Here is a 54,663-nt window from a genome sequence, read left to right on the forward strand (position 1 = left end):
CTCATAAAATCAATAACGGCATCTTTATATGTTTTTACCCAATTGATATCAAAAAATAAACGTCCCGTTCTGCGGACAAAGAAGTCAGCAGGCGTTGCAGTCAATTCTTCTTCAATGCTGTATTCTGCCTCGGCAAGGATATGAACCGGGATATTTCGCTTCGCAGCCTCGTCTTTCAGTGCCTCGACCCGATTAAAGACTCGCTCTACGTTGGAGCCGTATCTGATAGCCAGCTGTTTCGCATCCTTTTCTGATAAGCCGGCCGCAATGCCTTCTTTCGTTTTCGCCGTCACGAAGGATGCAAGGTTTTTAGAACCGCCGACGTGCCCGCCTGAAATCGGCATGTTTTTCGTTTTGCATGGGCCGAAATCCTTTTCGCCTTCCTCTTTTAATCGATCACGAACAAGATCGACAATGTGCTCCGCCATTTTTCTGTACCCGGTCAGCTTACCGCCGGCAATAGTGATCAAGCCTGAATCTGACGTCCAAATTTCATCTTTGCGTGAAATCTCGGAAGGGTCCTTTCCTTCTTCATGAATGAGCGGACGCAGGCCAGCCCAGCTTGATTCGATATCATCCGCTTTAATATTCAGTTCCGGGAACATGTAATTGATTGAATTGATGACGTAATCGCGATCCTCAGTTGTCATGCGCGGATGCTCCAGGGCCTCTTTGTAAACGGTATCGGTTGTGCCCACATATGTTTTGCCTTCGCGAGGAATAGCAAACACCATCCGGCCGTCCGGTGTATCGAAATATACCGCTTGTTTCAAAGGAAAGACAGATTGGTCAAATACAAGGTGAATACCTTTTGTATGCTGAAGGTGCTTTCCGTTTTTAGAATGGTCTTTTTCTCTGAGCTGGTCTACCCAAGGGCCTGTCGCATTGACGATTTTTTTCGCGTATACTTTATATTCTTTTTTCGTCAAAACATCTTCAATTAATACACCGACTGCTTTGCCTTTTTCATAAAGGAGTTCTTTTACTTTGGAATAATTCACAGGCTCTGCCCCGAATTTGACCGCTTCCTTCATGACTTCGATTGTCAGTCTCGCATCGTCAGTGCGGTATTCAACATAGTAGCCGCCGCCTTTTAAACCGTCTTTTTTCACCAAAGGCTCTTTTTGCAGCGTTTCTTTTGCTGAAAGCATGCTTCTGCGTTCTGATTTTTTTACGCCGGCTAAGAAGTCATAAACTCTTAAACCGATAGAGGTTGTGAATGAACCGAATGTGCCGCCTTTATGAAACGGAAGCAGCATCCATTCCGGTGTGGTAACGTGCGGGCCGTTTTCATAGACAATCGCCCGCTCTTTCCCTACCTCAGCGACCATTTTCACTTCAAATTGTTTTAAATAGCGCAATCCGCCATGAACCAATTTTGTTGATCTGCTTGATGTTCCAGCCGCGAAATCCTGCATTTCGCTGAGTGCGACCTTCATGCCCCTTGATGCCGCGTCAAGAGCTGTACCTGCTCCTGTAATTCCTCCTCCGATAATAAATAGATCATATGTTTTTTTCGTCATGTCTGTCAGCATGCGATCCCGCTCAAGACTTGAAAATTGATTTTTCATTATTACGTTTCCTCCTTGTTGTCACGGTAAATAGAAAAAGAGACCACAACAGCCAAAGTGCATGATCACACTTTGGTGCTGTGGTCTCTCCTCATCTCAGGACCGTTCTTATTAACTTGTAACCATTATAACATACTCTTATTTTATTTAAAAGCCATAGCTGCTTTAACGGCTTTTTGCCAGCCTGTATACAGCTCATTTCGTTTTTCTTCTTCCAATTTAGGTTCAAAACGCTTATCCAGATTCCACTGGTTAATAATTTCAGAACGATCCTTCCAGAATCCCACAGCGATACCTGCCAAATATGCCGCGCCAAGCGCAGTTGTTTCATTGATTTCCGGTCGTTCCACAGGCACATCCAAAATATCCCCTTGAAACTGCATCAAAAAGTTATTTTTAACAGCGCCGCCATCCACACGAAGCGTTTTCAATGAAATGTTAGAATCCGCTTCCATTGCATCAAGCACATCTTTCGTCTGATAAGCCAATGACTCCAGCGTGGCACGGATAAAATGTTCTTTTGTTGTGCCTCTAGTCAGGCCGAAAACTGAACCGCGCACATCGCTGTCCCAGTAAGGCGTTCCCAAGCCGACAAAGGCCGGAACGACATATACGCCGTCAGTTGAATCAACTTTCTCCGCGTATGATTCACTAAGCGAAGAGTCCTGGAACATTCTCATTCCGTCTCTTAGCCATTGGATGGCTGAGCCTGCGACAAAAATACTTCCTTCTAAAGCATATTCAACTTTACCGTCAATGCCCCAGGCGATTGTAGTCAGCAGCCCGTGTTCCGACTTAATTGCTTTTTCCCCTGTATTCATCAGCATGAAACATCCTGTGCCGTATGTGTTTTTCCCCATGCCTGCTTCAAAGCACGCCTGGCCGAACAGCGCGGACTGCTGGTCGCCTGCCGCTCCAGCAATCGGAATATTTTTTCCGAAGAAGTGATAATCAACTGTCTCCGCATACACATGAGAGGACGGTTTCACTTCAGGGAGCATTGATTTCGGAATGCCTAAAATTTCAAGCAGCTCATCGTCCCATTTCAAATCGTAAATATTAAACATCAGCGTTCTTGAAGCGTTGGAATAATCCGTTACGTGCGCTTTTCCGCCTGACATTTTCCAAATGAGCCATGTGTCAATCGTTCCAAACAGCAGCTCGCCTTTTTCCGCTTTTTCTCTTGCGCCTTCTACATTGTCTAAAATCCATTTCACCTTCGTGCCAGAAAAATATGGATCTATCAAAAGGCCTGTTTTCTCTCTGAATGTATCATTATATCCTTTTTCACGAAGCTCCTCGCAGATTCCAGACGTCTGTCGTGACTGCCAAACGATCGCATTATACACAGGCTTTCCTGTATCCTTATCCCAAACAACCGCTGTTTCCCTTTGGTTGGTAATGCCGATTCCGGCAATTTGAGAAGCGCTGATTCCCGATTCAGAAATGACTGATGCGATAACAGCAAGGACAGATCCCCAAATTTCATTTGCATTATGCTCAACCCACCCTGGATGCGGGAAGTATTGTGTAAATTCCTTTTGAGCGGAGTGAACGATTTTGCCTTCTTTATTAAACAGAATCGCTCTTGAACTTGTTGTCCCTTGATCTAAGGATAAAATGTAAGTTTCCATAAGATGTCTCCCCTTTGCTTAAATATATTTTGAATTTGATAGTGTTTTAGCTGCATGTTTTTTCGTATAGCCATAGAGTCCTAACAATACCACAACCAATACAACGCTTACAATCCAGAAACTGCTTGTAATCTGCCCCTGAAACGCGGCGCTGTAAAATACACCGCCGAATGATCCGCCCAAAATCGGGCCGGCAACAGGAACCCATGCGTACTTCCAGTTTGATGAGCCTTTCCCCGGAATCGGCAGAAGTGCGTGGGCAATCCGCGGGCCTAAGTCGCGGGCGGGATTAATTGCATATCCCGTGGTTCCTCCAAGAGAAATACCGATAGCAACGATGAGAAAACCGACGATTAAAGGGTTAAGTCCCTCTGTAAACTCATTTGCCCCAATCGCCAAAATTCCAAGCACAAGGACAAATGTCCCAATAACCTCACTTAAAACGTTTGCAAACGTATGCGGAATGCTGGGTCCGGTTGAAAAAACACCCAGCTTAGCAGCGGGATCATCGGTAGACTTCCAATGCGGCAGGTAATGAAGGTAAACAATCACCGCACCGATCATTGCACCGATCATTTGCGCCGCAATGTAAACCGGAACCTCTTTCCACGGAAAATCACCAACAAAAGCAAATGCTATCGTTAACGCGGGATTGAGATGGGCGCCGCTGATGCCGCCGACCGCATAAGCGGCCATTGCCACACCTAATCCCCATCCAAATACAACAACAATCCAGCCAGATTGATATGAAAGCGATTTCTTCAAATTGACTCCTGCACAAACACCTGCGCCAAAAATAACAAGCAGCATCGTACCGATTAGTTCTCCCCAAAATGCTGTCATAGATAATTCCTCCTAAGGTTGCGATTAAGAAGTATGATAGAGAATAAAAAAACCACAACAAACCGCTTTACGGGTGCATAACCTTTACCGTAAAGAGCTGCTGTGGGTCTCCGGATTCTCCATCACATTGTATTAACCTAGTGCAATTGTATCAGTGGATGAAAGCGGTGTCAATCACTTTCTGTCAAAAAGTTTTCATATTTTTTCCATAATTTGGTGTTGGATGTGGTGACAGCAACGGCACCAGCTTTCAGTGCCTGTTCTACATCTTGTTCTGTGCGGATAAAACCTCCCGCAAAGATAGGGATACCTGTTTTCTCTTTAATTTCCTGAATAAGTGACGGCACGATGCCCGGCAGCACTTCAATGAAGTCAGGCTTATGCTTGCCGACAAACTCCATGCTTTTTTCCATTGCGCTTGTATCAAGCAGAAATAAACGCTGGATCGCATAGATTTTCTTTTGCTTCGCTTTTGCAATCACGTTTGATCTTGTTGAGATAATCCCCGCTGGCTTGATATCCTGGCAGATAAATTCCGCTCCGTATTCATCATGTTTGATCCCTTGAATTAAATCGACATGCACCATCATCTTCTTCCCGTGCTTTTGCGCCTCTCTGATCACGCCCTTTAATTGTCCGAGATGAATATCAAGTATCACGCCGTACGAAAACGAGCTGTTTAAAAACTCATCAAATTGCTTCATATTGCGAATAGCCGGTAAAATAGGCTGGTTGTGAAAACTCATAGTGTGCTCCTTTAACAAATCACTTTTGTATCAAATTGTCAGTATGCTTTCCTTCACCGTTTTTACGATAAATGCAAGGTCCTCTTCTGTCAGACAAAATGGCGGGGCGAGCTGAATGACATTGTTATATCCGGCGACTGTATCACCGTTTTTGCCGATGATCAGCCCTTTCTCTTTGCATGCCGCAACCACTTGGTTCACTTGGTCAGCGCCAGCCGGCTCTTTAGTCAGCTTATCTTTGACAAGTTCGATTCCGACCAGCAGCCCTTTTCCCCTTACATCCCCTACTGCAGGGTGTTCTCTCAACGACTGAAGCTCACCTAAAAGCTTTGCCCCGAGATCGCGGGATCGCTGAATCAGCTGTTCATCCTCCATAATTTGCAGGTTTTTCAAAGCTAATGCGCAGGCTGCCGGGCTGCCGCCGAATGTGTTGACGTGGCGGAAACGGTCATAAGGAGCTTCTCCTTGGTATGCTTCAAAAATCTCCCGTTTAACCGCGGTCGCTGACAATGGCAGATACGCGCTTGTAATCCCTTTCGCCATTGTAATGATATCGGGCTTTACGCCGTAGTGCATAAATCCGAACGGCTCGCCAGTCCGCCCAAATCCGCAGATGACTTCGTCACAAATCAGAAGGGCGCCGTGGCGGCGGCAGATTTCCTCCACTTTCTTCATATATCCGTCCGGCGGCATTAAAATGCCTCCGCCAGTAATAATGGGCTCCATAATGACACCGGCAATCGTTTCGCTTAATTCCCATGTCATGATGCGGTCAATTTCATTTGCGCTCTCTAGCGTATCGGCGTCTTCAGGATTTCGGTAGACATCAGGCGGGGCGGCGTGCAGGAATCCTTGGCTTAACGGTTCATATTTATATTTCCGCTGTGCCTGGCCGGTGGCAGAGAGCGCTCCCAACGTATTGCCGTGATAGGATCTATATCTAGAGATGAATTTATAACGGCTGTGGTCGCCGTTTTCCAGATGGTATTGGCGAGCGATCTTAAAAGCGGTTTCATTTGCTTCCGATCCGCTGTTGGAAAAGAAAATCACATAATCGCCGCCAAGCCACTCATTCAGCTTTTCCGCCAAGTGAATCGCAGGTGCGTGACTTTGCGTTAACGGGTAATACGGCAGTTCCTTTAATTGTTCATAGGCAGCCTCCGCAAGCTCTTTTCTGCCGTAACCAATATTAACGCACCACAAACCGGACATCGCATCAAGATAGCGGCGTCCGTCTATATCAGTCACCCAGGCTCCTTCCGCCTTTTGGGCAATCAGACTGTCCGCTTGATGCGCTCCCTTCATAGCATGCCACACGAATTGCTCATCCTTTTGCTTTAATCCCTGATTTTGCTGAATGTTTTCCATCCCCATCATCTCCATTTCATTAGCGTTCAATAAATAAATTGAAACAGACCTTCTCTTATGTGATGTCTAGGTGATGATTTCCCTGACTTCAATATAAAGCCAGACGACAAAGGAGTCAATAAACCGCCGGGTAATTAAAACATCCTCTTTCATCAAGAAGAAAGAGGATGCAGCATCCAAAGCAGGACCGGCAAAGTGACTATGCTCAGCATTGTGCTGATAAAAGTGGCACTGGAAACGACTTCGGGCCTTGTATTAAACTGAACGGCCATTAAGGTCGTATTGGCAGCGGTCGGCATGGCCGCTACGAGGATCATAATTTGCTTCGTCATGTCATCCACAGGCAAAATCAATGTGAAGGCCAGCGCAATTAACGGTGATACCATCAGCTTCAGCAGCAGAGAATAAGAAATTTTTCTGTATTCAATATTCCTGAAAGAGATCAGCGCAAGCTGCATGCCAAGAATAATCATGATCGTCGGAATCGTCGCATTTCCGACCAGTTCAATGCCTGTCATTAACTCTTTAGGGATTGAAATATGCATAAGCTGAAGTATTGCGCCTAAAAGTGCTCCGTACGCCACAGGCATACGGATAACCCGAGTCATCACCGTTTTAAATCCGCCTTCCTCCGAACCGCCCTTTGCAGCGTAATACATGCCGATAGTACTCATAATTAACTGCTGCAGCACCATTAACACAACAGCCGTATCCAGCCCCGCCGTCCCAAACACAAGCAGTACGACAGGCGTGCCGTAATTGCCGTTATTCATAAAGGCTGATGAGAGAATCATGGCACAGCGATCTTGGTTCGGATACCTATGAAAAAAGGATAAAAAGGAGACCCACAGCACAAGAACCAGGCATAGACCCAGCACAAAAATAGACAGATACACATAGTCCATCGTCAGCTCGTTTGAATAAAACGTATCAAAAGCCAAAAAAGGAGACATTAAATATAAGGACATTTTGGACAATGTCTGAATATCAAAACCGAGTGTTTTTTGTCCGATATAACCAATTGCGAAGATTCCGAAAACGGGAACTAAAACAAGCAGAAACTCCATAAGGCACCTTCTTTTCCGATGTACACACATTTATATCTATTTTAAAGAAAGCACGGCAGAGTTTCAATTCCGCTTTTTTAAAAAAAGCCCGCCAATTCAGGCGGGCTTTCGCATTATTTTTTATAGTGAATGTGATAAATATCGCGGCGTCTGTCTTTGAGCTGACGCACCGTTCCGTTTTGGCGCTGTCTTCTGAGAATTTCTAAGTCAACATCGCCAATGACGACCATTTCAATATTCGGGTTGGTTTCCCCAACGATGCCGTCTCTTGCGAATTCAAAATCAGAAGGGGCAAAGATGCCGGACTGAGCATATTGGATATCCATATTTTCAGTTTGCGGCAGGTTTCCAACCGTTCCGGAAATGACGGTATAAATTTGATTTTCGACCGCTCTTGCCTGTGAACAGTATCTGACACGCAAGTAGCCTTGGCGGTCTTCCGTACAAAATGGCGTAAAAATAATTTTTGCGCCTTTATCGGCCGCAATGCGGGCAAGCTCAGGAAACTCAATGTCATAGCAAATTTGGATCGCAATTTTCCCGCAGTCCGTATCAAATACACGTACCTGGTCGCCCGCGCTGATTCCCCACCATTTGCGTTCATTCGGCGTAATATGCAGTTTATATTGCTTCTCAATCGTTCCATCACGTCTGAACAGGTAGGCGATATTATAAATTTTCCCTTCCTCTTCTACAAAATGAGATCCGCCGATAATGTTGACATTATACTTAACAGCCAAGTCTGTAAACAGACTGATGTAATCCTCAGTATACTCGGTAATTCTCTGTACCGCCAAGCTTGGTGAACGTTCCTCAAGGAAGGACATCAGCTGGGTTGTGAAAATTTCCGGGAACACTGCAAAATCAGACCTCGCGTCAGATGCGACATCGACATAGTACTCTACTTGATTCGCAAATTCCTCAAAGGAATAGATTTTTTTCATTTCGTATTGAATGACACAAATTCTCACAGGGAAGGCCGATTTATAATAACGCTTTGTCTGCTGCGGCAGATAATCGACATTATTCCATTCCATAAGCGTCGCATATTTGATTGAAGCTGTATCATCCGGGAGATAATCCGGGTTAATCCGCATCAGGGTAAAACCGTTCATCAGCTGAAAAGAAAGGACAGGATCGTAAATTTGATGGCGTGTTACCTGTTCAACATACTCTCTCGCAGTCATTTCATCAGCATATTTATGATAGTTCGGTATCCGTCCGCCTATGATGATGCTTTTCAGATTTAAACGTCTTGCCAAATCCTTTCTTGCCTCATACAAACGATGGCCGATTTTCATCCGTCTGTAATCAGGATGCACCATGACCTCGATCCCGTACATGTTTAAGCCATCCGGATTGTGATTGGTGATGTATCCGTCATCTGTAATGTCCTGCCACGTATGGCGGTCATCATATTCATCAAAGTTAATCAGGAGGCTTGAGCACGAACCGATAATTTCACCTTCGAATTCTGCACAAAACTGCCCTTCTGGAAAATGCTCCAGATGGCTGATTAAATGCTCTCGCTTCCACGGCTCCATGCCTGGAAAGCAGTCCTTTTGAAGGTCGATAATGTTGTCGATATCTTTCTCTTCGATATTACGGATGACCATTTTCTTTTCAAAACGGGTCAAATCTAATTTCTCAGACAATCTACTCGCTCCTTTCTAGTTTTGTGCGTTCAGATGATCAAGCAATAGGGCGAGCTCCATCTCCGCCATTGATTCGAGCCTGTGATCATATTCTTCAAACATCAAGGTGCCTGTTACTTGATTCGGAACGATCACACACTTCATGCCCGCTCGCTTGGCAGCAATCGAACCATTGACGGAATCCTCGAATGCGAGGCATTCCGACGGTGATACTCCAAGATTCTTTGCCGCTAACAAATACAGCTCGGGATTGGGCTTGACCTCTTCTACATCATCAGCTGTCTGAATCACTTCGAATTTCTCAAACAGGCCAAGTTGCTTCAAATGGCCGGATACCCATTTATAATCTGAGCTGGAAGCCAGTCCTACTTTTAAGCCTAAATCCTTTGCCGCATTCAGATACGCTTCAACACCCGGTCGCGCTTTTTCTGTTTCCATGCGTTTTGCAAACCGGTCTCTTCTCAGTTTTGTCAGCTCTTCATGGTTCAGCTTTTTGCCTATCTGCTCTTCTAAGTATTCAAATGGCCGAAATCCCGCCGCTGTTCCGATAACCTTGCCCCAAACGGATAACGGCAAAACCGAGCCATGTTCCTCAAAAATTTCCTGAAGGACTTCATATTCATGCGTTTCTGTATCAAGAATAAGCCCATCAAAATCAAAAATTAACGCTTTTATCACTGCGTACAACTCCTTTGGCCCGAATTGAGACATATGTATACACTATACCCCGAAACGTCTCTGCTTTCAAAAAGTAAGGGTTTATGTGAAGAAAGAGCCTGCACACTGCAAGCTCTTTCTTATTAATGCAAGTTTTGATGAGAAATGTTTGTCAGCGCTTCTCCAGCAGACTCGTTCGACATCTGATTGACAGCCAGGTCTCCAAGCGCAACGATCCCGACTAGATTGTTTTGATCTACAATAGGAAGGCGGCGGATTTGGTGCTGGGCCATCAGTTGCGACGCGTCTTCCAGACTCATATTAGGATTTCCTGATACGAGGTCTGTTGACATCACTTCTGAAACGGGTGTCTGGCCATCTCGGCCTTGAGCTGTGGTTCTCAATGCAATGTCACGGTCAGTCAGCATTCCTTTTAAAACACCTTGCTCTACCACGGGAACCGCCCCGACGTTATGCTGTTTCATCAGAGAAGCCGCTTCCTGAATCGTTTGATTCGGAGAAACGGTTGCTACCTGCGTTGTCATTGAATGTTTAACTGAACTCATTGGTCAGCACCCCTTTCAATCATTAGTATGTTCAGACACCGGATGATTAAAAAGGGAGTTGCAGGAAAGGTTTTGTGGTATGATTTCTCTGATGCAAAAAGAGCTTTTCTCGAAACGGAAAAGCTCTTGCTGCGAGATTATATCAGCCTTCTGTGACCCGAAAAGGCATTGTTTGTTTTCGGTTGAAAATCAGATAAAGCAAACGGAAAATATACTCCGCAATCATTAAGCATCTTGCTGTTTTTATCAAAAATGGCTTGATCACTCAAGTCATCATGCGGTGAAGGCTTTGTCAGAATAATATGTATCATTTGCAGACAAGCCATAATTTGAAAAGCTTCTTTTAATGTTCCTTGGTAATATTGGTTATTTAAAGACAGAACGCCTTTCTTTTTAAAGCGCTGAATGTCCAGTTCGGAGAAATAAAGAGGAAATACATGATGGAAAAGCTCCATTGACAGTTCCTTGATAAAGCTTTCCTGTTCTTCAGTTGCTGCGTTCACGATTCTCACGTCTATCACCTTTCTTGCCATCGAATATCCAAAGTCTTTCTCAAGAATATCACAGAAAAAAACGCGAATGTTAAGGTAAGTGTTTCCTATGAGAAGCAGCAGCCTTTCGCGCAAAAAAGGAGCCATTTGATCATGAAAGAAAAAGGCAAAGGGCTAGAGCTGATAATCAGTGAAAAACAGGACGGACAATGGCTGTTTTCTGTGCTGAAAACAGAGCTCAAAGCTTCTAAACCCGTTATCCAAGAATGGATGACTTATCACAATATAAAGGTCAATCACGAGCCTGTCAAAAACAACATACTCGTAAAAAAGGGTGACCGCCTGTTTATTGATCTTCAGGAAAACGAAGAGTCCTCCGTCATACCTGAGTATGGAGAACTTGATATTTTATTTGAAGACCGCCACATGTTAATCGTCAATAAACCAGCTGGTATTTCCACTCATCCCAACGAAGAAGGCCAAACCGGCACACTCGCCAATTTGATCGCATATCACTTTCAGGTGAATGGCGAAACAATCAAAGTGCGCCATGTCCACCGCCTTGATCAGGATACATCAGGCGCTGTCGTATTCGCCAAGCATCGTCTGGCGCATGCCATCTTAGACCAGCAGCTAGAGCAAAAAACGCTGAAGCGTACGTATCTCGCAATTGTTGAAGGAAAACTGAAACCGAAAAAAGGCAAGATCGATTCGCCGATTGGAAGAGACAGATCACACCCGACAAGACGGCGGATTTCGCCAGGCGGACAAGCCGCCGTCACCCATTACCGTACCCTTGCTATCAATGCAAGAGAACAGCTCTCGCTTGCTGAATTAGAGCTGGAAACAGGCAGAACACATCAAATCCGTGTGCATATGGCAAGCATCGGCCATCCGCTTACTGGGGATACACTTTACGGAGGCGAGAGCCAATTTCTTAACAGGCAGGCACTGCATGCCAAAAAGGTACAGGCTGTTCATCCGATTACCGAAGAGCTGATCGCTGCCGAAGCACCTCTTCCCGCTGATATAGAAAGCCTTTGCCATACGTATTTATCATGAAAAAAAGCCGCAGGGATTGTCCTGCGGCTTTTTTTATGAAATACGTTTTCCGTAAATAATATAACGTTTCGGGGCATTCCCGACGTATGAAAAAGGATAGCAGGTGGTCAGAATGAGCTCTTCCTTTTCGTGCTGCAGCGTAATAATGGAGGTATCATCCTTATCCACGATTTTTGTTTTTTCAATTTCATATGTGAAATCTCCATATGAAAGGATGATGTTGAGCCGGTCACCTTTTTCAAGCTCTCCTGTCCGGCGAAACACGGTGTCCCGATGTCCTGACAGTACAATTTGCCCGTTTTCATCTGGATAATAGCTGTCCTTGTAATGCCCCACACCCTTTTCTAAATCATCTGCATCAGTCCCTTCCACGATCGGAAGCTCCGCATTGATTTTCGGTATTTCCAGTATGCCGCTTGCTTGGCCGGTCTTCGGCTTAAACGATGATTTTTTCTTGGCTTGATTATCGTTTTCCTTCGTGCCTGCAATGGCCTGCGGCTGTTCAGCTGCCTTTTTTGCTTCTTTTAATGTCTGCTCTGTTTTCATGCTGGTATCAATCAGTTTGAAGCCCCCGTAGCCTGTGATCACAAGACCGATCACAATGATCACAAGAGGAATATATTTTTTCACGTCGTAGCGGCACTCCTTTTCCTTCTGATATATAAATACGTTCCGGACAGTGAGACCGCTGCGCCGATCACAATAAAGTTGTAGTATCCTGCTGACGTATCCGGAAGCTTATGATCAGAACCGCTTTCCTCACTTTCTTTATGCAAAGGCAGTGTGTTTATACGGCCGGCGGCAGTGACAGGCTGTTTGGTCTCTGTTAATTCTTCAAAGGTCGAAATGACTGCAGGCGGCAGCTGATTGACCGGAGCTGTGCCCGGGGTCTCTCTTAGATCAGGCTGTTCTTCCCCAGGTGCCGGATTTGCCTTGCCCGGATCGTCTGGTCCCGGACTGTCTGCCGGGTCTTCAGTGACTGGGTCTTCAGCCTGACTGTCTTCAGCCAGTTTAATTCTGCCTTCTTTTGTATATGAAATCGGCTTATCAAAGCTTTTTACATACTCTACAGTCGCTTCTAAATCCTCAGGCCCTGTAACCGGATGTTTCCCAAACAATCCGATTGGCTGGTATTTGGCTCCTGTCGCCGTCGCCATAAAATGATTAACGGTTAATGTGTATGTGGCATCCGGCTGGATTTCGGTTCCGTCTGCCATCTTTATATCAACCGCTTTGCCTGTTTCTTTATCCCACGTATACGTAAACCCGCTTATGCTGTAGTCAGGGCCGAAAACCGGTGAGATTTGCGCATTGATGATCTCCCGCAAATCTTTTCCTTTAATCTCAAGCTTCGTCAGCACATTTCCAAACGGCTGAATGTTATAAAGGTCTCCCCATGTAATTGGGCCTTTCTTCAGTCCTTCCCGTATCCCGCCGCCATTCATTAGCGCAAAATCCGTTTTCATCGCCGCTCTCATGCCATCAGCAATCAAATTCCCAAGTGGTGTGTCGCCATCATTAGAATAACCGCCTTCCATATCAACAGCCGCCTCACCGACTACTTCGCTGATAATCGGTTCAGCAAGGGCCTGATACTTCCTTAAAATAGCTGAGGCGCTGGCATCAGGTTTTTTCTTGCTTTGATCGACGTATTCGATATCAGCCGATTTTTTGACGATGTCTTTTGTCTGTTTATTGATTTCCAGATCAACGACACCTATCGCTTTTCCGTATTCAAACGCCTGAACGATCAGCTTGCCGTTCACTTCACCATTGACGACCTTATGGTTATGCGCTGCAAAAATGATGTCTATCTCAGAATCTGATTTGTTTGCAAGGTCAGCGGATTCGCCTGTAATTGTGGTGCCGTTTTGTTCGGCAGACATATGTGCGAGCACTGCAATGGCCCTGATGCCTTTTTTCTTCAGCTCTTCGGCAGCGTCATTTACCGCTTGTACTTCATCGGTAAACTCAATATCCTTTATTCCGTCAGGCATGACCATTCCGGCCGCCGACTGTGTGACAACCCCAATAAAAGCAAAAGGTATGCCCTCTACGTTTATAACGTCATAAGCCGGCAAAAAGGGTTCTCCGGTAGACTTCATTTTACAATTGGCGCACACAAGGGGAAAGTTTTGTCCGTCATAGCCGCTAGTGCCTTTCGGGTGATCTCCCCCTTTTAACATTCTCATGAGTTCATCCGTACCTTCATCGAACTCGTGATTGCCCACAGTTCCGACATCAAATCCGATATCCTCCATCAGTTCCACAGTTGGTTCATCTTGAAGAAGAGATGATACGGGCGAACTGCCCCCGATCATATCCCCGGCGTGCACAGTGAGCGTGTTTTTCTTTTCCGCCTTTTTTTCTTTCAAATAGGCAGCAGCATAGTCCATGCGTCCGAATGTGCCATCTGGAGTGCCGTCTCCATCAAGATCAAGCTCGTATTGCTGATCGATTTTCCCATGTAAATCGTTCATGCTTAAAATCCTAAGCGGTATATTTTCTTGGAGAGAGGTTTGCTTTTTCTTGTAACCGGCACTCTCTGCTTCAGCTGCTGAAGCAAAGAAGATCCTGTTTTCCACAGCCACCTGCCTCCAGTCTGCTGGCGTAACATAGGTCTTGTTTGATGAGTCTCCCACATACCTTGTCAGCCCTTTCCCCTGCTCTCTGGCTCTAAATTCAAACGGCATTTCCATAAGAGGATCCGCTTCACTCCAAATGCCTTTTTGCTCTTTTTTTGCATTGGCGGCTGCGGCCTGAAATTCCTGATAATCCTCTTCATTTTCAACAGGCCAAATAAAATATGTTGGAGCATAGCCATTTTTCACGAGTTCTAAATTTACATTTGCCCCTGTCTCAGTCACAACCTGTCCAAGAAGTCTGCCATAGCTGTCCTTGGCTTCGCTGCCGACTTTTACCGTTATTTGATCTCCTGGAGACAAAACAGTTTTTAAATAGTCAGAGGCTTTCTTGCCAAATCTTAACTGATTTTCATCCGCTTCATTTTTTGGTGTGTGGTACGTTTCTGGCGTGTCTACATTTACAAAACGGATTTTTGCCGTGCCAAGTATCGGTTTTTTGACATGAATGGTATCACCGTCTACAACGCGATCAACCACAGTTTCATATTCGCCTTCTGAAGACGGCGGAGCAGGCTGCTCTTGAAGCAGCTTCATGTCTGCTGATTTTCGCGGAAGAAGCTGAAAGGATTGATATCTGCTCAACACGCCAGTGATTTCATACCATTTATCCTCAGTCAGTTCATCAATGATACCTGTCTCACTCATAACACGCAGTGTCATTGCGTGGTGATCATTATCGATCATCGTAACATTGTAACCGCCGCCTGCTTGAGAATTTGGAATAGAAGAAATATAAGCTTTGACTGTTACAAGACGCCCTTCATACTGATCACCCAAGCTGCCATTGACCAGTTCATTGATCATTGAAAATTCAGGGACAGGGAGAGGCTGATTTGATTGGGTAATACGGATGCCTGATGTATCCGGAACTATTTCAGTAAGCCCTTGGTAAGTCGTTATTTTCCCTGTCACCGTAATGTCCATTCCTTCTTTTAACTCAGGGAAATTCTCTGGTGCTGCCGAATAAATGTTGATGCCGCCTGTGTCATCCTGCATAAAGGTCGACAGCTTTCCGCCTCCGATTGCGCTCTGATCGGCAGTAACAACGCCTTTAATCGTGACATGTTCATTCATTCGGCCGCGCGCTTCCTGTATTGTAATAGGCTGTGCTGCCGGCGGAGATTCAGCGTCATCCTTTAAGACCATTGACTGAATCTTCTTAAGACCTGTCGTATTAAAATAATGTTCAAGCTCGCCTTGAACAGCTATCTTTTTCCCAAGAAGCAGCGGGTTCGTTTGCAGTCCGAATTGGCTTCTAAATGCGGAGGGGATTTGCACGGGAAGAATGTAATCGGGTGATGTCTCGTTTTTTCTGTCCGCTATAGCAACGTTATAATCATTTGAAAAAGGGCTTGTCAGATTGTAATGCTGGGGTGAAACAGCTTGGCCGATTGTATATCCTTCGACAAGAGCTTGGCCCTCTTTTTGCTGTATCGCTTTTTCAACCGATATTGGTTCTGGCTCAGCAGCTCTTACAGCTTCATAAGCGGACATGACATTCAAGAAAATGAAAAGTATGATCAAAACAACATGCAAAAAACGCCTCATCAGTTTTCCTCCCTTACATCTTGCATCATTCGTTTATTTGCTAATCACTTCGACAATCAGCATATAAATCCTGTCAGGCGCTGCATAAAACACGGCAGACAAGCACAAAATACAGCTGATCTGAAAAAAAAGGAGGAATTCGGTTTGGATCAGCAATTTCAGCAGCAATCACAGAATAAAGGGATACCAGGCAAACCGCATCAAAATCACGGCGGACATGAAATGTTTGATATGCACGAGGTGCTTTCCGGAACGCTTACTGTGCTTGATCAGTTTATGATGCTGAGACAATTCTGTAAGGATCAGGAATTATTAAACATCCTTGACCGTCAATATCAATTCATTACATCTCAATATAACTTAACGGCAGAGTGCTTCAAAACAGGAAGCGAGCCTTCACAAAAAACGGCAACTTATATGATGAAAGAAGACAACCAGACTGTTTACGGTATGCAGCCGGCACAGCCTAAGAAACCTGTTCAGTCTATGAATGACATTGATGACAGCATCATCAGCCGCCAAATGCTTTGCGCTGTTAAGGCACAGGCATCTATGCTCACGATGGCTTCTCTAGAAATGACAAATCCCGCCGTAAGACGTGTACTGTCTGCGCAAATTCAGCAGTATGTCGAAATGGCTTTTGAGATTTTCCTTTACCAAAACAAACATGGTTATTACCAAGTTCCGCAGCTTGACGCGCAGGATATGGAACAACTGAGAAATTCATTTGCCCCTGCACAAGGACAAATGCCTCCGACTCAAGGCGGTATGGGCCAGCAGGGACTTCATTAAATAAAAAAGGCATTGGATAGAAACTATCCAATGCCGCATTTTCTTCAAACGTTCTGGTAAAATCTTCTTCAAATTGATCAAGACTATCCTGAGTCGCCGCTTTAAACCCTTTTTTAAAATCCCCTTTTTTCGCTGTTTCCTTTATAATCTCCAAAATAATGTCTTTCCCGTATGTTTCCGTCAGCTCATTGATCATATAAAAGCTTTGCAAATAAACATCGGTTTCATATTCCGATCGAGCTTCCTGCCAGTTCTGATCTGTCTGCAAACGGTCAAACGGCACGACAGTAAACGTAATCGGATCTATGAGCAATTCATAGTTCGCGATCCACTCGCTTAATCCTTCATGGAACCATAAGGGGAACTCATCAGGATCTGCTTCGAGTTCCCGTAATTTCTGATGAAACGCATGGTGTGTGTACTCATGAATCAATAATCTCTGATACAGATAAACCGCTACATCATCACCTTCTAAAAGCTGCTTTTTCTCTTCAGGCAATAATCCGATCAGCTGCTCCCGCTCAGAATAAAAGCCGACAACATCCAATAAACCGGAATAAGCCTCCATCTGTTTTTCATTAGGAAAAAAAATAATATCAATAGGCTTATGATTCGAATAGTCAAGCATGACCTGATTAATACTCACCGCATATTCAAGCGTTTCTTTCGTTAATGGCAGTAAGGATTTTTCCTTAGAAGTGTAATAAACATCGGCCTGTTTAAATGACTCTTTCTTCATGTGCTTCGTCACTTGTTCTTTCGTTATCCCAGATGTCTGCCCTGGCAAAGACAGAATATACATCGTGCTTGATACGATGGCCGAGCTTACGGCCAGCATCACAAGGACTCCGCACAGGAATAGAGCGGATGCCGCACGCTTTCCTATGCCACCCTGCAAACGTCTCCCTCCCTGAGCCGGTCCGTCTTGTACCTTTTATTTTTACTCTATGCAGCCTTAGTTCACAGCGTGTCATTTCTGCAAAGAAAAAAGCCGCACAAGTTATGCGGCTTTTTATATGTTATTCAGCTTGCGGAAAGACACGTTGTACTGTTTGACTGAATTCATCAAAGAATCCTGCAATCGGATCGCCATTTTGAATCCGTTCGCCATACCCCTGCATCCGATCAACAAAGTCTGGATTAGCAGAAACATAAACATTGTCCATGTTCTTATCAGTGTCTCTTACTTTATCGGAAATTTTCTTTTTCAGATCTTTTCCAACTTCTTTTTTCCCATTTGTTAATACAACTGCAACATAAGCTTGATTTCCGGCAACAATCACATTCGCGTGTTTAACTTCTTTCATATCGGTAATTTTATCGGCTGCATCATCAGCAACTTCCAACTTACGGTTATCATTACCGTTATTGTTATTACCATTATTCGTCATATTATTGTCAACGTTGTCACGGCTATCATTTGCATTGTTGATATTTCTTGTGCCGTTATCATTTGCCGGATTGCGGTAGTTAACATTTTCTGGCTCTGCATTATCACGTCTGCCCTCACCCTGATTGGCCATACTGCAGCCAGTCATAAGCAAAGGGATAAGAAGCATGGACGCAAGGACTTGTTTTTTTCCAAGCATGTGAATTCCTCCTTTATCACTTTACTTATAGGTTTTTCTAATTGGCTCTAAATATGCATGAAAAAATAACGGAAATGCTTTCCCGGGAAATAAAACGGTTAATTTGTCTAATCAGAGGGGAAAATATCAATACACTTATAAAGGAGGGATCACGTTGTTCAATCAGCGAAAAGGAATCAGTCCGACAGCCTTAGTTATCGGTTCAACTGTGCTTGTTGCTGCTTTATCACCGCAGATCCGGCAAAAAATCAGCGGGTTTATTACAGGCCAAATGAGCAACCGGAATTCTCAAAATAAGTCGTTTGATGTTTCTAATGTTGGAGATATGATGAAACAGGCGTTTGGCGGGAATAATCAAGATCAATCTCAAAATCGTCAGCAAAATGGCCGGCAGCATCAGCATGCAGGCCAGCAGCAAAGCCACCCTCAACAGCATCAGCATCAGTCTCAGCATAATCGCCAAACGGACACAACAACAGCCAGAAATAGACAGCAGCAATATGCAGAGCCAATCCATTTCGAACAAAGCGCAATGAATGTAATGGATGACAACACTGTAATGGAAATGCTGGAAGACTTAGAACCCGGCCGTTAAAAAAAACGTGTAATCCCCCGTGGATTACACGTTTTAATATGCCTAGGCTTCTTCCGCTTCGATCACATTGGATCGATCTTGGAATACACCAGAATCTATTTCCTTCGTAACTTTGCTGGTAATCAGCCCTGATGTCATACTTCCGCTGACATTCAGCGCAGTACGTCCCATGTCAATCAACGGTTCGATAGAGATTAATAAACCGGCGAGCGCGACAGGCATATTTAACGCTGATAAAACGAGCAGCGCTGCGAATGTAGCTCCTCCGCCAACCCCGGCGACACCAAACGAACTGATGGCAACAACCGCGATCACTGAGATGATAAACGCCGGATCAAACGGATTTTGACCGATTGTCGGGGCAATCATCATCGCCAGCATAGCCGGATAAATGCCTGCACAGCCATTTTGGCCGATAGATAGCCCGAACGAGCCGGCGAAATTCGCAATTCCTTCCGGGACACCCAAGCTTCTTTGTGTTTTAATATTCAGCGGCAAAGCGCCTGCGCTTGATCGTGACGTAAATGCAAACACGAGTACAGGCAGCGCTTTTTTCAAATAAACAACCGGATTTAATCCGCTGATCGTCAGCAGAAGCAAGTGAATGATAAACATTGCAATTAACGCGGCATATGAAGCAATGACAAACATACCCAGTTTCAAAATGCTGTCAATATCACTTGTCGCAATCGTTTTTGTCATAATGGCCAGCACACCGTAAGGCGTCAGTCTCAAGATGAGAGTAACAACACGCATGACAATGGCGTAAACAGCATCAATCAATTTTTTGAACGTTTCAGCCTGTTCCGGCTGTTTCCGTCTCACACCCAGAAATGCAATGCCCAGAAAAGCGGCAAAAATAACGACTCCGATCGTTGATGTCGGTCTAGCCCCTGTAAAATCCAAAAACGGATTACCAGGAAGCAGCTCAATCATTTGCTGCGGCAGTGTTTTTGCTGTCATCTCCTCTGATTTCTGTTCAAGCTCCTGTCCCCGAGAAAGCTCTGTATTTCCTTGGTCAACCTGAATCGCCTGAAGATCAAAGGAAAGGGCGGACGCAATACCAACCGCCGCGGCTACCGCTGTAGTCGCAACCAAAATCCCGATAATCAAACCGCTGATTTTCCCGAGATTTTTTGTCAGCTTCATCTTTGTAAAAGCGCCTAGAATGGAAATAAAAACAAGCGGCATGACAATCATCTGAAGCAATTTGACATATCCGCCTCCGGCAATATTAAACCAGTCGGCTGTTTGAACCACAATGTTGGAAGTCGGACCGTATATCAGCTGAAGCGCAAATCCAAAAACGATCCCCAGCCCCAGGGCAGTAAACACACGTTTTGAAAAAGAAACATGTTTCTTCTGCATGGCAAATAGCCCAATAATAAGTAAAAGTAAAATAAATACGTGCAAAATGACTAGCAAAGTCTCCAATTGAGGCAAACTCTCCCTTCAAAATTTTTCTTATATACTATATTACACAAATTCCGATAGTTCAAGTAAGAATTATTTCAGCATCAATATTTGGATAAAAAAACCCAATGAATACCGTTTTTGTTCTTTTCATTCCCCCCTTTCTTTAGTAACTTATATAAGGGTGATAATATTGCTGAAAGAACTGTTCGTAAATTTGACCATTTTAATCACATTTAATTATCTGTTCACCCACCTGTTTAAAGAAAGGTTAATACATAAGTCCTTTCAGTTAATAAAAGGAACTGCCTGCGGTCTCCTCGGGGTTATTCTTATGAATTTTGGTTTGACGTATCACCATTCAATCATAGATTTTAGAAATATCCCTATTATGATCGCCGCTCTTTATGGAGGCTGGGTGTCTACGGCGACAGCCCTGATGATAATCGCAGCAGGCCGCATGCTGATCAGCTTGAATGAATCAGCGCTGTATTCCATGATTACAATTTGTATCGCTGCCGTGCTGTCACTTATTGCATCAAGGAGAGAAAAAGTTCAGCTGAAACACGTTCTGTTACTTTTAATCATTTCAAATGGTTTCATCTCCTTTTTCTTCTATGTATTTGTTGATATCTATTCACTTAAGCTTCACTTTTACTTTTGGCTGATTTCAATTATCGGCGGCATGCTCAGCCTATATATTATCGAGCATGAAACAAATGCACATCTTTTATTTAAACAGTATAAGTTCCAGGCGCACTTTGACTTTTTGACAGGTATTTATAACCGCAGAAAGTTTGAAGAAATCACACAAGACCTGTATCAACAGGCTGCACACACTCCATCTTTACAATTTTCGCTTATTTATATGGATATCGATCACTTTAAAACCATTAACGATCAATACGGCCATCATGAGGGGGATCAGGTTCTAAAAGAGCTGGGATCCCGACTAAAACAAAATATCCGCAACACTGATCCTGCCGCACGGATCGGCGGCGAAGAATTTGCCGTCCTCTTGCCAAATTGCACGCCCGAGAAAGCATTCCAAATCGCTGAACGGATCAGGCACTCGATTAGTCATACACCGATTGTATTAACAAACGGAGAAAAGCTTGCCGTTACGGCCTCACTGGGGGTAGCCCACTACCCCCGAAACACAGATAAGCCGGAAACCTTGCCGGTTCTTGCTGATCAAATGCTGTATAAAGCGAAAGAAAGCGGCCGAAACAAAGTATGGTTTTCCGAAAAAAAAGAATGAATTCATGTTTTGAATTCATTCTTCCAATCTGAAAGACGATGTAAAGGCAAAAAAGCGGGAACAAGCATCCCTTGATACTCCTTCTCTATAAATGCCGCTGTATCATCTGATTGATAGAGTTCAAGGATGGTTTGCAGTGTTTCGCGATCTCTGTCCTCAGCTCTGACAACAATTACATTCATATCTTCCTTCCCGGTTTGCCTGCCGCCCTTTAATGTATGCTTCTGCGGGTTCAGCCCCGCTTTTTTTGCGGCGGCTGTTTTCATCACAAACACGTCGGCTCCGCTCAATACATCCTGTTGGCGTACGGTTTTCAATTTCAAGTGTTTCGGATTATCTTTTATCACATCAATTGAACCGGTTCCGTTAAATCCGTTCTTCAAAGTAAGCAAACCCGCTTCCTGCAGCAGCGTAAGGGCTCGCCCAAAATCGAGCGCTTCATCCGGGACAGCAACAACTGCACCGCGCGGAATATCTTTGATTCGCTGATATCGTTTTGAATAAATGCCCATAGGCGCTATGTATGTTGTGCCGAGCGGTGCCAGTTTATGTTTGTATTTCTTTGAAAACGACTGAAAATATGAAATGGATTGAATAGCATTGGCATCAATCTCTTTGTTAGCCAGCGCAATATCTGATTCTGCATAATCAGAGAATGGAATCAGCTGAATATCAAGCCCTTCCGCTTCAGCCTTTTTTACGATATAGTTCCATATCGCTTCGTCCGACTCAGCAATTCCAATTTTTATCGTTTCATGTTCTGCTGACGGTGAGCATGCAGTAAATGAAATGAAAAGAATAAGAACAAAACTGCATACAAGCCACTTTTTCATTGTGACACCATACTCCTATCTATTTATTAGAGCATGCAAGCAATATCAGACATAAAAATCAGACGCTCTTTGTTGATAAACGTTGTCATTTGTAACATTGGTTAACTTTACCTTACTCATATCAGAAAGGGTTGTCAATTACTATTACCCTACCTTTCCGTAAAGAGATATTAAAGTAAAAAGTCCTGCAAACATATGATCACGTATCGAAAAAACAGATACATTTCGGCAAATAAATATCAAAATGAAAAATAATATGTTATTTTCCGAAAAAAGTTTCGTTTAACAGTTGTTTTTTCTCAAAATTACTGGTAGAGTAAAGGTAATTATTTTTGTTCGAACTATCTTTAAGAAGAAAGTTTTGTAAGAGTTTTCGTCTTGGAAGTTTGTTTTAGAGCAAGAATAGTGAATTTAAGCGTTATGATCGCTTTAGGAGGAAATTTCATGTTAGAAGGTAAAGTAAAATGGTTCAACTCTGAAAAAGGTTTCGGATTCATCGAAGTAGAAGGTCAAGACGATGTATTCGTTCATTTCTCTGCTATTCAAGGCGAAGGCTTCAAAACTTTAGAAGAAGGCCAATCAGTTTCTTTCGAAATCGTTGAAGGAAACCGTGGACCACAAGCTGCTAACGTTACTAAAGAAGCGTAAGCATAAATTGATAATAAAAACTGCAGGTGCAAGCCTGCAGTTTTTATTTTAAAGAAAAAGCTGTTTTGCTTATGCAAAACAGCTTTTTTCATTAGTTCGCAATATCCCGTTTCATAAAGATTCCGAAAGCAAGCAACAGGAAGGCGACAAAGTAAATCACCAGCATTACAATGGAGAAAGTCATTGTCATCCCTTCCACTATCGGTGTTCCCTCTACATACTGCATCAGATCAACGTTGGCAAATAAAATATACTTCGCCCAGTCGAACTTCATCGCTATAAATGCAGTGGCTGTCGTGCCCGTTACCAATAAAAAGATAGAAAACCCTACAGCAAGAGAGCTGTTTCTAAATACTGCGGACAGCATAAATGCCATCGTAGCCAGCATTAAAGCCGCAACAGATTCTGAGAGATACGTTTTGGCCAAATATCCCAGCATGTTTTGTTCCAATACATGACCGTCCTTATAGATTAAATGAACATTCGCGGCAGTGTCTCCGCCTGTTCCGAAAAAGACCAGTCCCAGCAAAGTTGAACCCATAAATAATATAAACAGCAATAAGAAACCAAATAAAAGAACGGTAATATATTTAGAAAGCAGAATTTGAAAACGGCTGAGCGGCCGGATCATTAACAGCTTAACCGTACCCCAGTTAAATTCGTTTGCGACGATGCCAGCTGCGATTATAATCGTGAACAGCCCAGTAAGGATTGTAAAACCGGCAGAATCCGTTACATAAGACCAAACGGTATATCCAGTGTCACTCGGGATATTATGTTCAATGCGATAGTTATTGATTGTGATCGTTTCTTCATATTGTCCTTTCAGGGAAGGATCTTCTTTCATTGCCTTCTTCATATCAGCATTTTGTGCTTGAAGCGTTTCTTTCCACTTCGGATTTGCTTCATCGGTTGAAAAGTGGTTTGTTAAAAATGCCCACCCGATCATTGTCAGCGCAAGAATTCCGATCATCACCCATGTTCCGGCACGGCTGAAAATTTTGATCCACTCATTATAAATCAAATTAAGCATGCTGAACCTCCTCTTTTGCTTCGCCTGTGATTTCTAAGAAACGGTCCTCTAATGATTTTGTAATCACTTTGACTTCATAAATGCGGATTTGCTGCATGACCAGCAATTCAATGACTGCAGGGACGTCCTCTTTAGCCAGTTTGATTTCCAAACCGTTTGTCTTGATTACCGAATCATATTCTTTTACAATCGCAGCAGCTTCCTTCGGCTGCTCCACATGGAAGAAATATGTATCCTTTTCATCAGTTATTTCATCTCTTACATTCTGAATGTCGATAAGCTTTCCTTTTTGGATAATCGCAATTCGGTCACACATCAGTTCCATTTCTGACAGCAGATGGCTTGATACGATGACAGACATTCCTCTTTCTCGCGTCAGCTTCTTTAAATGGTCCCTGATTTCTCTGATTCCCGCCGGATCAAGGCCGTTTGTCGGTTCATCCAAAATCAGCACTTTCGGATCGTGCAGAAGACATTGTGCCAAGCCGAGACGCTGTCTCATCCCCAGAGAGTAGGTTTTCACTTTATCATGGATTCTTTCTTTGAGGCCTACCAGTTCTACCACTTCATCAATTTTTTCCTTCGTGACACCCTTTACCATCCTTGCGTATTGCTGGAGATTTTTATATCCGCTTAAGAATTTATACAGCTCTGGGTTTTCTACAATAGCCCCGATATGTTTGATTGCCTTGGCATAATCTTTCGTGATTGATTGGCCGCAAATGAGCACGTCACCTTGTGACAGCTTCATTAAACCGACCATCATTCTGATTGTCGTCGTTTTCCCTGCTCCGTTTGGTCCCAGAAATCCAAATACTTCGCCTTCGCGAATCGTAAAGCTCAGATGATCAATGATCGTCCGGCCTCTGATGTTTTTTGTCACATTTTTTAATTCCAATACTGTTTTCATCAAATTCCTCCTCTTTCTAGTAAACTTCCATATTCGTTTTAAACCATTGCAGCACGGACATACCTTCCTGCTCGCGAATCTCTTCCACATCACGCTGTGCCATTTTTTCTCCGTCGGCGAGCACGATGACCTCGTCAAGCAGGATTTCAATTTCATCAATTTCGTGTGTCGCAATGACAACGATCTGCTGCTCAAAATCAATATAAGAAACGAGGCTGTTTACGATTGAATCCCTGACCATTGGATCAAGACCGGAAAAAGGCTCATCCAGCAGAATGACGGAAGCTTTTCTTGATAGTGCCAGCACGATTTTAAGACGGCCTCGATTCCCCTTAGAAAGCTGTTTTATCTTTTTTTCAGGCTTCAGCTGCATTTCCTCAAGCAGCTGATAGGCTTTTTCCTTCTGAAAGTCAGGGAACTGTGATTCGTAAAAATCGAGCATATCCTTCACCGTAAATCCGGGATAAAACATGTCTAGCTCTGTTAGATAAGCCGTCTGCTTGATCATGTCTCTTGTTACAGGCTGTTCACCCGCTTGCACTGAACCTGAAGTAGGAAACATCAATCCGGCGATTAATTTCAAGGTTGTCGATTTCCCGCTGCCATTCGAGCCCAAAAATCCGTAAATTTTTCCCGGATATAAAGTGAAGGATATATTGTTTAGCGCCGTGTGGCCGCCGTATCTCTTAGACACATTGTCAAATACAATATTCATTCCTGTCCTCCTTCCGTGTATTTTTTAATGCCTGCCAGCATTTCTTCTTTTGTTAATCCCAGCTCTGCCATTTGATGAATAAAGCTTTCAAACACTTCACGGGTAAGCCTCTCTTTCAGTTCATCCACGATTTCAGCTTTTTCAGCGATAAACGTCCCTTGCCCTCTTCTTGTCTCCACAATTCCCAGCCTTTCCATTTCACTGTAGGTTCTTTGAATCGTATTCGGATTTACTTTTGTTTGAATTGCCATTTCTCTGACAGACGGCAGCTTGTCTCCGGGAACAAGCTCCTGTCTGACCAGCCTATAAAAGATTTGATCAGCAATTTGCAAATAAATCGGTTTAGAGGATTGAAAGTCTTGTCTCATGTTCTCTACACCTCAACTTTTCGCTGCAGGAGCCTGGAAGCCAGAAAAAGAAATACAGCTGCCAAAACCAGCATGACAATACTAGACGGATATGGAAGATGGAAGATGTTTAATTCCACGCTCCACCCTAAAGATCCCTTGTTTGTAAAACCGACATCTCCATACGTTGTGAAATAATACAGTTTATCCAGCGGTGTCAGCCAAGGCATGATCAAATGGTCCTCTACATAAAACCACCCTATCCCCAGTAACATACAAATCAACCAGCGAAACCGCCTGATGAAGGAAGAACTCGATTTTAAAGAATGAAACACATTCCACAGCAGGATCACCGCACAGGAAAGATAAGCAGTAAATACCAGCCCATAAAGATTAAAGATCAGTATAGTGCCTGCAAGCGGAACTTGATCAGCAATGAGCGCTTTTGAGTCAAGGTACTGATAAAGAAAGACTCCATAAACTGAAATCAAAAACTGAAAAATAAATTGATAGACAAGACCGGCAGTCAGCTTCGAGAGTAAAAGCGCGGCTGCGCCGTTCGGATTATATAGCCATAGCTGGTTTTTCCCCTCTACACGAAGGCTATTGTAGATCAGCAAAGGAGCTAAAAACACTTGAAAAATGGCAAGCATTACCCAGCATCCAAAAGCAGCTAAAGGTGCTTCAGTCAATCGTTCTAATAAAAAGCTTCCGGCAGCTAAAAGTATGACTGCACCGAGACATGCAAAAAACCGCATTTTTGACAGTCTCAGATCCTTTTTTACTAAACCCCAAAACGGTTTCATTGTTTTTCCTCCTAAAAACACTCATGAAGTGTATGACTCAAATAGTACACTAGAACTTTCTGAAATACAACATATTCCATGGATTTATTTTATAAAAAACCAAGTTTTATGCATTTAAACAGCATAAAAAAAAGCAAACCCGCCATGAGTAAACGGATTTGCCTTTGATATTATTTCTTTTTATTTTTCATGGAGAGCAGCGCATCACGATAACTGCTGTCCTGCATTTTGTCACTTTTTTCAGTGACCTCTTTGTCTTTCTGATCTTCCTCAGAATGCTTAAACTTTTGAAGCGCCTGCCTGTAGAAGTCATCCCCAATTGAGTCACTTTTCTCTTTTTCAGAGTCAGTTTTTACAACGGCTGGGACATGCTCAGCAGCCCGTGCTTCAGCAGGGTATTGCGCTTCGTTTTCTTCCTCTTCTGGAGGGGCGATTTTTTCAGCTGTTTCTCGCTTCTCGAGTCCAGCAGAGGCGTTGCGGACGTTATACGTGATAAGGCCCGCAATCACAATGACAGCAGCAATAATTGCTATAATAATGGCCATTTTAACCTCTCCTTACTGTCCGGCTGTTAAGTTTCCTGTGACTTGGCTGACGCGTCTTCCTAATGCGCGGCCCAGCTGGATACCTTCCTCAGACATTAACTCATCACTGTCTACCGGGCAAGTGACGCCCGCTCCGTAGTAAGAACCGTACAGCGCGTTTTCAGGCACATTGCCAGGCAGACCGACAACAATCATCCCTTGGTGGAACATTGGCGTGATTAAGTTGTGCATTGTCATTTCCAAGCCGCCGTGTGTTGTTGCCGTTGTGCAGAATACTGCGCCGACTTTGTTGATCAGCTCGCCTTCAGCCCATAAGTAGCCGAGTCTGTCGATCCAAGTTTTCAGACCTGCACTGATTGTTCCGAAATGCCCGGGGCATCCCCAAACAATCGCGTCCATGTCTTTAAGCTTGCGGATATCCGCCTGATCTACGTGGTCGATGAATACTTCAGCCGCGTCGTTTTCCCGAGCGCCTTCAGCAATCGCTTCTGCCAATACCTTTGTATGTTCGCCTTCACTGTCATACACTACATAAATTTTCATTCAGGAAACCTCCCTGTACAGTTTAAGATTCCTTAACTTCTTTTGGAGCCGGAAGCAATGAAAGCTCCTCTTTTTTCTTTTTCTCCGCACGCAATTTATCTTTTCTGACATCACGCAGGAAAAGACTGAGAATCACACCTGCCACACAGAATAATGTCGCCCACATAAAGGCGTCATTAATCCCCATGACGTTTGAATCGAGTGTCGCGTGTTTATAAATATGTGAGTAAACATACCTTTTCGCTGTTTCATAAGGCACATTCATATTCACCATTATATTCGAAACTGCATTTTGGAACGCATGGAGGAAGTTCGGGTCCGCCGTGCTTGTTTTATCTGCAATTTGTGAATAATGGAATGTCGTGCGGTTTGTATAAATCGTCGTAATTAAGCTTGTTCCAATTGATCCGCTGATTTGGCGGAGCGTGTTGCTCATCGCCGTTCCGTGACTGTTCAGACGGGCAGGAAGCTGGTTCATCCCGGCTGTCATGACAGGCATCATTAAGAGTGACATACCGAATGCGCGAATTGAGTATACAAGCATAATGTGTGTATACGGTGTATCGATGGTCAATTGCGTATATTGGAATGTTGTCACCACTGTCACGACCAGACCGATAATCGCAAGCGGTCTCGGGCCGAATTTATCAAACAAAATACCTGAGATCGGTGACATGATCAGCATCACGATCGCACCCGGAAGCAGAAGCAGACCGGATTGAAGCGCCGTAAATCCGACCAGGTTTTGCAGATAAATCGGTAACAGGAACATACCAGTGTAAAGTGCCACTGTAATAATGATATTAATAACACTTGAGAGTGAGAAAATGTCGTATTTAAACACTCTGAAATCAAGCATCGGATCATCATGGCGCAATTGCTGAACAACAAAAGCAATAATTGCAATGACGCCGATTATAACTGTAGACAGTACAATCGGGTCGGTCCAGCCGTCAGAACCCGCTTCACTGACTCCGTATAATAAGGATGCGAAACCGACAATTGAGAGGATCGCTCCAAGTGTGTCGAGTTTGATTTTTTGCGGCTCCACCAGATTCTTAAAGATGAAGAAAGCCACGATGATAACAATTGCACCGATCGGCACAAGTCCGTAAAACATGATGCGCCATGTGTAATGCTCAATAATCCACCCTGAAAGAGTCGGGCCGACCGCTGGAGCAAACATCATCGCAAGTCCGAAAATCCCCATTCCTTTCCCCCTGCTTTCAGGCGGGAAGATTAACAGAATGGTTGTCATAACGAGCGGCTGCAAGATACCTCCGCCCACGGCCTGGATCAAACGGCCGATCAGCATTACAGAGAAGTTAGGTGCGATACCGCAGACTAACGTACCGAGCGTAAAACAGAACATGGCGACGAGAAAGAGACTCCGTTGGCCAAAACGTGTAATCAGGAAGGCAGATAACGGAATCAATACGCCGTTAACAAGCATGTAACCTGTTGTCAGCCACTGAATCGTCGTTGCACTTACGCCAAATTCAGTCATTAAGTGCGGCATTGCGACGTTAAGCAATGTTTGGTTTAGTATTGCCAAAAACAAACCCGCCATTAGCACAATCAGCAATGTCATAGGGCTTTTTGTATTTTTTTCTTTGCCTGTAGCCATCTAAGACAACCTCCTTTCATGGTTTGATGACTGATCTGTTTTACTCAGAAATCTTAACAGATGCATTCATACCTGGAAGCACCTTATCAGATGGGTTTTTGATTGAAATTTTAACAGGAACTTTTTGCGTTACTTTTGTGTAGTTTCCGCTTGAATTTGTAGATGGAAGCATATCAAAAGTTGAGTTAGTCGCATAGCCAATTTCTTCTACAGTACCGTCAAAAGTTGTATTAGGATCTCCGTCAACTACTACGTCTACACTATTTCCTACTTCAACATCCGCAATATCTGTTTCTTTAATATTTGCTGTGATGTACAGGTTGTCCATGTCAATCGTTTGCGCAATTGTTGTACCAGCCTGTACGGTTTGTCCGTTTTTCACTTCGTTTTTCACAATTGTTCCATCCATGATGGATTTCACATCAACAGTTTGTTCACCTTTGATTTTTGCAACTGTGTCGCCTTTTTTCACTGTTTTTCCTTCTTCAAGATCCCAGTCGGATACTTTACCTGCTGCTGGAGCTGAGATAGCTGCCATATCGCCGGCTACTTTTGCTTCATCCGTTTTTACATAGTTTGTGCTTTGATAATAGTAGTAAGCACCTCCGCCTATAATTGCAAGAACAACAATCAAACCGATAATGTTGGTCAGAATTAAACGTCCTCTGTTCATTTTGTTTTTCTCCTTTCGTTTCTTCCTCTATCATTTTGTGGAAAGCTGGTGAAAATATGTGGGAAGTTTTCAATTACCGCTTTTTTCTGCACAGCCTTCAGCGAGCTTAGATAAACTCCCGGCAAGCTTACGCAAATATTGAAGCTGAGACGTGTCAAGCTTCTGATACAGGCTCGCGCCCAAATTTGCGTATTGCACAGCGGCTTTCTGTAAAAGTTTTTCCCCCTCTTCGGTTAACTGAATCATGACGATACGGCGGTCATCCGGACTGTCATATCGATTCATCAATTGCCGGTTATATAGGATATCGGTCATCCGGGTCACAGAAGCAGGCTTAAGATCAAGAGACATGGCCAGCTTGCTGAGCGGCGTGCTTCCGCTTTGATGAATTTTAAACATCAGTAAATATTGAAGGACTGTAATATCAAAAGGCTCAAGCACAATCTCCAATATCTTCTTCTGTTTTTTATAGATAGACCGAGACGTATCGAAGAGCTGTTCAAAAGTGAGCAAAGCACGTTCTGATTCAGTCAACTCCTTTTCACCTCATTCCTCAATAATAGTTCACAAGATAAAATATTAATAAATGAAAGAAGATTTGTCAAAGGAAAAATTCCTTTTTTCTTCTTATTTTTTTCGTAATCGCTTTCTTACTTTTTTAAAATAAAAAAAAGCCCTGAAATGGGCTCTTCACTAGGATAATTGATGGCTAATGCCAGTTTCTTCATTTCTAAAAAAGTTCTTCAGCGCCTGAAAAACGTCTGACTTCTGTTTTAAAATATAGTATTTGAATTTCTCGTCTTTCACATTTTTATAAGCCGACATTAACGTCGAGTGTCTATTGTATTGATTGACCTCGCCATAACAGAACAAATTCGCTTTCTTCATAATATCATTCACCAATTTCACGCACCGGGCATTATCAGATGTGAGATTGTCGCCGTCTGAGAAATGAAAAGGGTAAATATTATAACGGTCGGGGCTGTATTTTTCATCGATCAGCTCAAGCGACTTTCGATATACGGAAGAACAGATTGTTCCGCCGCTTTCTCCCTTTGAAAAGAAATCTTCCTCAGACACAACTTTTGCTTCTGTATGATGGGCAATAAATTCAATTTCAACTGTTTCATATTTCGTCCGTAAAAAGCGGGTCATCCAGAAAAAGAAGCTTCTCGCCATGTACTTTTCCCACACGCCCATACTGCCGCTCGTATCCATCATTGCTAACACGACAGCTTTTGACTCAGGCTTCGTGACATCATTCCATGTTTTATATTTTAAGTCCTCCGGATAAATCGGATAGAAAGACGGCTTCCCTGTCATCGCGTTGCGTTTAAAAGCCGACATCATTGTTCTTTTCTTATCAATATTACCGGTTAACCCTGTTTTACGGATATCGTTAAACTCAATATCCGTGTGGATGATATTATCTCTTTCTTTTTGCTGAAGATTCGGAAGCTCTAATTCTTTGAAGAGCGCTTCTTCTAAATCCATTAGTGAAACTTCTGCTTCATAATAATCTTCGCCTGCCTGATCTCCGGCTCCCTGGCCTTTACCCGGCCCCTGTTTTTTGTCTGATCCGTCCCGGGCTACAACATCTCCAACCTGGCTGTCGCCGTCCCCTTGCCCTACATGTTTATTTTTATCGTAGTTATAGCGGATTTTATACTCATCCAGTGAGCGGATTGGAATTTTCACTACATCTTTGCCGTTAGACATGATAATGCTTTCCTCGGTTACGAGATCCGGGAGATTGTTTTTTATGGCTTCCTGTACTTTTTTTTGGTGGCGCTGCTGGTCATCGAAGCCTTTGCGATGGAGGGACCAGTTTTCCTCAGAAATTAAAAAATGGCCGCTGTCATTTTGGGACATGAATTCCCCTCCTTAACCATTTGTGGTCGTGATACATACCTATTCCGGCTTGTGCCAGATTATGAAACAAGTCTTTCGAAAAGATTTATATTCATCATATGCGCATAAGTACAGTTAATTGACAAACTATTTAGAAAATGGCACAAAACAACCCGCCCTGTTCGGACGGGTCACTTGCTTATCGGTTCAGCAGGCTGCCGACGTATTTCAGCAGCTCATTGGCACTCGTCGAGTTGTAGCCGTGCTCATCAATTAAACGGGCCACGACTTCATTTACTTTCTTCAGCTGCTGCTCATCAGGCGTTTTCGTTGAGGTCGTAATTTTAACGACATCCTTCAAATCAGCAAACAATTTTTTCTGAATGGCTTCACGCAGTCTTTCGTGGGAATTGTAGTCAAACCGCTTTCCTTTTCTCGCATAAGCGGAGATGCGGATTAAGATTTCTTCGCGGAACGCTTTTTTCGCGTTTTCGGAAATGCCAATCTGTTCTTCGATCGATCTCATCAGCTTTTCGTCCGGATTCATTTCTTCCCCTGTCAAAGGATCACGCAGCTTATTTTTATTGCAATAAGCCTCTACGTTGTCGAGATAATTATCCATGAGCGTTTTGGCTGATTCTTCATATGAATACACAAACGCTTTTTGGACTTCCTTCTTCGCAATATCATCATATTCCTTACGGGCTGCAGAAATAAAATTCAAGTACCGCTCCCGATCCTCGTTTGAAATAGACGGATGCTGATCAAGTCCTTCTTTTAAAGAACGGAGAACATCAAGGGAATTGATCGACTCCATATTTTTTCTGATAATGGTTGAAGAAATGCGGTTGATCACGTAGCGCGGGTCAATTCCGCTCATCCCCTCATCATTATATTCTTTCTTCATGTCCTCAACGTCAACTGAATTAAAGCCTTCCACACTTTCTCCGTCATACAGTCTCATTTTCTTCACCAGATCAATATCAGACCGCTTCGGCTCTTTTAATCGGGTAAGGATTGAAAACATCGCGGCGACCTTAAGGGTGTGAGGAGCAATATGAACATCCGATACATCACTTTCTGCGATCATTTTTTCATAAATTCTTTCTTCCTCAGACACTTTTAAGTTATAAGGAACAGGCATCACAATAATTCTGGAGTGCAGGGCTTCGTTTTTCTTATTAGAAATAAATGAGCGATACTCCGTTTCATTCGTGTGAGCTACGATCAGCTCATCAGCAGAAATTAACGCAAATCGCCCGGCTTTAAAATTCCCTTCCTGTGTCAGTGAGAGCAAATGCCAGAGAAACTTCTCATCACATTTCAGCATCTCCTGAAACTCCATCATGCCTCGGTTCGCCTTGTTCAGCTCTCCGTCAAACCGGTAGGCTCGCGGATCAGATTCAGAACCGTACTCGGCAATGGTTGAAAAATCAATACTTCCCGTCAAATCGGCAATATCCTGAGATTTCGGGTCAGACGGGCTGAAGGTGCCGATTCCCGTACGCTTATCCTCAGAAAAGAAGATCCGCTCCACCCTCACATCTTCAATACGCCCTCCGTACTCTTCCTCCAGCCTCATCACATTTAATGGTGAAAGACTTCCTTCTATTCTAATGCCGTATTCTCTGTAAAAATCCTCCCGCAAATGATGGGGGATTAAATGAAGGGGGTCCTCGTGCATGGGGCAGCCTTTAATCGCGTATACAGCACCATTATCCGTCAGTGTGTACGCTTCAAGACCTTTTTTAAGCATCGTGACCAGCGTTGATTTACCGCCGCTCACAGGGCCCATTAAAAGCAAAATCCGCTTTCTGACATCAAGCCTTTTCGCGGCCGGATGAAAATATTCTTCCACAAGGCGCTCGAGGGATTCTTCAAGCCCGAACAGCTCGCGGTCAAAAAAGCTGTACTTCTTCCGTCCGTCAATCTCCTCTATCCCGCTGTCTTTTATCATATTAAAAACACGAGAATGAGCAGATTGCGCGACCATTGGATTTTCTTTAATAATCTCCAAATAATCAGCGAATGTTCCTTCCCATTTCAGACGCTGCTCTTCCTCTCTGTACTTTTCAATTTTCTTTAATATATCCATAAGGACCTCCTCTATCATGTTTGATGCGCTGTGCAAAAAAAGGTACTTTGATACAATCTATGCCGTCAGCTCGTGATACATGCTTTGGTTTCTTAAAAATAAAGATACCTTATACAGCGTTGACAAGGCAGACTGCGTGCGTTCATAATAAAGAAAATACAGAATCATCCAGACTCGGACAGCAGGAAAAATTGAAGAGGGGGAGAGACGGTGAAAACAATCATCATGATGGGAGTCATTGTCACTTTTTTAGTATCAATTTTTACCGCAGGGTACGATAGCAAGCCGGGAAAAGAATAAAAAGAAAAGGGTGCTCCCTCCTGAGAGCACCCTTTTCTTTGTAACAGAACAATGTTTTACAACTTAATCCTTTTCATCATTTTTGAATGCTGATCGCATTCGCATTTGTTTTCAAACTCAACTGTGCCGATTTTACAGCCTGGCCCGATAACGACTTCTTTCCCTCTGACAACCGCCGCCTCGGTATTTTCCAAATAGATTTTATCTCCTTCAATTAGCTCCGCAGTTAGTTTCGCTTTTTTTCGCGCAAAAAAGCGCGCACGTTTTTTTACTGTAATGGACGTTCCGCCTATTTCCCGGACCCGGCTGGCATCATGGCTCAATCCGATATCAACCTCGCCTGCATTCAGCAAACCTGTTACGTCCACACAGCCAGTGATATGAAACGATTCGGTTTCACAATCGCCTTTCACGCTGAGCTTTCCTTTTGCTTCGCACGAATCCCCTGCCATATTGCCGCCGACCTCAGTCAGACCCTTCAGCTTCAATCGGCCAACATGAAGAGCGCCTCTGACTTGCATCGTCCCATATATACTGATTTTGTCCGCAGTCAAATCGCCTTCAAACTCGCTTTCTCCGAATACTTTCAGCCGTTCAGTCTCCGCGTTCCCGAGAAAACGGCCTGTGCCGTATATGCGGCAGCCTGCAGCGGACAGTCCTGCTCCAACCGTACCTTCACCTTTGATGCTGACATGGTGATAGGCGCCTCCCGCAGCGTGCCCGGCACCATATAATTTTAAATTCCCTAATTTTACTGTTTCCATATGATTCTCCTTACATTCTTGTGTACGTGCCTACCGAAGCGTTCGGATCACAAGTATAATCGCCGCTGTATTCCACGGTCTCAATCCGGCAGTTCGGACCGATTTTCACTGTATTTCCCCGCACAGTCTTGGCGTTCGTATTTGTCAGCTCAATCACGTCCCCCTCGATCAGTTCAGCCGTTAACACAGGGGTCGGCATCAGCTTCAGCAATGTCAGCATCCCTTTTCTGCCCGTCACTTGAAGATGGCGGCAGCCGATTTCCCGCACATAACTCTCTCCGGAAGAAAGCTTGATATTCACCTGATCAGCATTTAAAAGGCCGCTGACTTTGCATTTGCCTTCGGTCTGAAATGTTTCCGTTTCACAATCAGCTTCCATGACCGCCTTTCCGGTGATCACAATGTCATCAGCCTTGACTGTTCCGCCAAATGTTGACGATCCCGCAACCTTCAATTGTTTAGCGGCGGTATCACCTTGAATAAAGCCTGTTCCATTCATGCGGATGGATTCTGCTTCAACATCCCCATGAATTTTCCCTGAACCGCTGATGGTTACTGTTTTTGCCTTGACGCTCCCATCCGCTTTACCGGTCCCGTTAAATGAAAAAGAGTCACACTCCACGTCTCCGGCCACGGTTCCGCTGCCATTAATCTCAACTGATTGAAATTTTCCGCCCTTTGAACTCCCTGTACCGTTTATCACCAGATTATCTATTATTTCCATTGATGGCCCTCCTGCATATATTTTGTCTTTAGTTCCTCTGAAGCATTTGCTAAATCCACTCTTTCGACAATCTTGACGGACGACTCAAAAAGGATGCTGTCTGCGGCAGCCGCTATAAAACAAGTCGTTACACCCAGCTTGCGTAAAATGATCAGTTCCGTCTGCTTCTTGATCTCCGCTGTATCATACTTCCTCAATACCTCAGCAGCCATTTTCGCTTCTTCCAAGCTGACATTTCCGGACTGCAAAAGCCCTTCAAGCACATACAGCGACAATAGATCCCGAGAAGAAAACACCGTGTCAGCTCCGCCTTCTGAAAAGACATGGAGAGCCGGCTTTGAAATCAAACCTTTCGTCAGCAATTCATCAGCTGTCATGCTCACATCCTTCATTTTCGGTGACAGCATCTCCCGCATCTCATCCAAAGACAAATTTTCTTTCATCTTTTGAATGACTGAAATGCGCTTTAAAATATCCTCTCTAGGAAAAAACGTCTCTTGCCCTGTAAATGTAGATTTACGTATAAACCACTCCTCAGGGATTAAATTTTTTCGTTTCCATCGATACAGCTGACCGTATGAGATGGATGTTTCTTCAAGCAATTCTTTTTTAGAGATTAATTGATCTTCCATAAGTCCAGCTCCTTTGATGGATACATTGTAACATAACACTGTTACGTTGTTAAGCCCAGAATAAAGTTCCATAACACAAAAAACCCGCCCATACACATGAGCGGGTTTTTCACTATTTTAAATCTCGGTAATTTTGCTGACGCAGTGCCTCATACACTAGAATCGCTGCGGTATTGGACAGATTTAGCGATCTGACATGCTCTGTCATCGGAAGACGCAGGCATCGGTCCATATTATTTTGAATTAATTCCTTTGGCAAACCGCTTGTTTCTCTTCCGAACACAAAGAAATAATCCTCGTCAATATCCGTGTAGTCAAAAGATGTATGCGGCTTTTGGCCGAATTTCGTGATGAAGAAAAACTGCCCTTTTTTATACGCCTCAAACAATTCTTCTAACGAGTCATGATACACCACGTTTACAAACTCCCAATAATCAAGTCCAGCGCGCTTCAGCATTTTATCATCAGTTGAAAAGCCGAGCGGACGAATCAGGTGGAGCGTTGTATCTGTTGCTGCGCAAGTACGTGCGATATTCCCTGTATTAGCAGGAATTTCTGGTTGATATAAAACGACATGTAATGCCACTGTGTTCACCTCTATTTTTCTTATCCGCCCATCATTATATCATTAATTACTCTTTTGTCGTATCATCAACGATATGAAAAAAGGCATATCGGATAGACGGTGTGTATGCAGTTGAATCCTCGTATGACCAATACCTCATCCGGCTGTCATAGGACTGGGCGTTGACAAGCGGCATATTGCCTTTGTCCTTGGCCACCACAATCGTTGTATGATTAAACCGGCCGTCTCCCTCAAAATCATAGCAAATCACATCACCCGGCACCAGCTCTTCCGCTGATTTCACCCGAACCGCCCGAAGGCCGGCCTTGGAATTCGTCAAATACATTTTCATCGAGTGCGCCACCGTCCAGCTATAGCTCCACGAGCTTTGGTTCATCCACCAGCCAGATCCTCTGTTCGGGTGACCGCGCATTGGTGCTCCTCCTGCATGAAGACACTGAGAAATAAAATTCGTACAATTATCGCTGAAATTTTTATAAGCCGGATTACGCTTGTTCCAATATTTTTCGGCATATTGTACCGCTCCGAGCCGGTCATATTGAAAAGCCCGGCCAAACGCTTCCCTTTCTTCCTGTGAATAGTCAATAATGCTTTGGCCTTCACTAAACCCCGCCGGTTTTTTTATCACTTCCTGATCCTTAATCAGAATTTGATCATAAACAAAAGCGACTCTTTCTTCTATCTGCTCTTCCATATACAGACTGTCATCCTGCTCCTTGTATAGATATTCGAAGTGTATGATATACCTGATGCAGGCGGTTCCGTCATCCTCAACCTGCACATAGTCAATGACAGCTTTTGCTTTCGCTTTTATCATCTCAATCTTACGTTTTTCCAGAAGCTTTTTCTTTCGTTCCATGACTTCCAGGTCTCCGACTTGAGGCTCCTGTCTCAGATCATGCCCGTTGACCAGATAGCTGAGACGCTCCTCCGCTAGTTGTTCTAATATGTGCTTCAAGCTCACCCCACCCGACATACTTTTTTATAGAGAAAAAACACTTGGCTGCATCTCAAGTGTTTTTTCCTTCTGCTCTATACGTATGTCAGGACAAGACTTATTTAGTCATGCCGGCTTTTAGCAATTCTATTCCTTTTTCAATTTCCTGCTTTGCCTCTTCATCATTTTCTTTTTCCAGTGCTTTTTCAAGCTCCTCCGCGTATGTGTTGTCTCCGATTTTCCCGATAGCCCAGGCAGCCGTTCCCCTGATTACCGGGCGCGGATCTTTATGCATAAGCTCCGTCAGTTCAGGCAGTGCGGAGGTGTCTTTAAAGTGGGCAAGCGCCAGAATCGCATTCCGCTGAATCGGTTTTTTTCCACGCCACGAGCCTGAAACATGTCCGAATTTCTCTTTAAATTTACGGTTGCTGATGGTTAAAAGCGGCTTCAGCAACGGTTTTGCAATCTCGGGGTCCGGTTCCATTTCAGGATGCAGATGAAAATCCTTCCCTTTATTGATTGGACATACCGTTTGGCACGTATCGCATCCATACAGTCGGTTTCCGATTTTCGTGCGGAATTCATCCGGCAAAAATCCTTTTGTCTGGGTCAGAAAAGATATACAGCGCTGAGCGTTAAGCTGCCCAGGGTTCACAAGCGCTCCCGTCGGGCAAGCATCTAAACATTTGGTGCATGATCCGCACATATCCTCAATCGGCACATCCGGCTCGAAAGGTATATTTGTAATCATTTCCGCCAAATACACATAAGACCCGTACTCTGGCGTTGTAATCATACAGTTTTTGGCGCTGAACCCAATTCCGGCCCGTTCCGCCACTGCCCGATCAGACAATTCACCCGTATCGACCATTGATTTTGTCCTGATATCCTCATGCTTGCTTCTCAGAAAATCCTCCAGAAGATCGAGCTTTTCCCGCAGGACGTCATGATAGTCCTTTCCCCAGGAGGCTCTGCAAAAAATGCCTCTGCGCTCAGTTCGCGTGCTTCTTGGCGCATCCTTCATTCTCGAAGGATAAGCAAGTGCAATGGCCACGATTGATTTCGCTTTCGGCAAAAGCAGCGTCGGCGTCACTCTTTTTTCAATATCAGGCTCTTCAAAACCGGAAAGATATCCGAGTGACTCCTGAAGAATCAAACGGTCTTTTAAACTGTCAAATGTATCAGCGGTCGTAAAACCGATCTTGTCCACGCCAATGCTTTTCGCGTATTCAATTAATTCTTCTTTCAGCTGATAAACGTTCATGGTTTGCACAGCCTCCTTTCTTTGTGATAAAACAATAAGCCGTTGTATAATAGGTTGATATCCCGTAATTGGAGTGAATGCATGTGAATATTAAACTTGATCCTGTTATTACTGAACGCGCGGCAGGAATAAATGCAGCCGCTGTGATATATGAAAATATTGAAGTCGGCTCCTCTCCGCAAATGCTGAAAGGCAGACTTCGTTTATTTCAAGAGTCCCTGTTTTTTGACTATGCGGACGGCGGAATTTCCAGCCAGCCTTTCGTTAAAGAATGGCAGACAATCTTGAAGCAGCTTGACCCTTCATTCGAGGGAGAAAAAACGCCGATGGAGCAAATGCTGATCCCGATATCCAAAGAACAATTCATGGAAAGCGAGAATTCAGCCCATGATACCATACATTTTTTCGCGTTAAAATATTCTCTCCCCATTATGATCTATGATGCCGGCAAGCTTCAGGAGCCAGTCCGGATTTCAGTAGGAGAAAAAGATAACATACTGATTTATTCTGATGAAGACGGGGTATTCGGCGATTTCAAAAACAAAGCCAATCAAAAACCCGTCACCGCAGATACAAAAAGCATGCTGCAAATCATCTATTTCCCGCCATCGATTAAAAAAGAAAACGCCGTTAACCTATTAACATCATTAACGAAAATGTTTGAACAAATTCACGGCGGCGGCCATACAGTACATTGGCTTACGTAAAAGAACACGAGATTCGTGTTCTTTTTCACATAAAAAAACGCAATACTTCGTTTATCTGAGAAACGAAACACTGCGTTAATAACGTATGTATGGAGCGGGTGATGAGAATCGAACTCACGACATCAGCTTGGAAGGCTGAGGTTTTACCACTAAACTACACCCGCATGTTATTGTCGGTGTCAGCACCGCTTTGACTTTTATTATGTTACACGTTTATTAATTTTTCGTCAAGAGAATATAAAAAATTTGTCGAAAGAAATTTTTATTTTTGCAATGTTGTTAAGTTTCATTTACATAATGTTAAATAAACTATACAATGGAAGAAAGTGAGAATGTGAAGGTGGCAGACGTCATGATGAAAAATAAAGTGAAAGAGCTCAGAGCGCGCTTCAGCTATTCTCAGGAAAAACTCGGAGAAACGGTCGGCGTCACGAGACAAACGGTAGCAGCAATTGAAAAAGGAGACTATGTTCCCTCACTGTTATTAGCATTAAAAATCTGCAAAGCCTTCTCCATGAAAATGGAAGATGTCTTTTGGCTAGAGGAGGAAGACTAATATGGGCATGAAAACAAAAGCAGCATTTCACCTCGTTTTGTTCGGCCTTGCATGCTGGACACTGATTTCATACTTTGAAGCTTCGGAAGGCATTGGAGCCTTTTTCCGCACAAGGAACGGCCAGATGATGTTTGAAATAAACATCACTCCGTTTATTCTTTTTATTGTGGCAGCTGCAGTTTATATCTATTTACAAAAGAAAAGCCGACCTGCGTCAAAAAATCTCCTGCTGCCAGATGAATTTGAGGAACAGGATGAAAGAGAGCAGATGATGACGGCAAAAGCCTGCCGTGCGTCATATATCGCCGTCTACTTTTCACTGCCTGCCGCCGCTGTCCTGCTCATTTTTTACCCGCTGTTTCAGTCACACATTCCCTTTTTCCCTATTATTATCGTGTTTATCATCATGATCATCCAGCACCTATCCTACGTCATTTCCTTCAAAAAAAATGAAAAAAACTCCGGCGCGGTGTAATCGTCCGGAGTTTTTTCTTACCAGCTTGCTTTTTTCACGCCCGGAATTTGGCCTTTATGCGCCAGCTCCCTAAATGCAATTCTGGACATTTTAAATTTTCTCATATATCCTCTCGGGCGGCCCGTTACCATACAGCGGTTATGGAGTCTTCCCGGTGCTGAATCTCTCGGCAGCTTGCTGAGTGCTTCGTAATCTCCTTTTGCCTTTAACTCTTGTCTGATAGCAACATATTGTTCAACAAGCTTCTGGCGTTTTAATTCTTTTGCCACTTTTGATTTCTTAGCCAAGAAAAAGCCTCCTTTAAATCGTAATATTTACGATTTAAAATGTATCACGATGTATTCTAAAATGCAAGCACACCGCTCGGTAAAACAGACGGCCGAAGCCGCCCATTCTATTTATGCAATTCAACATAATAAAGCAGAGCATCTTTATGTTTGATCAGTTCATTTTTGTTTTCAGAGGTTTTCATTGTACCGTTAGAATCCTTTATGCTGCTGCCGATCAATACCGGTTTCCCAAAAGAAATTGGCTCCGCTGATGATATATTTTGAGTCATTTCCTGTGCAGCGCTGACGTCACGCTGAAACGATGAAGCAGCCGTGCTGCTCCCTTGTTCATCAACAATGCCAAAGTGAACGGTGCTCATTTTTTTCTGCCCTTCCTCATTCTCAAAATAAACAAATTGTAATGTAGCGGGATTTTCTTCCGTGTAATCAGCAGTTACCGGACCTATCGTTTCAACAAGCTTTCCGTTTTGGTAATGTTCAATGTACATGTCCGCCTCAGAAATGCTTTCGTTGATATTAGTCACTTCCGCAGCGAATGAATGCGGAGCCGCAATCTTCATTCTGTTTTTTTCAATATCTGAAACATCTGCCTCTTTGATTTCCATGTGCTTCGTATTTCCGCATGCAGACAGCATGACCAACAGAGTAACGGCACTTATAAGTATTCTCAGGAAAAACAGCCCCCTTTTTTTGATTATCATACCATGTTCGGAGGCTGTGTTTTCGCTTAAACTGACGCATGATTCTCTTTGACAAAATAAGTGTTACCGACGGCTTCTCCTCTTTTTTTCTGAAGTTTCCTTGTCCGCTCATTTTCGAACGGCAAAAGCGGGAAGACGAGCTCTGCAAAATAGTACGCTTCTTCTAAATGAGGATAGCCGGAAAAAATAAATGATTCAATGCCGAGGGCCTGGTACTCCGCTATGCGGTCGGCAATGGTCTGCGGATCTCCGACAAGAGCCGTGCCTGCCCCTCCTCTGACCAGGCCGATACCCGCCCACAGATTCGGGCTGATTTCAAGCTTTGTCCGATCGCCTCGATGAAGCTCCGCCATCCGCTTTTGACCCGAAGAATCAGCACGGCGCAAAGCGTTCTGTGCTTTGGCAATCGTGTCATCATCCAAATGGCTGATTAAACGCTCAGCCGCTTCCCACGCCTCATGTTCTGTCTCACGGGCGATCACATGCAGCCTAATGCCGAACCGCACTGTTCTTCCCTCTTTTTCTGCTTGCTTTTTGACTCTCTCAATCTTTTCTTTTACCTGCTCAGGCGGCTCACCCCACGTTAAATACACATCTGTATGCTTTGCCGCGACCTCAATTCCAGCCTGTGAGGACCCACCGAAATAGATAGGCGGGTGCGGTGCTTGCCGCGGCGGGAATAGCAGATTGCTGTTTTCCACTTTTATATGTTTTCCTTCATAGGTAACCGTTTCTCCGCGCAAAAGCCCCCGCCAAACAGTTAAAAATTCGTCCGTTGCTTCATAGCGCTCATCATGACTGATAAACAGTCCGTCCCCGGCTAGCTCGTACGGATCGCCCCCTGCCACAACATTAATCAGCAGCCGTCCATCTGAAATGTGATCTAAGGTAGAGGTCATTCTGGCTGCAAGAGAAGGCTGCATTAACCCGGGCCGTACAGCGACTAAAAACTTTAAGTCTTTTGTTTCTCCCGCTAACGCCGAGGCTGTGAGCCAAGGGTCCTCGCACGATCTTCCCGTCGGCAGAAGGACTCCTGTATACCCCAGCCTGTCAGCGGCCTGCGCCACTTGTTTAAAGTATTCATGATCCGCCGTCCGTCCATCGCTTTCCGACCCTAAATACCTTGCATCTCCATGTGTCGGAATAAACCAAAGAATGTCCATATCAATCTCTCCTTTTCGTCTATTTTCCCTCGTAACTGTTTCTCCACTTTAATAGCTTTCGTTCAAGCAGTCTGACAAAAGAATCCGTCAGCTTTCCAACCACCGCAAAAATGATAATCCCGGCAAACACTTTATTTGTTTGTGAAAATTGTCTGGCATCCATGATCATATAACCGACACCTGAGCTTGAACCCATCAGCTCCGCTACAACAAGCCCAAGCCATGCAATACCTAGCGATAAGCGAATGCCGAGCAATATATTGGGCAGGGATGCCGGCACAATCACTTTTGTCATCTGCTGGTGCCATTTAAATTCAAGCACCCGGGCAACTTCGAACAGCTTAGCGTCAACTCCGCGAATGCCGTTAAATGTATTGATATACACAGGGAAGAAAGCGCCGAGCGCAATCAGCAAAATTTTCGATATTTCATCAAAACCGAACCATAAAATAAACAGCGGCGTGACAGCCAGATGCGGAACGGTTCTGAGCATTTGCAATGATGGGTCAAGATACAACTCCGTCCGTTTAGAGAATCCGGCCAAAATTCCGATCAAAAGCCCAAGCCCCGCACCAAGTACAAAACCAAGCGCTGCCCGGTATATACTGATTTGCAGATGGCCAAAGAGCTCGCCTGTCAAAATGAGCTCTTTAAACGTCAGCAAGATCGCAACAGGTGTTGGGAGCACTGTCGCCGACACGATGCCAAGACTGCCGATCACCTGCCAGATGGCTATGATCACAGCAGGCAGCAGAAGCCCCTTTGCCCACCCGTATTTGATTCTATGGGGCTTTCTTTGTATCGCTTCAGCATTTGCTTTCGGCAGTGAACCTGCAGCCTCTGCTTTCATGATGGATCACCTCCAGAGACTTTTTCCTTTAACGCTTTTTTGATAAATGAATTATCAACAACTTCTCTCACATCAATTTTCTTATCTATCGCTTTTGTTTTATATTGAAAATCCGCTGTCTCCTGCTGCGCTTTTATAATGTCTTCACTAATAACCTCATTCAGAGGCTCCGTATTTTTCAGCACATTTTCAACGACCTTTTTATCGAGATCTTTTATTTTTGCATACAAGTCAGCCGCTTCACCCGGATGTTCCTTTTGCCATACAACCGCCTGATTAAATACCTTCAGAAAACGGACCACTTCGTCTGGATGTTCCTTAGAAAATGTTGTTCTAACTAAGGTAAACCCTGGTGAATATAAATCGGTGCTTTCCCCGTTCACAAGAAGTTTCGCTCCGTGTTTGATTGTTTCTAAGGATAGGTACGGCTCCCAGATGGACCAAGCGTCAACCGAACCGTTTTCAAACGCAGAGGCCGCTTCATCAGGCTGCAGCTGAATAATGGTCACGTCATCAGCTGACAAGCCTGATTGGTCAAGCGCTTTATACAAAAAGTCAAAGCCGCTGCTGCCTTTCGCTACAGCAATTTTCTTTCCTTTTAAATCTTTGACCTCCTTAATCCCGCTGTCTGGATTCACAAGTATGCCGTTCGCCTTTAATCCGTCCTGAGACAAGCCGATTTCTTTAAAATCAATGCCTGCCGCCTGTCCAGCGATCACTGGTGAATTGCCGACTTGAGAAAAATCAAGTTTATCTGCTGCAAGCCCTTCAAATTGTGGCGGCCCGCTTTGAAACTCCACCCATTTCACCTTGATGCCTTCTTTTTCAAAAGCCTCTTCAAACCAGCCTTTTTCCTTGGCAATTAAAAGCGGGCTTAAGCTTTGCTGTATCCCGATCCGAATTTCTTTCAATGGTTTTTTATCACCGCTGGCTCCATTTGCTCCGCACCCTGCCAGCAGAAAAAAAATAGATGCCAATACAATGATTCCTTTTTTCATATCTGCTTCAGCCCTTTCTATATCCCTGATCCTTCTGCATACTCAAAGTCTTCTGTTTTTTCGAATTCCGACAGCACTTTCTGTCTGATCGCTTGGAAATCAGGTGTCGTCCTGTTTCGGGGATAAGCCAGATGAATTGGCATCAGCTTATGAATTTTTCCCGGTTTGGCTTTTAGGATCGCAATCTCATTCCCTAAATAAACAGATTCATCTATATCATGAGTGACGAGTATCATCGTTGTTTTTTTCCTCCGCCATATATCCAGCAGCACGTCTTGAAGGTGTTTTCGAGTAAACGCGTCTAACGCACCGAACGGTTCATCCAAAAGCAGCACCTCCGGCTCCCGCAGAAGAGCTCGTGCGATGGCCACTCTTTGAGACATACCGCCCGACAGCTCACGCGGATATGCTTTCTCCGATCCTTTTAATCTGACAATCTCGATCAGTTCATCTACCTTCTGTTTGACTTTTGGATCTTTCAAATTCAAATCGGCGGCAATATTCTGCTCAACCGTCAGCCAAGGAAAAAGACGGTGTTCCTGAAAAATAAATCCTTGCTGAATACCTGGTGCAGTCACATGGCGTCCGTTAATTTCGACACTCCCGCTAAAATCAGAATCAAGTCCTGCAATTATCTTTAAAAGTGTGCTTTTTCCGCATCCGCTCGGTCCGATGATCGTTAAAAACTCACCCGGTGCAATTGATAATTGAATATTCTCCAAGACCGTAGTTTGGCGGCCTTCTTGAGCAAATGCTTTTTCCTTGATGTTGATGGTCACAGCCACTTTTATCCCTCTCCTTCTGCCAACCCCGCCTTCTAAAAAAACAAAAAGGCCCCCATCTCTGTTTTTGTAGAGATGAGAGCCTTCGGCGGTCCGATCAGCTGCCCAATTGTTTTTTTGTTTGAATATCATGTTAATTCAAATTATTCCGATATGTCAACTCTTTTTTATTCAGCATTTTTTGGATGAATGTTTATCACTTACTTTTCATATTCGCAAATAGCGCTTATTTCTATGAACCCTCGATCATCTCTATTAAGCTGTTCTGCCAAGGGTTTTCTGCTTTTTTTAATAGTTTTTATCGCATTATACAAATGATTATTTTATAATCATTATAAAATAATATTGACTTTTTACTTAGAGATGATATTATGTTCTTATCAATTCCAAGAGGTGATGACATGAGTTCAAATAAACTGACAACTAGCTGGGGAGCTCCAGTTGGAGATAATCAAAATTCAATGACTGCCGGTTCTCGCGGACCAACTTTAATCCAAGATGTACACTTACTCGAAAAATTGGCCCATTTTAACAGAGAACGTGTTCCTGAGCGTGTCGTTCACGCTAAAGGTGCAGGCGCACACGGTTATTTTGAAGTGACAAACGATGTAACAAAATATACAAAAGCTGCTTTCTTATCAGAAGTCGGCAAACGCACACCTTTGTTCATCCGTTTCTCAACAGTTGCCGGTGAACTTGGCTCTGCTGACACCGTTCGCGACCCGCGGGGATTTGCTGTTAAGTTTTATACAGAAGAAGGAAACTATGACATCGTCGGCAACAATACGCCGGTATTCTTCATCCGCGATGCGATTAAGTTCCCTGATTTTATCCATACACAAAAAAGAGATCCAAAAACACACTTGAAAAATCCTACAGCTGTATGGGATTTCTGGTCACTTTCACCGGAATCTCTACACCAAGTGACGATCCTGATGTCTGACCGCGGAATTCCTGCTACACTTCGCCACATGCACGGTTTTGGTAGCCATACATTCAAATGGACAAATGCCGAAGGCGAAGGCGTATGGATCAAGTATCACTTTAAAACAGAACAAGGCGTAAAGAACCTTGATGTGAAGACAGCAGCAAAAATTGCCGGTGAAAACCCGGATTATCATACTGAAGATCTGTTCAATGCAATCGAAAACGGCGATTTCCCTGCATGGAAATTATATGTGCAAATCATGCCTTTAGAAGATGCAAATACGTACCGCTTCGACCCGTTTGATGTCACAAAAGTATGGTCTCAAAAAGACTATCCGCTCATTGAAGTCGGCCGTATGGTTCTTGACAGAAATCCGGAAAACTACTTTGCAGAAGTAGAACAAGCAACATTCTCACCTGGAACACTGGTCCCCGGTATTGATGTATCACCGGATAAAATGCTTCAAGGGCGTCTGTTTGCGTATCATGATGCGCATCGCTACCGTGTGGGAGCAAACCACCAGGCCCTGCCGATCAACCGCGCACGCAACGAAGTAAGAAACTATCAGCGTGACGGACAAATGCGCTTTGATAATAACGGCGGCGGCTCCGTCTACTACGAGCCAAACAGCTTCGGCGGACCGACTGAGTCACCTGAGGATAAACAAGCGGCTTATCCAGTACAAGGAATGGCTGACAGCGTAAGCTACGATCACAATGATCACTACACACAAGCCGGCGATCTCTACCGTTTAATGAGCGAAGAGGAACGCACCCGCCTTGTAGAAAATATCGTAAATGCAATGAAACCGGTAGAAAAAGAAGAAATCAAACTCCGCCAAATCGAGCACTTTTACAAAGCTGATCCTGAATACGGAAGACGCGTAGCAGAGGGCTTAGGTTTGCCGATTAAAAAAGAAGTTTAATAGCATAGAAAAAAACCCGCTGTTTATTCAGCGGGTTTTTTACATAGATTTACGGATTGCCGTATGCTTCTCATCAATCTTCATATAAATTTTTTCCATTAACTCCTCACTATTCATTATCTCTCGCTTGTTCTTTTCAATAAGAAGCGCCAGCGGCAGCATCTGATTGCCATATGTTTTTCGTTTTCTGAAGCGTCTTCTCCCTTTCTCTTTTTTGGTTCCCATCATTTCTCCCTCCTTTAAAAATAAAAAAGGCTCTTATCTCAAAAGATAAGAGCCTTCGGTGATCCGATCAGCAAATGTTGGAAATGTATATTAGCTATATTTAAACGTATTCAATTCGGCCTGTCAATGACTTTCTGTACTGTTACTTATAAAGTTTGCTCCCTTGATTCACAAATTCCTCGGCTTTTTCTTTCATGCCCTCTTGAATGGCATCCCACTCATTAAGCTCTTTGTCTTTGGCATAATCACGGATGTCCTGAGAAATTCTCATGCTGCAGAATTTCGGCCCGCACATCGAACAGAAATGAGCCGTTTTCGCCCCTTCAGCAGGCAGAGTCTCATCATGATATTCAAGCGCTCTTTCCGGATCAAGCGACAGGTTAAATTGGTCTCGCCAGCGGAATTCAAAGCGGGCTTTTGATAAAGCGTCATCTCGTATTTGCGCTCCCGGATGCCCTTTTGCAAGGTCAGCCGCATGCGCCGCAATTTTGTATGTAATAACCCCTTCCCGCACATCTTCACGGTTTGGCAGCCCGAGATGCTCCTTCGGCGTCACATAACAAAGCATGGCCGTACCGTACCAGCCGATCATCGCCGCTCCGATCGCTGATGTAATGTGGTCGTAGCCCGGTGCAATATCCGTCGTCAGCGGCCCTAGCGTGTAAAAAGGCGCTTCTTTACAGATTTCCATTTGTTTATCGACATTCTCTTTGATTTTATGCATCGGCACATGACCCGGCCCCTCAATCATCACCTGAACATCATGCTTCCAGGCAATTTGCGTGAGTTCTCCGAGAGTCTCTAATTCAGCAAACTGCGCTTCGTCATTGGCATCGGCAATTGACCCTGGGCGAAGCCCGTCTCCAAGAGAAAAGGCAATATCATATGTTTTCATAATTTCACAGATTTCTTCAAAATGAGTATACAGAAAGCTTTCCTGATGATGAGCCAGACACCACTGGGCCATAATCGCTCCGCCGCGTGACACAATTCCCGTTGTCCGTTTAGCAGTTAGCGGCACATATCGCAGCAAAACACCCGCGTGAATCGTAAAATAATCCACACCCTGTTCAGCCTGCTCAATCAGCGTGTCACGGTAGATTTCCCACGTTAAATCCTCCGCTACACCGTTTACTTTTTCAAGCGCTTGATAGATCGGAACGGTGCCAACAGGAACCGGGCAATTTCGGATAATCCATTCACGCGTCGTATGAATATCTTTCCCCGTGGAAAGATCCATCATCGTATCTGCTCCCCAGCGAATCGCCCACGTCATTTTTTCCACTTCTTCTTCAATCGAAGATGTAACTGCTGAATTCCCGATATTCGCATTAATTTTCACATGGAAATTTCGGCCGATAATCATTGGTTCACTTTCCGGATGATTAATATTTGCTGGAATAATCGCCCGGCCGCTGGCTACTTCATCTCTGACAAATTCGGGAGACACATGCTCACGAATAGCGATAAACTCCATTTCAGGGGTAATTATCCCCTTTTTCGCATAATGCATTTGAGTGACATTTTGGCCCGTTTTCGCCCGTAGCGGTTTCCGTTTTAACCCGGGATAGCTTACATTAGGGTTAGCCTTTTTATAGCCGTTGTCTTCTGGCTTCACAGCACGTCCATCGTATTCCTCAACATCGCTGCGCCCAGTGATCCACTTGTGCCGAAGCGGTTTTAAACCTTCTTGAATATTAATTTTTACATCGGGGTCCGTATACGGTCCGCTTGTATCATAGACACGAACCGGCGCGTTTTCCTCTTCGCCGAATGATCCTGTCGTCGGACTGAGTTCAATTTCTCTCATCGGCACTTGAATATCCGGCGAAGCCCCCTCTACATATACTTTTTTACTCCCTGAAAAACTCGACATAATGGAAATGTTGGCTTGCTGCACTGAATGATTTTGCATCACTTATCCTTCCCCTCTCTTAGTTTGAAAGGACAAAATCAAGCCCATAACCAGCACAAAAAACCGGATTCAATTGAATGAACCCGGTTACAGTCAGAAAGAAACATATTATTGCAGTATTCAGCAATAATAAAAACAATTCCTCTACTTCCCCACGCTGGTACGAACCAGATCAGGTCCAAAGGGTTAAGAAGCATATCTTCTCTCTCAGCCCGTCAGCGGGCACCCCCAGTAACTATTAATTTCGCACTTATCGTATCATAAAAACAAACTGAAAAAAAGAGCAATGTATAAAATATTCAGCAAATTCAAGACAAATATGTAATCGGCAATGCTATTTCAGAGATTTCATTTTCATGAATCACCACCTGATACGCATTTGCATCAGATCTTGAACTCACAGCCTGAAAAAAATGATCATCAATAAAATGAAGAGCTGCTCCATCATCCGCCGCATAACCGCTGCTCAACGCTTTCTCTGATATCATGTGATGATATGTAGGTCTCCGATCCTTTTCTCCATCATAATGAGGACAAAAACTGCCTTGCAAAAAACCCAAGCTTTTCAAACCGGTCAGCGGTCCGGCAGAATCCGTCACACCTTCTTCAAACCAGCAGATCGCACCTGCACTTAATCCCGCTAAAATAATCCCGTTCTCCCAAGCTTTTTTCAATATGTGATCCAGTCCCCACTCCTTCCACAGCACCAGCAAATTTCTTGTATTTCCCCCGCCGACATAAATCACATCTTTCTCCATAATAAAGGAGGCTAAATCTGTTGTCGGCGGCTTAAATAAAGATAAATGAGACGGGTCACAATCAAGCTTTTGAAAAGCATGGTAAAACCGCTGAACGTAGTTCTCCGCATCCCCGCTTGCCGTTGGCAAAAAACAAATGCGAGGTGAGGGCTGCTTTGACTGATTAATGATAAATTGATCAAGAACGAGATGATCTGGTTCCATTGAAAAACCTCCGCCGCCCATCGCAATAATCTGTTTCATCATCCACTCCCCCAAGAAAATATGTTACCCATTATAGCACTTTCGCATAAAAGCATGATACAAGGTAAAAATACCTTTGAATCAGGAGGTGACCGAAAAAATGGAACAAGACCGTTTGGCAAACCACGAAACAGTTGATTTACACGAAATCCTCAACTTCAAAACCGTATGTTTACTTAAATCAAAAATGATGCAGGGACTGGTGTTCGATCAGGAACTGAGAGCCCTTATGGAGAAGGATGTACAGCAGTCTGTACGGGACGTAACTGAGCTTCAGAGCCTCTATCAAAAGGCCCCGACAATAACAGGAGGTGACTATCATTGAACGATTTCTTAGACCCGAAAAACGCAAAAGGCATGCCTGACCTTGCTGATTCAGCACTCGCCCTTGATTTCTTAATTTCCGTAAAAACCGGCATCAAAAATTATGCTGTCGCCATCACGGAAACCGCAAGCCCAGAACTCAGAACAGCATTGCGCAATCAATTAGACGCAGCTATTTACCTGCACGGAGAACTATCACAGCTCATGATGGAAAAAGGCTGGCTTTTCCCTTCTGACTTGGACAAACAATTTCAAATCGATATGAAATCAGCACAAACAGCCGTTGATATCGCCGGGCTAAAACTTTTCCCCGATAACACGAACCGTCTCGGAACATTCGCAACGCCCGATCACTAAACAATAAGGAGACATCATGAATGAAAGCTGTTACGTATCAAGGCATTAAAGACGTCCGCGTCAAAGAGGTAAAAGCGCCAGAAATCAAAAAACCTGATGATATCATCGTCAAACTGACAACCACAGCAATCTGCGGATCTGATTTACACTTAATTCACGGCATGGTTCCCAATTTTCCTGAAGATTATATCATCGGCCATGAACCAATGGGCATTGTTGAAGAAACAGGCCCCGACGTTCACAAGGTTAAAAAAGGCGATCGTGTCATCATACCGTTTAACGTCAGCTGCGGCGAATGTTTTTTCTGCAAAAACCAGCTCGAAAGCCAATGTGACAATTCAAATGCAAACGGCGAAGTCGGCGCTTATTTTGGCTATTCAGACTCAGCAGGCGGCTATCCCGGAGGTCAGGCTGAATACATGCGCGTCCCCTATGCTAACTTCACTCCCTTTAAACTTCCTGATGACTGTGAAGTAGAAGATGAGAAATTGGTATTGCTTTCAGACGCTATGTCAACAGCCTATTGGAGCGTAGACAACGCAGGAGTAAAAGAGGGAAATACCGTCATTATTCTCGGCTGCGGTCCTGTCGGGCTGCTCGCGCAAAAATTCGCATGGATGAAAGGCGCCAAAAGAGTCATTGCAGTGGATTATGTAGACTATCGCCTTCAGCACGCCAAAAAAACAAACAATGTAGAAATCGTCAATTTCGAGCATCATGAAAACGCCGGTTCATATTTGAAAGAAATCACACAGGGCGGTGCAGATGTCGTCATCGACTGCGTCGGAATGGACGGCAAAATGTCCCCGCTTGAATTTCTCGCCACCGGTGTAAAAATGCACGGCGGAGCCATGGGTGCGCTGGTAACGGCGGCACAGGCTGTCAGAAAATGCGGCACAATTCAGGTGACAGGTGTGTACGGAATGAGATACAATGCATTTCCATTCGGAGACATCTTCCAAAGGAACGTAAATATTAGAACCGGCCAAGCCCCCGTCATTCATTATATGCCGCACCTGTATGAACTGATTGCTACAGGTAAAGTAGATCCGGGCGACATCATTACACATGTTCTGCCGTTAGATCAAGCAAAGCACGGTTATGAGGTGTTTGATACGAAAACAGACGGAGCCATTAAAGTGCTTCTTAAACCATAAAAAAAGACGGTCTCTCATTTTGAGAAGCCGTCTCTTTATTTTATTGCTCCACTCTTCGTAATGCTTCGTTTACTGTTTCTTTTATAAACGCATCTTCTCCGGTTAAACTGTCTAATCTGAGTTCACCGCTTCTCAGTCTTTCTGAAAGATTGTTAATGTCCTCCTCGACTGTGATTTGCAGCTCACCAGCTAAAAACATTCTATGTAATTCATCAGCGACCATCGTTTCTTTATTCATTCACGTCTCCTCCTTTACTTAAGCATCACTTTTAGTCTGTCCCTCAGATAAACGAATATAGGAAAAAAGGTTCATTTATTTCAAAATAAATGAACCTTTTTTCCTTCTTCCCACGTATAACTGTTGAGAAAAAGAAAAAGGGGAAGATCTAATATGTCATTTTTTAAGAAACTTGCCGCAAGTGCCGGCATCGGCGCAGCAAAAGTCGATACCATTTTGGAGAAAGATGCGTATTGTCCAGGAGAAGAAGTCCGCGGAACTGTACATGTAAAAGGCGGGAAAATCGCCCAGGATATCCGTTATATTGACTTACAGCTCAACACAAGATATGTCATTGTAAAAGACGATGAAGAGCACCGGAAACACGCAACAATTCATTCTTTTCGGGTAACTGGTTCATTCACCATTCAGCCTGGAGAAGAACACCAATTTCCGTTCTCCTTCATCCTGCCTCTTGATACACCGATTACTGTAGGGAAGGTAGAAGTCGCAGTAGTGACAGACCTTGACATTCAAGGCGGTATTGATAAATCAGATCACGATCGTATCTTCGTAGAAGCACATCCTTGGGTTGAAAATGTATTAGAAGCAATTGAGAACCTTGGCTTCCGTCTTAACGAAGCAGACTGTGAACAGGCATCTTACTTCAAGCGCCGTCTGCCTTTCGTTCAAGAATTTGAGTTTGTTCCAACATCAGGCTATTACCGTCAGATGCTTGATGAATTAGAGCTTATTTTTCTTCTAGAGGAAGACGGTTTAGAAATTATTTTCGAAGTCGATCGCCGGGCAAGAGGCCTGCGTGGATGGCTGGAAGAGATGTATAATGACGGAGAGCAGCTCGTACGTGTCCGTTTCAGACAATCAGAGCTTGATGATATCGAACAACTTGAAGAGGTCTTAGAAGAGATCATCGACCAATATGCTGAGTAAATAACAAAAAGGAGCCTCTGCTTATTAATATAGGCTCCTTCTTTTAATAAAAACGAAACCCCGTTTCTTACATAAGTAAGAAACGGGGTTCTTTTGTATACCGGTGGTCGGGGTCGAACCGACACTCCAGAAGGAACACGATTTTGAGTCGTGCGCGTCTGCCAATTCCGCCACACCGGCAAGTTTTACGTCGTATCTAACCGACGAATATAAATATATCATGGATATGATAAAGTGTCAATGTATTTCAAAAAAGTTTTTTGGAAAATATAATAATAAAGGGCCAAAGCGACTTTCTATGAAATACAGCCCAATGCTTCCATCGACACTTTCATACAATAAAAAAATGATCTACATAAGTAGATCATTGATATGATTAGCTTCATTATATTTTCAAACACAAACACCAATTTAACTTATCAAGTAAGTAAAATTGGTGCCGAGGGCCGGACTTGAACCGGCACGGTAGTCACCTACCGCAGGATTTTAAGTCCTGTGTGTCTGCCAATTCCACCACCCCGGCAAAAGAAAGGCGACACCCGGATTCGAACCGGGGATAAAGGTTTTGCAGACCTCTGCCTTACCACTTGGCTATGCCGCCGTAATTGGAGCGGAAGACGGGATTCGAACCCGCGACCCCCACCTTGGCAAGGTGGTGTTCTACCACTGAACTACTTCCGCATCTTAAGGGACTTAATACATTATATGCAATTGATATAAAAAAGTGAGACTGGGCTAGCTGGATTCGAACCAACGCATGACGGAGTCAAAGTCCGTTGCCTTACCGCTTGGCTATAGCCCAATG

The 54,663-nt window shown here is 43.9% G+C and carries 55 protein-coding genes, 6 tRNA genes, 2 pseudogenes and 1 riboswitch (1 of these 64 cut by a window edge); of the genes and pseudogenes, 13 read left to right on the top strand and 50 right to left on the bottom strand.

All coding sequences use genetic code 11. The annotated features are described in order from the left end of the window. The 10 genes from glpD to MTN95_RS13155 all read right to left on the bottom strand — a co-directional run. On the bottom strand, positions 1–1,574 hold the 5' portion of the coding sequence (gene glpD / locus MTN95_RS13110) for a glycerol-3-phosphate dehydrogenase (protein ID WP_101860906.1). It extends 94 nt beyond the left edge of the window; only the first 1,574 of its 1,668 coding nucleotides appear in the window; it begins with the start codon at positions 1,572–1,574; its stop codon lies beyond the left edge, outside the window. Between the two features lie 140 nt (positions 1,575–1,714). Continuing rightward, on the bottom strand, positions 1,715–3,205 hold the full coding sequence (glpK, locus tag MTN95_RS13115; RefSeq protein WP_105990479.1) for a glycerol kinase GlpK: 1,491 nt from the start codon (positions 3,203–3,205) through the stop codon (positions 1,715–1,717). An 18-nt stretch (positions 3,206–3,223) separates the two neighbouring features. Further along, complete coding sequence (gene glpF, locus MTN95_RS13120) at positions 3,224–4,048, bottom strand: glycerol uptake facilitator protein GlpF (protein ID WP_095713748.1); 825 nt, start codon at positions 4,046–4,048, stop codon at positions 3,224–3,226. A 170-nt stretch (positions 4,049–4,218) separates the two neighbouring features. Next, positions 4,219–4,794: a glycerol uptake operon antiterminator GlpP gene (glpP, locus tag MTN95_RS13125; RefSeq protein ID WP_029441192.1), complete on the bottom strand. Its 576-nt coding sequence runs from the start codon at positions 4,792–4,794 to the stop codon at positions 4,219–4,221. A gap of 30 nt (positions 4,795–4,824) precedes the next feature. After that, the gene (locus tag MTN95_RS13130) at positions 4,825–6,177 is read right to left on the bottom strand and encodes an aspartate aminotransferase family protein (protein ID WP_248338476.1); all 1,353 of its coding nucleotides are present in this window, start codon (positions 6,175–6,177) and stop codon (positions 4,825–4,827) included. 137 nt (positions 6,178–6,314) lie between these two features. Further along, positions 6,315–7,229 (bottom strand): AEC family transporter, encoded by a 915-nt coding sequence (locus MTN95_RS13135; protein WP_248338478.1) that lies wholly within the window; start codon positions 7,227–7,229, stop codon positions 6,315–6,317. Positions 7,230–7,342: 113 nt separating this feature from the next. Continuing rightward, entirely contained in the window at positions 7,343–8,884 is a 1,542-nt protein-coding gene (locus tag MTN95_RS13140) for a bifunctional GNAT family N-acetyltransferase/carbon-nitrogen hydrolase family protein (RefSeq protein WP_024120710.1), read from the bottom strand. A 15-nt stretch (positions 8,885–8,899) separates the two neighbouring features. Continuing rightward, entirely contained in the window at positions 8,900–9,562 is a 663-nt protein-coding gene (locus MTN95_RS13145) for an HAD family hydrolase (RefSeq protein WP_105955266.1), read from the bottom strand. Positions 9,563–9,684: 122 nt separating this feature from the next. After that, complete coding sequence (locus MTN95_RS13150) at positions 9,685–10,107, bottom strand: CBS domain-containing protein (protein ID WP_059293164.1); 423 nt, start codon at positions 10,105–10,107, stop codon at positions 9,685–9,687. A gap of 137 nt (positions 10,108–10,244) precedes the next feature. Beyond that, entirely contained in the window at positions 10,245–10,640 is a 396-nt protein-coding gene (locus MTN95_RS13155) for a YhcU family protein (RefSeq protein WP_024120707.1), read from the bottom strand. 111 nt (positions 10,641–10,751) lie between these two features. Between MTN95_RS13155 and MTN95_RS13160 the strand changes: the two genes are divergently transcribed. Continuing rightward, entirely contained in the window at positions 10,752–11,660 is a 909-nt protein-coding gene (locus tag MTN95_RS13160) for an RluA family pseudouridine synthase (RefSeq protein ID WP_248338480.1), read from the top strand. A gap of 33 nt (positions 11,661–11,693) precedes the next feature. On the opposite strand, the gene srtA is transcribed toward MTN95_RS13160, so the two are convergent. Together srtA and MTN95_RS13170 are read right to left on the bottom strand one after the other, a co-directional pair. Further along, a complete protein-coding gene (gene srtA / locus MTN95_RS13165; RefSeq protein ID WP_105990475.1) occupies positions 11,694–12,290 on the bottom strand; it encodes a sortase SrtA in 597 nt (198 codons plus the stop codon). Continuing rightward, entirely contained in the window at positions 12,287–15,853 is a 3,567-nt protein-coding gene (locus tag MTN95_RS13170; protein WP_396022378.1) for a 5'-nucleotidase C-terminal domain-containing protein, read from the bottom strand. The genes srtA and MTN95_RS13170 overlap by 4 nt, the downstream gene beginning before the upstream one ends. 144 nt (positions 15,854–15,997) lie before the next feature. Between MTN95_RS13170 and MTN95_RS13175 the strand changes: the two genes are divergently transcribed. Further along, positions 15,998–16,645: a spore coat protein gene (locus MTN95_RS13175; RefSeq protein ID WP_024120704.1), complete on the top strand. Its 648-nt coding sequence runs from the start codon at positions 15,998–16,000 to the stop codon at positions 16,643–16,645. Here MTN95_RS13175 and MTN95_RS13180 read toward each other — a convergent pair. After that, positions 16,577–17,543, bottom strand: a pseudogene (locus MTN95_RS13180) (gluzincin family metallopeptidase). The gene MTN95_RS13175 and the pseudogene MTN95_RS13180 overlap by 69 nt on opposite strands. Positions 17,544–17,664: 121 nt before the next feature. Next, a complete protein-coding gene (locus tag MTN95_RS13185) occupies positions 17,665–18,234 on the bottom strand; it encodes a YhcN/YlaJ family sporulation lipoprotein (RefSeq protein ID WP_105955262.1) in 570 nt (189 codons plus the stop codon). Between the two features lie 154 nt (positions 18,235–18,388). Here MTN95_RS13185 and MTN95_RS13190 point away from each other — a divergent pair, with 154 nt between their 5' ends. Beyond that, a complete protein-coding gene (locus MTN95_RS13190) occupies positions 18,389–18,829 on the top strand; it encodes a hypothetical protein (RefSeq protein ID WP_248338482.1) in 441 nt (146 codons plus the stop codon). Between the two features lie 42 nt (positions 18,830–18,871). Here MTN95_RS13190 and MTN95_RS13195 read toward each other — a convergent pair whose 3' ends face one another. Further along, positions 18,872–20,263 (bottom strand): L-cystine transporter, encoded by a 1,392-nt coding sequence (locus tag MTN95_RS13195; RefSeq protein WP_248338484.1) that lies wholly within the window; start codon positions 20,261–20,263, stop codon positions 18,872–18,874. Positions 20,264–20,435: 172 nt separating this feature from the next. On the opposite strand from MTN95_RS13195, the gene dgcK reads away from it, so the two are divergent. Next, positions 20,436–21,503, top strand: a complete 1,068-nt coding sequence (gene dgcK / locus MTN95_RS13200) for a diguanylate cyclase DgcK (RefSeq protein ID WP_248338486.1) — start codon at positions 20,436–20,438, stop codon at positions 21,501–21,503. 2 nt (positions 21,504–21,505) lie between these two features. Here dgcK and MTN95_RS13205 read toward each other — a convergent pair whose 3' ends face one another. Beyond that, a complete protein-coding gene (locus tag MTN95_RS13205; RefSeq protein ID WP_248338488.1) occupies positions 21,506–22,336 on the bottom strand; it encodes a MetQ/NlpA family ABC transporter substrate-binding protein in 831 nt (276 codons plus the stop codon). A gap of 444 nt (positions 22,337–22,780) precedes the next feature. On the opposite strand from MTN95_RS13205, the gene cspB reads away from it, so the two are divergent. Continuing rightward, positions 22,781–22,984 carry a cold shock-like protein CspB gene (gene cspB / locus MTN95_RS13210; protein WP_010333511.1) on the top strand — a complete coding sequence of 68 codons (204 nt, stop codon included), beginning with the start codon at positions 22,781–22,783 and terminating at the stop codon, positions 22,982–22,984. Positions 22,985–23,075: 91 nt separating this feature from the next. Here the strand turns inward: cspB and MTN95_RS13215 are convergent, their stop codons facing one another. The 18 genes and pseudogenes from MTN95_RS13215 to queG form a co-directional block, all read right to left on the bottom strand. Beyond that, positions 23,076–24,017 carry an ABC transporter permease gene (locus MTN95_RS13215; RefSeq protein ID WP_248338490.1) on the bottom strand — a complete coding sequence of 314 codons (942 nt, stop codon included), beginning with the start codon at positions 24,015–24,017 and terminating at the stop codon, positions 23,076–23,078. Then, positions 24,010–24,927 carry an ABC transporter ATP-binding protein gene (locus tag MTN95_RS13220; RefSeq protein ID WP_248338492.1) on the bottom strand — a complete coding sequence of 306 codons (918 nt, stop codon included), beginning with the start codon at positions 24,925–24,927 and terminating at the stop codon, positions 24,010–24,012. The genes MTN95_RS13215 and MTN95_RS13220 overlap by 8 nt, the downstream gene beginning before the upstream one ends. A 16-nt stretch (positions 24,928–24,943) precedes the next feature. Beyond that, positions 24,944–25,642, bottom strand: coding sequence for an ABC transporter ATP-binding protein (locus tag MTN95_RS13225; RefSeq protein ID WP_105955256.1), 699 nt, complete (start codon positions 25,640–25,642; stop codon positions 24,944–24,946). Beyond that, complete coding sequence (locus MTN95_RS13230; RefSeq protein ID WP_069486289.1) at positions 25,639–26,010, bottom strand: GntR family transcriptional regulator; 372 nt, start codon at positions 26,008–26,010, stop codon at positions 25,639–25,641. Before MTN95_RS13230 ends, MTN95_RS13225 begins: the two co-directional genes overlap by 4 nt. A gap of 5 nt (positions 26,011–26,015) precedes the next feature. Then, positions 26,016–26,795: a hypothetical protein gene (locus MTN95_RS13235; RefSeq protein ID WP_105955254.1), complete on the bottom strand. Its 780-nt coding sequence runs from the start codon at positions 26,793–26,795 to the stop codon at positions 26,016–26,018. A gap of 170 nt (positions 26,796–26,965) precedes the next feature. Then, on the bottom strand, positions 26,966–27,340 hold the full coding sequence (locus MTN95_RS13240) for a hypothetical protein (protein ID WP_024120693.1): 375 nt from the start codon (positions 27,338–27,340) through the stop codon (positions 26,966–26,968). Positions 27,341–27,352: 12 nt separating this feature from the next. Continuing rightward, complete coding sequence (locus MTN95_RS13245; protein ID WP_227598357.1) at positions 27,353–27,883, bottom strand: NAD(P)H-dependent oxidoreductase; 531 nt, start codon at positions 27,881–27,883, stop codon at positions 27,353–27,355. Between the two features lie 22 nt (positions 27,884–27,905). Continuing rightward, positions 27,906–29,510, bottom strand: coding sequence for an MFS transporter (locus MTN95_RS13250; RefSeq protein ID WP_248338494.1), 1,605 nt, complete (start codon positions 29,508–29,510; stop codon positions 27,906–27,908). A gap of 40 nt (positions 29,511–29,550) precedes the next feature. Next, positions 29,551–30,217 (bottom strand): annotated as a pseudogene (locus MTN95_RS13255) (biotin/lipoyl-containing protein). 35 nt (positions 30,218–30,252) lie between these two features. Continuing rightward, positions 30,253–30,717: a MarR family transcriptional regulator gene (locus MTN95_RS13260; RefSeq protein ID WP_059293178.1), complete on the bottom strand. Its 465-nt coding sequence runs from the start codon at positions 30,715–30,717 to the stop codon at positions 30,253–30,255. Between the two features lie 159 nt (positions 30,718–30,876). After that, complete coding sequence (gene yhbH / locus MTN95_RS13265; protein ID WP_059293179.1) at positions 30,877–32,055, bottom strand: sporulation protein YhbH; 1,179 nt, start codon at positions 32,053–32,055, stop codon at positions 30,877–30,879. A gap of 178 nt (positions 32,056–32,233) precedes the next feature. Then, positions 32,234–34,129 carry a serine/threonine protein kinase PrkA gene (gene prkA, locus MTN95_RS13270; protein WP_024120689.1) on the bottom strand — a complete coding sequence of 632 codons (1,896 nt, stop codon included), beginning with the start codon at positions 34,127–34,129 and terminating at the stop codon, positions 32,234–32,236. 356 nt (positions 34,130–34,485) lie between these two features. After that, entirely contained in the window at positions 34,486–35,193 is a 708-nt protein-coding gene (locus MTN95_RS13275) for a hypothetical protein (RefSeq protein WP_248338497.1), read from the bottom strand. Positions 35,194–35,203: 10 nt separating this feature from the next. Beyond that, positions 35,204–35,917, bottom strand: coding sequence for a bactofilin family protein (locus MTN95_RS13280; protein WP_044156660.1), 714 nt, complete (start codon positions 35,915–35,917; stop codon positions 35,204–35,206). Next, entirely contained in the window at positions 35,908–36,549 is a 642-nt protein-coding gene (locus tag MTN95_RS13285) for a YhbD family protein (protein ID WP_181185652.1), read from the bottom strand. Before MTN95_RS13285 ends, MTN95_RS13280 begins: the two co-directional genes overlap by 10 nt. Before the next feature lie 112 nt (positions 36,550–36,661). Continuing rightward, the gene (trmL, locus tag MTN95_RS13290) at positions 36,662–37,144 is read right to left on the bottom strand and encodes a tRNA (uridine(34)/cytosine(34)/5-carboxymethylaminomethyluridine(34)-2'-O)-methyltransferase TrmL (protein WP_081638260.1); all 483 of its coding nucleotides are present in this window, start codon (positions 37,142–37,144) and stop codon (positions 36,662–36,664) included. A 37-nt stretch (positions 37,145–37,181) separates the two neighbouring features. Continuing rightward, positions 37,182–38,111 carry an amidase domain-containing protein gene (locus MTN95_RS13295; RefSeq protein WP_101863735.1) on the bottom strand — a complete coding sequence of 310 codons (930 nt, stop codon included), beginning with the start codon at positions 38,109–38,111 and terminating at the stop codon, positions 37,182–37,184. 79 nt (positions 38,112–38,190) lie between these two features. After that, positions 38,191–39,336: a tRNA epoxyqueuosine(34) reductase QueG gene (gene queG / locus MTN95_RS13300; protein WP_248338499.1), complete on the bottom strand. Its 1,146-nt coding sequence runs from the start codon at positions 39,334–39,336 to the stop codon at positions 38,191–38,193. Positions 39,337–39,419: 83 nt separating this feature from the next. On the opposite strand from queG, the gene MTN95_RS13305 reads away from it, so the two are divergent. Next, positions 39,420–40,043: a hypothetical protein gene (locus MTN95_RS13305; protein WP_248338502.1), complete on the top strand. Its 624-nt coding sequence runs from the start codon at positions 39,420–39,422 to the stop codon at positions 40,041–40,043. A 90-nt stretch (positions 40,044–40,133) separates the two neighbouring features. Here MTN95_RS13305 and MTN95_RS13310 read toward each other — a convergent pair. Next, positions 40,134–40,207 (bottom strand) — tRNA-Gly (locus MTN95_RS13310). Between the two features lie 191 nt (positions 40,208–40,398). Here MTN95_RS13310 and MTN95_RS13315 point away from each other — a divergent pair. Together MTN95_RS13315 and MTN95_RS13320 are read left to right on the top strand one after the other, a co-directional pair. Further along, on the top strand, positions 40,399–40,599 hold the full coding sequence (locus MTN95_RS13315) for a helix-turn-helix transcriptional regulator (RefSeq protein WP_010333491.1): 201 nt from the start codon (positions 40,399–40,401) through the stop codon (positions 40,597–40,599). A 1-nt stretch (position 40,600) separates the two neighbouring features. Then, a complete protein-coding gene (locus tag MTN95_RS13320) occupies positions 40,601–41,074 on the top strand; it encodes a hypothetical protein (RefSeq protein WP_248338504.1) in 474 nt (157 codons plus the stop codon). Between the two features lie 17 nt (positions 41,075–41,091). Here MTN95_RS13320 and rpsN read toward each other — a convergent pair whose 3' ends face one another. From rpsN to MTN95_RS13350, 6 genes are all read right to left on the bottom strand, one after another. After that, positions 41,092–41,361: a 30S ribosomal protein S14 gene (gene rpsN, locus MTN95_RS13325; protein WP_024120680.1), complete on the bottom strand. Its 270-nt coding sequence runs from the start codon at positions 41,359–41,361 to the stop codon at positions 41,092–41,094. A 107-nt stretch (positions 41,362–41,468) separates the two neighbouring features. Beyond that, the gene (locus MTN95_RS13330) at positions 41,469–41,999 is read right to left on the bottom strand and encodes a hypothetical protein (RefSeq protein WP_059293212.1); all 531 of its coding nucleotides are present in this window, start codon (positions 41,997–41,999) and stop codon (positions 41,469–41,471) included. 92 nt (positions 42,000–42,091) lie between these two features. Then, the gene (ssuD, locus tag MTN95_RS13335) at positions 42,092–43,228 is read right to left on the bottom strand and encodes an FMNH2-dependent alkanesulfonate monooxygenase (protein WP_059293187.1); all 1,137 of its coding nucleotides are present in this window, start codon (positions 43,226–43,228) and stop codon (positions 42,092–42,094) included. A gap of 19 nt (positions 43,229–43,247) precedes the next feature. Further along, complete coding sequence (locus tag MTN95_RS13340) at positions 43,248–44,081, bottom strand: ABC transporter permease (RefSeq protein WP_081638258.1); 834 nt, start codon at positions 44,079–44,081, stop codon at positions 43,248–43,250. Beyond that, a complete protein-coding gene (locus tag MTN95_RS13345) occupies positions 44,075–45,076 on the bottom strand; it encodes an aliphatic sulfonate ABC transporter substrate-binding protein (protein WP_105955246.1) in 1,002 nt (333 codons plus the stop codon). Before MTN95_RS13345 ends, MTN95_RS13340 begins: the two co-directional genes overlap by 7 nt. A 17-nt stretch (positions 45,077–45,093) precedes the next feature. Next, positions 45,094–45,861 carry an ABC transporter ATP-binding protein gene (locus MTN95_RS13350; RefSeq protein ID WP_105955245.1) on the bottom strand — a complete coding sequence of 256 codons (768 nt, stop codon included), beginning with the start codon at positions 45,859–45,861 and terminating at the stop codon, positions 45,094–45,096. A gap of 398 nt (positions 45,862–46,259) precedes the next feature. Here MTN95_RS13350 and katA point away from each other — a divergent pair, with 398 nt between their 5' ends. Further along, positions 46,260–47,711, top strand: coding sequence for a catalase KatA (katA, locus tag MTN95_RS13355; RefSeq protein ID WP_105955244.1), 1,452 nt, complete (start codon positions 46,260–46,262; stop codon positions 47,709–47,711). Between the two features lie 39 nt (positions 47,712–47,750). On the opposite strand, the gene MTN95_RS13360 is transcribed toward katA, so the two are convergent. The 3 genes from MTN95_RS13360 to MTN95_RS13370 form a co-directional block, all read right to left on the bottom strand. Continuing rightward, complete coding sequence (locus tag MTN95_RS13360) at positions 47,751–47,936, bottom strand: FbpB family small basic protein (RefSeq protein WP_024120673.1); 186 nt, start codon at positions 47,934–47,936, stop codon at positions 47,751–47,753. A gap of 142 nt (positions 47,937–48,078) precedes the next feature. After that, complete coding sequence (gene thiC, locus MTN95_RS13365) at positions 48,079–49,851, bottom strand: phosphomethylpyrimidine synthase ThiC (RefSeq protein ID WP_105992136.1); 1,773 nt, start codon at positions 49,849–49,851, stop codon at positions 48,079–48,081. A 132-nt stretch (positions 49,852–49,983) separates the two neighbouring features. Next, positions 49,984–50,091: riboswitch (TPP riboswitch) on the bottom strand. 68 nt (positions 50,092–50,159) lie between these two features. Next, complete coding sequence (locus MTN95_RS13370) at positions 50,160–50,852, bottom strand: Type 1 glutamine amidotransferase-like domain-containing protein (protein ID WP_248338514.1); 693 nt, start codon at positions 50,850–50,852, stop codon at positions 50,160–50,162. A gap of 100 nt (positions 50,853–50,952) precedes the next feature. Between MTN95_RS13370 and MTN95_RS13375 the strand changes: the two genes are divergently transcribed. The 3 genes from MTN95_RS13375 to MTN95_RS13385 are packed head-to-tail and all read left to right on the top strand — an operon-like array spanning position 50,953 to position 52,690. After that, entirely contained in the window at positions 50,953–51,177 is a 225-nt protein-coding gene (locus MTN95_RS13375; protein WP_024120670.1) for a hypothetical protein, read from the top strand. After that, complete coding sequence (locus MTN95_RS13380) at positions 51,174–51,533, top strand: spore coat protein (RefSeq protein ID WP_010333479.1); 360 nt, start codon at positions 51,174–51,176, stop codon at positions 51,531–51,533. Before MTN95_RS13375 ends, MTN95_RS13380 begins: the two co-directional genes overlap by 4 nt. A gap of 20 nt (positions 51,534–51,553) precedes the next feature. Next, entirely contained in the window at positions 51,554–52,690 is a 1,137-nt protein-coding gene (locus MTN95_RS13385) for a zinc-dependent alcohol dehydrogenase (protein WP_059293194.1), read from the top strand. A gap of 40 nt (positions 52,691–52,730) precedes the next feature. On the opposite strand, the gene MTN95_RS13390 is transcribed toward MTN95_RS13385, so the two are convergent. Then, positions 52,731–52,928 carry a hypothetical protein gene (locus MTN95_RS13390; RefSeq protein WP_010333477.1) on the bottom strand — a complete coding sequence of 66 codons (198 nt, stop codon included), beginning with the start codon at positions 52,926–52,928 and terminating at the stop codon, positions 52,731–52,733. A gap of 153 nt (positions 52,929–53,081) precedes the next feature. Between MTN95_RS13390 and spo0M the strand changes: the two genes are divergently transcribed. Then, positions 53,082–53,858 (top strand): sporulation protein, encoded by a 777-nt coding sequence (gene spo0M / locus MTN95_RS13395; RefSeq protein WP_248338506.1) that lies wholly within the window; start codon positions 53,082–53,084, stop codon positions 53,856–53,858. Positions 53,859–53,956: 98 nt separating this feature from the next. Here the strand turns inward: spo0M and MTN95_RS13400 are convergent. The 5 genes from MTN95_RS13400 to MTN95_RS13420 all read right to left on the bottom strand — a co-directional run bounded on the left by MTN95_RS13400 (position 53,957) and on the right by MTN95_RS13420 (position 54,660). Beyond that, positions 53,957–54,038 (bottom strand) — tRNA-Leu (locus MTN95_RS13400). A 254-nt stretch (positions 54,039–54,292) separates the two neighbouring features. Next, positions 54,293–54,381: transfer RNA gene (locus MTN95_RS13405), tRNA-Leu, on the bottom strand. Between the two features lie 7 nt (positions 54,382–54,388). Further along, positions 54,389–54,459: transfer RNA gene (locus MTN95_RS13410), tRNA-Cys, on the bottom strand. A gap of 5 nt (positions 54,460–54,464) precedes the next feature. Continuing rightward, positions 54,465–54,539: transfer RNA gene (locus MTN95_RS13415), tRNA-Gly, on the bottom strand. A 49-nt stretch (positions 54,540–54,588) separates the two neighbouring features. Further along, positions 54,589–54,660 (bottom strand) — tRNA-Gln (locus MTN95_RS13420). Positions 54,661–54,663: the final 3 nt, after the last annotated feature.

The sequence above is a fragment of the Bacillus sp. 2CMS4F genome (assembly GCF_023161785.1).
Lineage (GTDB): Bacteria > Bacillota > Bacilli > Bacillales > Bacillaceae > Bacillus > Bacillus halotolerans.

Excerpts from the sequence above, each read along its gene's own strand:
- MTN95_RS13250 (WP_248338494.1), bottom strand. The coding sequence starts at position 29,510 with ATGGCTACAGGCAAAGAAAAAAATACAAAAAGCCCTATGACATTGCTG.
- MTN95_RS13150 (WP_059293164.1), bottom strand. The coding sequence starts at position 10,107 with ATGAGTTCAGTTAAACATTCAATGACAACGCAGGTAGCAACCGTTTCT.
- MTN95_RS13330 (WP_059293212.1), bottom strand. The coding sequence starts at position 41,999 with ATGCTGTCTGCATGCGGAAATACGAAGCACATGGAAATCAAAGAGGCA.
- MTN95_RS13275 (WP_248338497.1), bottom strand. The coding sequence starts at position 35,193 with ATGGAAACAGTAAAATTAGGGAATTTAAAATTATATGGTGCCGGGCAC.
- MTN95_RS13170 (WP_396022378.1), bottom strand. The coding sequence starts at position 15,853 with ATGAGGCGTTTTTTGCATGTTGTTTTGATCATACTTTTCATTTTCTTG.
- MTN95_RS13370 (WP_248338514.1), bottom strand. The coding sequence starts at position 50,852 with ATGAAACAGATTATTGCGATGGGCGGCGGAGGTTTTTCAATGGAACCA.
- glpK (WP_105990479.1), bottom strand. The coding sequence starts at position 3,205 with ATGGAAACTTACATTTTATCCTTAGATCAAGGGACAACAAGTTCAAGA.
- MTN95_RS13375 (WP_024120670.1), top strand. The coding sequence starts at position 50,953 with ATGGAACAAGACCGTTTGGCAAACCACGAAACAGTTGATTTACACGAA.
- MTN95_RS13225 (WP_105955256.1), bottom strand. The coding sequence starts at position 25,642 with ATGAATATTGTATTTGACAATGTGTCTAAGAGATACGGCGGCCACACG.
- thiC (WP_105992136.1), bottom strand. The coding sequence starts at position 49,851 with ATGCAAAATCATTCAGTGCAGCAAGCCAACATTTCCATTATGTCGAGT.
- MTN95_RS13320 (WP_248338504.1), top strand. The coding sequence starts at position 40,601 with ATGGGCATGAAAACAAAAGCAGCATTTCACCTCGTTTTGTTCGGCCTT.
- MTN95_RS13230 (WP_069486289.1), bottom strand. The coding sequence starts at position 26,010 with ATGAGACAAGACTTTCAATCCTCTAAACCGATTTATTTGCAAATTGCT.
- MTN95_RS13390 (WP_010333477.1), bottom strand. The coding sequence starts at position 52,928 with ATGAATAAAGAAACGATGGTCGCTGATGAATTACATAGAATGTTTTTA.
- katA (WP_105955244.1), top strand. The coding sequence starts at position 46,260 with ATGAGTTCAAATAAACTGACAACTAGCTGGGGAGCTCCAGTTGGAGAT.
- MTN95_RS13280 (WP_044156660.1), bottom strand. The coding sequence starts at position 35,917 with ATGGAAATAATAGATAATCTGGTGATAAACGGTACAGGGAGTTCAAAG.
- MTN95_RS13285 (WP_181185652.1), bottom strand. The coding sequence starts at position 36,549 with ATGGAAGATCAATTAATCTCTAAAAAAGAATTGCTTGAAGAAACATCC.
- MTN95_RS13185 (WP_105955262.1), bottom strand. The coding sequence starts at position 18,234 with ATGCTTGGAAAAAAACAAGTCCTTGCGTCCATGCTTCTTATCCCTTTG.
- MTN95_RS13135 (WP_248338478.1), bottom strand. The coding sequence starts at position 7,229 with ATGGAGTTTCTGCTTGTTTTAGTTCCCGTTTTCGGAATCTTCGCAATT.
- glpP (WP_029441192.1), bottom strand. The coding sequence starts at position 4,794 with ATGAGTTTTCACAACCAGCCTATTTTACCGGCTATTCGCAATATGAAG.
- MTN95_RS13220 (WP_248338492.1), bottom strand. The coding sequence starts at position 24,927 with ATGAAAACAGTATTGGAATTAAAAAATGTGACAAAAAACATCAGAGGC.
- yhbH (WP_059293179.1), bottom strand. The coding sequence starts at position 32,055 with ATGTCCCAAAATGACAGCGGCCATTTTTTAATTTCTGAGGAAAACTGG.
- MTN95_RS13360 (WP_024120673.1), bottom strand. The coding sequence starts at position 47,936 with ATGGGAACCAAAAAAGAGAAAGGGAGAAGACGCTTCAGAAAACGAAAA.
- ssuD (WP_059293187.1), bottom strand. The coding sequence starts at position 43,228 with ATGGACATTCTTTGGTTTATTCCGACACATGGAGATGCAAGGTATTTA.
- MTN95_RS13295 (WP_101863735.1), bottom strand. The coding sequence starts at position 38,111 with ATGTCGGGTGGGGTGAGCTTGAAGCACATATTAGAACAACTAGCGGAG.
- prkA (WP_024120689.1), bottom strand. The coding sequence starts at position 34,129 with ATGGATATATTAAAGAAAATTGAAAAGTACAGAGAGGAAGAGCAGCGT.
- MTN95_RS13205 (WP_248338488.1), bottom strand. The coding sequence starts at position 22,336 with ATGAAAAAGTGGCTTGTATGCAGTTTTGTTCTTATTCTTTTCATTTCA.
- glpF (WP_095713748.1), bottom strand. The coding sequence starts at position 4,048 with ATGACAGCATTTTGGGGAGAACTAATCGGTACGATGCTGCTTGTTATT.
- MTN95_RS13385 (WP_059293194.1), top strand. The coding sequence starts at position 51,554 with ATGAAAGCTGTTACGTATCAAGGCATTAAAGACGTCCGCGTCAAAGAG.
- MTN95_RS13130 (WP_248338476.1), bottom strand. The coding sequence starts at position 6,177 with ATGGAGATGATGGGGATGGAAAACATTCAGCAAAATCAGGGATTAAAG.
- MTN95_RS13155 (WP_024120707.1), bottom strand. The coding sequence starts at position 10,640 with ATGGCAAGAAAGGTGATAGACGTGAGAATCGTGAACGCAGCAACTGAA.
- cspB (WP_010333511.1), top strand. The coding sequence starts at position 22,781 with ATGTTAGAAGGTAAAGTAAAATGGTTCAACTCTGAAAAAGGTTTCGGA.
- MTN95_RS13215 (WP_248338490.1), bottom strand. The coding sequence starts at position 24,017 with ATGCTTAATTTGATTTATAATGAGTGGATCAAAATTTTCAGCCGTGCC.
- MTN95_RS13345 (WP_105955246.1), bottom strand. The coding sequence starts at position 45,076 with ATGAAAAAAGGAATCATTGTATTGGCATCTATTTTTTTTCTGCTGGCA.
- queG (WP_248338499.1), bottom strand. The coding sequence starts at position 39,336 with ATGAACGTTTATCAGCTGAAAGAAGAATTAATTGAATACGCGAAAAGC.
- MTN95_RS13240 (WP_024120693.1), bottom strand. The coding sequence starts at position 27,340 with ATGGCCATTATTATAGCAATTATTGCTGCTGTCATTGTGATTGCGGGC.
- spo0M (WP_248338506.1), top strand. The coding sequence starts at position 53,082 with ATGTCATTTTTTAAGAAACTTGCCGCAAGTGCCGGCATCGGCGCAGCA.
- MTN95_RS13160 (WP_248338480.1), top strand. The coding sequence starts at position 10,752 with ATGAAAGAAAAAGGCAAAGGGCTAGAGCTGATAATCAGTGAAAAACAG.
- MTN95_RS13245 (WP_227598357.1), bottom strand. The coding sequence starts at position 27,883 with ATGAAAATTTATGTAGTGTATGACAGTGAAGGCGAACATACAAAGGTA.
- MTN95_RS13235 (WP_105955254.1), bottom strand. The coding sequence starts at position 26,795 with ATGAAACCGTTTTGGGGTTTAGTAAAAAAGGATCTGAGACTGTCAAAA.
- MTN95_RS13315 (WP_010333491.1), top strand. The coding sequence starts at position 40,399 with ATGAAAAATAAAGTGAAAGAGCTCAGAGCGCGCTTCAGCTATTCTCAG.